The following is a 51,801-nucleotide window of genomic DNA, read 5'->3' as shown; positions in this document are numbered from 1 at the left end:
ATGATATCTATCGCCAGATTAAAAAGCGCCCAGGCCGAGCCAAAATATTGGCCAGTGTCCGGGTGGAGATGAAATATGGTGGCCAAGCCAAAATTATTTTTGTCAGAGATCGGCATAATAGAGACTGGTTGGCCCTTTTGACCACGGATATCGATTTGCCGGACGAGGAAGTTGTTCGCATCTACGGAAAGCGTTGGGACATCGAGGTCTTCTTCAAGATGTGCAAGCAGCACCTTGGTCTGGAAAAAGGCATACAATCCAGAGATTTTGACAGTCAAATCGCTCACACTTCCATCGTGATGGCCAGGTACATGTTCCTGTCCCTGGAACAAAGACGCCAGGATGACCCCAGAACCTTTGGCTCATTGTTCAGAGCTTGTTGCGAGGAAATGAGGGACCTGGATTTCATGGCCGCCCTGAAGCGCATACTTGAACTTGCAGTAGACAAGCTGCGCAGCGCAGGACAATACGCAGAGCAGATATACACCGCCATGATATCCGCGGTATTCGGGGCATCTATCGAGTTTTTCGGCTTGAACCAGGAATTATGTCAAAGATCGTAGGTGGTTGCTTGAAAGACAGCAACCCCGAAAGTTGAGAAACTGATCCTTCGACAATATTGATGCGAATTTTTAAATCCATTTCCAGACAGAAGGCAATTTTCGAAAATTTATTATAGTTAGTATTAAAGTGTAGCCCCTGATGTAGTTGAATCCGACATGAAACCTACATCGTGAAGAAAGCGAACCGGCCAAAGCCGGGAAGACCTTGGTATCAGACGATTAACAAACTATGTACCCAAAAACTCATCAAGGATTTTCTTCGATCGCATCTTATACTCTTCGTCATCAATCGCACCATCATCTCTCATCTTTTTGAGGATCTCGAGTCGAGTATCAACATCTTTACGCTTTTCCTCTGACATATGCTGCCTCACATTCCAAATTTTTCGAATTGTTTCTATACCAAGAGTACCTCCTGTAACTGCATAAACAATGATCCACCCTGTAGCACCAACGACACCCAAAGGGGCAAAGGCTGGTGTAGCCAAGAGAATGCCAATAGCTGCTGCACCAGCTAGGAGAGAGGTCACAAATGGATTTTCGCGCATTGATTCTGGAAGGAATCGGTTAACTGCTTCAACAACTTGTTTTTTTGATAGTAACTGCATGATATTCACCTTTAATATTTAAGATTTAAATAGTTTTTTTTCTGAAACAGTTGCCAGGTCACGCCTCCCACTTCACAGTTCCGCACCTTTGACACTTGTAACCACGATTTACAATCCATTCGACTATCTCATCCTTGAATACTAGTATTCCAACACCACCCGTAATAAGTGCGATCACTATAGGTAGCGCAAGCCCTGTTCCGGCTAAGAGGTACGTAACCCAAGCGTAAAAACCTCCTATTGGCATTGCACCGCCAATTATTTTTACAATTAGCTCTACTGTTACCTTTGTAGTGTTTCCGCATGATAGACATTTTATTTTCATTAATACTCCTTCAATTTCAAAAATTATTTTGACATAAAAATATTTAAAACCATCAATAATGTTGTATAAAATATTACTCTAAGAATAATTTTTTCAACAAATCAAACTGAAAGACTGAACTGCAAGTTCATTTTTTTAAATTATAAAAAATTTCATTATTTAAAATATCTTAAAACAAAAAAATATGTTAATTAGAAATTAAATATGAAAGCCAGCAACTATACTGTTGCTGGCTTAATGTGCAAATATATTTACTTTTTAAATAATCTATAAAGACCATATGCAGCAGCACCACCAGCAATTGGTGCTGCTGCTACTGTTACAAGACCTGCCAACATTCCGCCTCCAACAACAGATCCAACTGCTGAAAGACCTGAAGTTATGGCTACGGCACCACTTGTTCCTGTAGCAGCACCTGCTACGACACCACCAATTCCACCTGCTGCACCAGCTACACTACCACCTGCAGTTACTAACAGATCTTTCTTCGAATCACTCATTATCGGAAACCTCCTTTAAAAGTTAAAAGAAAATTATGTGGCATTTCAATATTAAAATAAGGCTACATTAGCGAAAATCACAAAATTCTATATATGACCGGGATGATCAGGTCATGCCCGTCTTTATCTCTGTGGCAAGACAAAAACTAGATCGGATTCCGGGTGTTCGTCTCCGAGCGACTCCCATTCCTGCCAGCCTATCTGCTCACGCGCACACCACTCAAGCTCGGCACGGTGCCCTTCCATCCGATTGGTTGTTTCTTTGAGTGCCTTACCTACTGAAACCGCCTGCTCTCGATTCCGAGGTGTGAGCATCAGAAGGTGTCGATGCTTTCGTGGATTTAGGAGCGTGTCACGATATCGTTGCGCGAGCAGCGTGAGTCGCTCGCCCAGCATCAGGTTGGCTGCAAGTGCCGCATCCGTGCCGTCCAACAGACCGTCGCAACGAGTCACGGCAGCTGTACACAACTGCGCTTGGTGGAAGTAGTGTGAGTAAATACCCGGATGCTTATGTGCCCGATCGTTATAGTGCATTGCGTCCAACAGCAGCGTGTAATGCATATGCGCACGAACTAGCTGCGCCCTCACGCGGACAAACTCGACAGATTCACGTCCGGTCCGTTCGGCCCAGGATGCCTGCTCAAGCGCAGCGACGACACACGCGAGAAGCTCGATGTCTTTGCGTCGATCAAGCCAATTCAAATCCTCAGCAACGGCATTGAGTCGATCAATAACTGTGTCAAGTTTCTGGTCAATGGCACTTAATTTGTGCATGACGGCAGCAAAACCGACTACGGTCACCGCGAGATTAACCGCCTGCAAACCGAACAACATGTCGCTCTTCACATTCAAACCCGCCAACTGCGCCTGCAACGAGGAATTAATTTGAGGTGTTGCGTCCGGATTCCATTCCCGTAGCCGTCCACCTTCGCGTAGCCACATGACAATTTCGTTGTTCGTGGCATTTTGTATCACGCCACCGCGACGAATGAGACTGCCATCGTTCAGGCCATTTGTGATCCACTTTGGAACAGCAAACAGAATGGCCAATTGGTCAATACGTGTAGTCATACTGATTCCGCGAATTCAGCCTTAGCTCGTAGATAAGCCACATGACAGACGACTGGAATTGTCACGCGGTACGCTGGCCCTGCTATGTTGACTAGTGTCAAAATTGCCGTGATTCCAATCCCAATAGGCCCGACGAAAACGGCCATACCTCGATTTAGGGCAGCATTTGCAGCAATACGAAAGCCATTCCCAAGAATCTGACGGGCTACTGCGTTAGCTACAATGGCAGCCATGTTATGTGCTGCAAGTCCTGCGAACCGGATAGCGCCTTGAGCAATCAGTGCCGCGAGGGGTATGCCTCCTCGAAGGTTGCGACCTTTGAGACCCGCCTCGCCGAAAAGCTCCTCTAGTTCGCGCAATTCGTCCTCAGTCATCTTTTTCATGGACTTCTCCAGTATCTTCGCCAACACAAGTTGTTCGCGCTCCTCAACGGTTTTATTTGCAAAGCCGGGCACTTTGTGGACTTTAAACTTTTTGGCGACATCGTGAACGATCTCGGCGTACTCTACACCATCCCCACGGTATACTTCAGCAAAACTATTGCGACCAATAGTTCGGACCCCGCGGCATACGTTAACAAAGCTATTGCCACCAAAAGTTCGAATCTGATAGACTAGAGATTCTATGTATCTTGTTGGAAAATTTGGCTGTTTTTTGTAGCGCTCATCAAAAATCAATCCGTTCGTTCTTGCCTTGAGGATGTAGTCCCTGATCGGAATCAAGTCCTCGTCACTACAGGCCCCGAACAATTCGGTGAGATGTGGGTCGGTTGCCATCAAAACATCCCTCCACATATTTGTGAATTTTTTCGCGTTGAGCGTAGTCGACGCTTAGTCCACGGTATCAACGCTTTGCTTTCTCCAACTAGGGACAGTAGCCCACTACAGACTAAAGTGTTCGCCAAACCAATCAAAAACAAGCCCCTTATGGCCGGAGATGCCTTCGGGGAGGACTCCGAAAAGATATCCTGTGCCGCTCATACTGGTTGCTCGTTTCATTTAAAAGCTTACAAAATTTACCTGCTACAAAGCCCTTAATTGTTAGGCTTTAGGCTATAGCCAATCACAAGCATTTTGATGAAATGCTCTTCTAGGAAGCCCCTTAAGTTTTTGAAAGTTCAGCATCATATTTCGAAACCTTCATAGATCACTAGTGTCCCAACGTTTAATCAAACAAACTCAGCTGTTTAGTGTTCGACAGGATTTCGTTTTCGTAACTGCAATTCCCAACTATCTGTAATAATGGAATTCGTTCAAAGATGTTCACGCTCAAAATCTGTAGAATTGTGTAGAGTGAAGCATTGATTTTGAGTTCTTTTCTCATGATGGCTACAATCAAAAATGTCGAAATCGCGATCCAGATTTGCGTTTTGACCGCATTGGCTGAGTTTCCATAGAATCGCTTTATGCGTAAATTTTGAAACATGTGCAACGGCAATATTCCATGATCTGAGAAAATATGAGCTTTCCAGTTAACACCGCATACCTCCTGAGAAATGTTGCAAGAGGTATAAGGTACTAGCTGCTGGATGTTCAAATCGGTAACAGCCAAAAAAGAATAAAAAGTCATATTTTACAGATTGTTAAACATTGATTGATGAAAAACGTTGGGACACTAGTGTTCATAGATAAATAATATTTCTTCATGCTTGAAATAGCATTTTGTACTTTTCTTGGCAGCATTCTCACTAGCCATCCTGGAAGTCGCTTTGTGATAGGTGGAATTTTATCCAGCATAGCAATCATTACATCAGCAAAAACCTCAATAATTTTTTCTAAAAATGTTGGCTTCCTATCATGAATTTTTTGTTCAATATCTTTCCACCTAGCAACCATCTCTTCTCTTTTGATATAGTAAGAATATTCACCTCTAATTGTAAGTTTTCCATTTTCTTTCCAATGAAAAAGATCACTCCTAATCTTATCCAATGCACTAAATATTTTTATAATTCTTGGTGATTGCATTAGCTCTTCTTTCGTGTATTTATGAAATAGCCCGAAAAAAGACTTGCTTGTTACATCTTGTGAAAACAAGCTTAATTCGCGTATAACGTACTTAAATTTCTCCTCTATAAGCCGAACTTGCTCCATATTCTCAAAATACTCTAACTTCTTTTTCATTTCTTCAACTTCTTCAATGGAATAGCGGTTCTCGTCGAGCAATTCAACCATGGTTGAGCTTTCAATCTGCTTTTTCATCATTCATGCCTCTCATGTAAAATTAACTAAATTGTGCTTTCAATATGAGCACATAATACTTCTAATAATGCCTTGCCAAAGCTAAATATCCGACAAATTAAGTCAAGAATAGCACTATCACGCTGTGCCGGTCTTCTTGCCCACACATAGAACCGTGTCAAGAGTTTCCCATCAATCAAACTGAATTTCAGAACCAGACCTTCCCTCATCTGCCATGCCCCCCTACCCCACGCAGCCCCATCACCTGACCAACGAGGTCAACAACCTCCCCGCGTTCCTCATCTGCACAACAAGCTTCTCCCACGCTTCCCTTTTCTTCCGCACTTCCAGCACACGCAGAAACCTGGCCTTTTCGCCTTCATCCTGCTGTTCCAGAATCACCGCCGCCAAGGTATCCTCCACGTTGTACAGCCGGTCAGGTGCAAGGCAGACCGGGATGGTCAGGTCCGGGGGAAAGTCGAGTTCCTTGGCGATCACGTCCACTGCTGCGGCGATGTTCGCGGCCTTGGGGTTTGCGGTGTCCGACAAGTCGTACGGAGGTGTCCACTCGTTGAACGGGCGGAGCTTGTCGATGTGGCTGACGACGGCCAGCATGGGCGGGGGGCGACGGGTGATGTGGTGGGCGTACCAGGAGCGGATCATGTCCAGGCGTTTTTTGTCCTCTTGCCGGTCTCCCCGGACGGTGGAGACGACCCAGAGGATCAGGTCGGCGTTAAGAGCTTCTTTTTCCAGGGCCTGTTCGCCGAAAAGGTCCGTATCGCAGCCCGGAGCGTCCAGAATCAAGGCTTCCATCTGGCCTTCGCGCTGAAGGCGATAAGTCTGAACTTCCCGAGTGGTGTGGGGCAAGATGTCTGAGGCGGTGGCAACCTTGCCGAACAGGGCGTTGATCAGGCTGGACTTTCCGGCGTTGGCCCGTCCAAGGACGAGAATGCGTAGCGGTTCCGCGGAGGGTGGCTCATGGTCACTCCCTGCTTCCTGGGAATCCCGGTCTCCGGAACTGGGCGCGGTCTCGCCGGTGGCCTCATCCAGCAACAGGCGACCGCTGTACAGGTCAATGGCGTATCTCCCCACCTTGCGCACATATTCTTGCAGCATCCACGTCTTGACCCGTTCCAGACCATATCCGGCAATGCTGTTGCTCAGACCTCGCCGCAGCTCGTAAAACACGGCGGAAGAAGGGTTCACCAGCAGACGACCGGCCCGGTAAAGCGGCTCGTAGCGCATGATCGTCTCTTTCCAGCGCTGGGCCGAAACCAGCATGCCCATGGTCAACTTATGGCTGAGGGGGATGTTCGCGACGATCTCTTTGCGCAGGTCGCGACTGGCCCGCTCGATGATCAGCAGGGCGTGGGGGACGGTCAGTTCCAGCAAGGGCCTGGAAGATTCCGGGTGGTAATGGCCGGCCACGGTTTCCAGCGTCTTTCTGCCCAGCAGGGCCAGTTTCTCCACATCGGTCAAGGGCCAGTCTCTGAGGCTGGTTTCCTCGGCCATGCGCTCCACCTTCTCCCAGCAGGGCGCAGTCGATGGCGGCCATAAGGGATCGGACTCGGTAGCGGGCAGCCCGGTGCTGCCCATATCCCCACGGGTTGCCAGCCAGTGCAGGGCAAACCCGATCAGGGCGCATCCTCCCAGGGCCATCAACCAGGTGAGGCGGTGCTCCGACTGCCACAACCAGACCATGCCCAGCACCGGCAGGGCCAGCAGGGGCAGAATGGTCAAAAGCGCCGAGAAAATTCGGAAGAATCCAAACTGTCGCAGAAGATGCGTTCTGGTGATCATGCCTGCCTCGTTTTGAACAGGGAGGATGCCATCTGTTTGCCCGATTCCAGGGCCTCCTGGAACACCTTGCGCAGATCTTCGGCACGGACCGGTTGTCTCTTGACGGTTTTGTCCAGATAGAAGACGGCGGCCTTGCCCAGGGCGAAGGTGATCCCGGCGCTGGCTACCGCGCCGTACGCTGCCCCGGCGGTCTGTCCGGCCACGGGCACAAGCTTGACCAGGCTGCGACCCACCAGACGCAATCCGTACCCGGCCATAAAGCCTGTGCCCAGCAGGCCGATGAATTCCGAAGCGCGTCGCGTATCCCAGGCCAGATCATAAATCCGGGCCAGACTGTGCAACATCTTGGCCTGTATGGCGGGCACCAGGGCCATGTCCACCACGGGCAGAGCACCCAATGCGGCGGATGCGCCGGTATATCCGACAATCTGTTGGTGCGCGGAGAGAGCAAACACGTCGCGAACATCCTGGCTACCCAGCAGCCGCGTCTTGAGGCCCGCTTCCGAGGCCGTTTCCACGGCGGCCCACAAGGCGTCCAGGCCATAAACATGCGGATTGAGCCCGTCCTCGGGCAAGGTAAGATCCACGGGCACCCAGATGACCGGAGCGGTTCCAGGCAGGGAACCGAGTTCCTGGCGCTGAAAAAGCAGGGCGCGGACCAAATCCGAGGGCAGCCCCCGCTCCCAGCCAGGATCGTTGAAGGGATAGGGCAGGACATGTCCGGCACCGTGGGCGTACAGTTCATGCAGGCAGGTCTGGGCCACGATGACGGGCCATTCGGGATGACGAAGGCGCACGGTCCGCAGCACGTCGAAGACATCGGTCTGCATGCCCTCTGCGGCCTTGATCACGGCGATGACCAGGTGAGCCTGGGCCTCGCAAAAGGAAATATCCTCGGAAGGGTCATAGCTGACCTCTCCCAGCCCCTGGGTGTCCAGAAAGCGGACCACCGGGGCGCTTTCTGGGTGGTCGTAGAATCGAGAAGCCTTGGTGCAACTCTGAAATCCGTTGCCGATCACGGCATCCGGACTCCCTGTCAGCGAGCGAATGATCGAAGTCTTTCCAGCCTGGGTTCTGCCCAGCAGCCAGACGACAGGAGGAGGCTGGGCGGACCTGGCCTTGCCCATGGCCTCGTTCAAGACCTGTTCATCAAGTCGGGGCCGGAAAATGGCCTCCCACAGCCGTTCACGAATTTTTTCGATGCGCATTATGATTGTCCTCATCCAAAAGCGTGGTGCAAAAGGGATTTTTTGCACCACGCCGTGACCAGTGATAAGTGTAAATTAATAAAAAAAACAATGTGTTGCCGAATGGTGTTAAGGTATTTGTTACCTCTCAGAGACTTTTTACACTGACCTCACCCAATTCTTGTAATCAATGCAGGATCATTCCATTTTTTCCAGATACGCCGATGTCTGGCAAGTATCCGAGGTGTTCTCACGCACATCTTGTAACAGAATCTTGCTTCTTTGGCCTGATTTGTAGATTCATAACTAATGACATAAATATTATGGAGAAAAAAAAAGTATTCAAAAGCAAATCGAAAATGTCCTTCCTTCCAGCAAATTTTAAAAAATTCAAATTTTGCTCTAAAAACATCTTTCTTGTCTTTCACCCTGAATGGTCCAAGCTTCGAAAGGTCACTCATATACGCTTCACCTTGCCTTTGTAGGAGGTTTTTGAGTGGAGAGTGTTACCCTGTTTACTTGTTTAAAATTACATTTTGCGGCTTTTTATTTGATTATAGGACAAAGCGCATGATGAAGTAGCCTACGATAAACATCCACGTCAGCACGGTACTCATCAGAAGCTGCACGTTCATCGCCTTCATTTCTTTACGCTGAAGCTCCATGCTCTCCTTGTACTCCCGGCGAAGCTGCTCCCCCATGCTCGCGACCCTGGCATCGATATAGGAATCGATTTTTGTCATGTCTTCGCCAGCATGATTGCGCACGTCAGCGTAGAGTTCCTTCAGTTCCGTTTCCCTGGCGGAGCCGAGTTTGGCCTTGATGGTTTCCATGATGGACGGTTCAGGCATGTTGCTTCTCCTTGTGATTCGTGAATGGGCCGGGATTTCCTCCCGGCCCGCTGGCGTTACTCTCCGAACCATTCCCGAAGCTTGCGCTTTGTCGTCTCTTTGACGTCATCATCTATGTACATGGATACCGTGGCTACGGCGGCGGCCAGGACGCCCAAGTCGTCCATGTAGCCGACAACAGGAGTAAAGTCCGGGATGACGTCGAAGGGCATGATGAAGTAGCCAAGCGCACCATAGACCACCCCCTTTGCCCAGGCCGGAGTGGTGGGTTTTTGCGCTGCGTAGTAAAGCCAGAGAGCCTTTTCAATCACTTCATGGCCAGCTGCCTTGGCGTATCCGACGACCTTGTCCCAAAAGCTCTCCTCCGAGTAAGCATGTCGATAAATTTCCCCTTCCTGCTCCATGTCTAACGGCTTCATCATGGCGGCCTCCTCGTTTTGTTGTGAAAACAGCGACGATCATTTCCCAAATTTCCCTTAACTTGTCAATTTAAAACGAACTATTTTGAAAGTCTCCTAAAACATACTTATAACAAAAAACCACCCTCATTTTTGAATTTTCAACTCAATAAGCCTAAATCACATGACTTTATCACCAATGCTTTCCATCCGATTCTCCTAAACCTCTGCGCCGATGTCCTGCTCATCGCCGGGCATTACAAAACACCCTTGACAATGGAGACGATCTGCTCGTCCATGGGGATGGTCAGGCCGTCGGGATGCAGGTTCGTGATCAGCGAGTTCATCCACTCCCTGGAGGTGCTGATCTCCTGGAGAACCACACCGCTGTTCCCGTTGCCCGTCACGCAGTCGTACCTGCCGACATGAATCCGGATCGGCGCGGACTCGCCTTTGAGCAGCACTTCGACGTTCATGGTCCGGTTTTCCGAATCGATTTCCAGTTTGAGCATTTCGCCGTACTCCTTGATCAGGTAGAGGTTCAGCCAACACTTCACCGTGAGACAAACTCCGCTAACCGCCATGTTTCTGGCCAGTTTTCCGATCTCCACTCCTTCTCCTTGGTTGCGAATCCCGTGAAAGCCATCAACTGATAAAAACTTTGTTTATACGAACGTATAACTTTCAGTCAATACGTACCAAACATTATTTTTCTCGACTCAACTGAGCCTGGATAATTGGAAGCAGGCTGGAAAACGCGGTATGTATCCGCGAGATGCGACAATTTGTGTCGCTAGAAAGATTCTTGGCTCAAAAATCGGTGGCCAAGAAAACTTAACCTGGAATGAATAGTGGGCGTTTCGCGGAGTGTTCCGCGCAGGTAGGAGAAGGAGCGGGAATTATTTGGAAGGAGTGTTATTCTCTTCTTTCTTGACGTAACTCATTATGCCGCTGAGCAAATTGGTCTTGGAGCGCAAAAGCGGAGCGGCCAGGCCCAGGCCGACGCCCAGAACGCCGAGCACGCCGAAAAGCATGCCCAGGAAAGCGGCGGTGGCCGGAAGTCCGCCTTCGGAGGCCAGAGTCGCCTTGATGGTCTCCTTAGCCCGATCGTCTTCGGAAATGGCCAACACCTGCTCCACCTTTTTGCGGTGCGCGCCTTTGGGTTCCAGTTCGCCGCGCTCCCATCGGGCCACGGTGTTCGAGGTCACTTGCAGGAGTTTTCCCCATTCCTCTTGGCTCAAATTAAATTCTTCGCGTAATGCCCTCAAGCGAGTGCCTACGTGATCCTTACCACCCTTGACCATAATCCGCCTCGTTGCCTGATGAAGAATGAGTCGCGGCCAAAATCCGCTTATTGCCTGTCTAGTGAGATAGCTATATGAACGTATAGCTTGGGTCAACGTCGACTAATCGCAGCATTTTTTCTTGGTTTTTTTCTTGTGCGACACATTATGTCGCGACAAGCAAATAAAACGTCACTCGTTGTTCAAGATCAACTTGCGACAGAAGGAGGGAAGAGTGAGTATAACCAGCTTATGCCGCTGGGCTTTCCAGTTGAGTGTTTTTTTGCTGTTTTCCGTTGTCATAGCCTGCGGCCCCAGACATCCGTTGGGGATTCCCGATGACCAGTGGCAGGTGATGACCCTGGAAGAACAGAATATGGCCAGGGTCCGGCAAGCGGAAATGGATCAGGCGGCGGCGGAAGAGCGGGCAGCCCAGGCCAGACTCCGGGCAGCGGAAGCCGAAGCCCGCAAGGCGGAATTGGAGGCCATGCGTCGAAACGCCGCCTTTGGGGACAGAGTGCAGTGCGTCCTGGATCAAGCCCAGGCCCGCGTCCATCGCGACTGGCACCCGGTGGAGACCGTGGGACTCGACCTGGTCAGGGGCTTTGAAGAATCGTTCACCATGGAAGTTACGTCCGGAAGATTGTCCAGAATGCCGGTGGAAGGGTATGCCAGATTCGACGGACAATCAGTGACCCTCTGCCGTTTCCCGGACGAAGATGTCTTTCGCCAGGACCATTGCGCCAGACTGGTGGGAACGCGTCGCGAACTGCAACAAGGCCTGCATGGCTTCATTTCTGCTCCGGAATTTCTGCGTGGGCGTCTACGCTGCGACTTGCCGCCTTCAGGTGAGTTACATCATATAGTAATTCCATAGACGAAAAATCTTCTATTTTTTTAATATTAATAGGTTATTGTTGAAAAATTTTTATTGTTTCGCAACAATCCACTAATCAGATAAAATTTTAAAATTTAAAAAACAGTGATGATGAAAAAAAACAACAAATCATGTCATGGTGCAAACAATAATACCGCAATCATCTTTATTTTTCCCATATATCTTGCAATATCTTTCTAAAATTTTTTGCATTTTTTCCATTAGCTTTTTGGTTTGTATCTGGATAATCATATCTCGTTCTGACTCTATAAGGATAACAAACTGCCTATTCCAATTTATCAAAGATAAAAATCCCTTCTTGAATTCCCAAATTTTAACTAGATCAAAGAAATTCCCTATACGTTGCTTTCGTAAAAAAGATTTTTCTTTAATTCTGTAATTACTGATATACATATCTTTACCTCAAAAGCATATTATTCAAAATATGCAAAGATTTAACAATTTTTTGCCTTATACTTTCAAAATCTTTTTCTGAATTGTAAAAACTATTCCAGTTCAGTGTATTTGCATGTGAAGAGCAGAGCCCGTCGCGAAAGATTCAGGGGAGTGGTGTCATTTCCGAGTCATAGAACCACAACGGCATTGATCACCCACCCATTCCCCGCAATCGCCCATCCAGATTGGAATATCGCTTCCCGGTCTTGTTGTTCCTGACAGCCATGACCAGAGCTTTCTTCGTACCCACCAGGACCACAAGTCGTCTACCCCTGGTAATGCCCGTATAGATCAGATTGCGCTGGAGCATGATGTAATGAGTGGTCATCACCGGCATGACCACGGCGGGATACTCACTGCCCTGGGATTTATGCACCGTGGCGGCGTAGGCCAGGACCAGTTCGTCCAGTTCCATGAATTCGTAGAGGACATCCCGGCCATCGAAGCGGACGATGAGTTCGCGCATTTCCTGATCCAGACGGGCCACCCGGCCTATATCCCCGTTGAACACTTCCTTGTCGTAGTTGTTGCGAATCTGCATGACCTTGTCGCCGACCCGAAATTTCCGGGCTCCGCGTTCAACGCATGGGCCGCTGGGGTTCAGCGCTTCTTGCAGGACCTGGTTCAGATTCCCGGCCCCAATGACCCCTCGATGCATGGGCGAGAGGACCTGGATATCGTTGATCGGGTCCAGGCCGAATTTGGCGGGAATGCGGTTCTTGACCAGGTTGACAATGGCTTCCAGGGCCTGTTCCGGCTCTTCCTGATACATGAAGTAGAAATCATCCGGGTCTTTTCTGGGCTGAAGATCAGGCATCTGTCCGGCATTAATCGCATGGGCATTGGTGATGATGGAACTGTCCAGGGATTGGCGGAAAATCTCGTTGAGCGTGACCACCGGGACGACCCCGGAGGCAATAATATCACGCAGCACGTTGCCCGCGCCCACCGATGGGAGCTGGTCGATGTCGCCCACCAGGACCACGGCGCACCCCAAAGGCACGGCCTGGATCAGGTGATACATCAAGACCTGATCGATCATGGAAGCCTCGTCGACTATCAAGAGGTCAGCGGGCAAGGGCTTCTCTTCGTTATGCTTGAAAGAGCCGTTGCTTGGGCTGAACTCCAGAAGCCGATGAATGGTCTTGGCCTCATGACCCGCTGCCTCGCTCATTTTTTTCGCGGCCCTGCCCGTGGGCGCGGCCAAAAGGATTCGCTGGGTCAGCCGGGAATAGATGTTCAGGATGGACCGGATGATGGTGGTCTTGCCCGTGCCGGGGCCGCCGGTGATCACTACAACCTTGCCGGTCAGAGCGCTCCGAACAGCCTCTTGCTGTTTCTCGGCCAAGGTCATGCGCATCTGGCTCTGGACCCATTCCAGAGCCTTGCCCACGTCCACCTGACGCACATTTCTGGGTGCATTGATCAAAACGGACATTCGCCGCGCCGTGCCCACCTCGCAGTGATGAAACTTGGCCAGATAGACCGGTCTGCCGGACTCACCTTGTTCTTCGACAACAATGCGGCGTTCACCGGCCAAGCGCGTAATGCCCGGTTCCAGCAGGCCACGATCCACCTCCAGGATTTCACCGGCCTTGTTCAAAAGGGATTCATCAGGAAAGTAGACATGGCCCTCATCAGCCAGTTCATGCAGCACATGCACGATCCCGGCATCAATACGCATGGGTGAATCCAGGGCAATGCCGATGGCCTGGGCGATCTTGTCCGCGGTCTTGAACCCGATGCCCCAGATGTCCTGGGCCAGCCTGTAAGGATTATTCTGGACGATGGAAATGGAATCGTTGCCGTACTGCTTGTAGATTTTGGCGGCATAGGTCGCGCTGACCCCATGGCCTTGGAGGAAGATCATCACGTTGCGGATAGCCTTCTGATCCTCCCAGGCCTTTCGGATCATATCGATGCGCTTCTTGCCGATCCCTTGGACCTCGGTCAGCCTGTCGGCTTGGTGCTCAATGATATCCAGGGCCTGTTCGCCAAAGAGCTTTACGATGCGCCCGGCCATCACCGGACCGATGCCTTTGATCAGCCCGGAACCGAGATACTTCTGAATGGCATTGGCCGTAGCGGGCAGGACCGTTTCACAGGTCTGGACCTTGAACTGCTGTCCGTATTTGGGATGAGATTCCCAGCAGCCCTGCATTTTCAGGATTTCGCCAGGATTGGGTGAAGGCAGAATTCCAACAACGCTGACCAAGCCGTCATGACCTTTGGCGTACACCTTGGCCACGGCATAGCCGGTTTCCTCGTTGGCGTAGGTGATGCGCTCTATTTGGGCGTGCAGGTTGGACATGGAGGGAATTTCTAGCGATTACTCACAAAGTGAGATCGCGAAGCCTGTTTTTGAAGAGATAGTGAACACCGGCGAGAAAGGAGATGCTGATCAAAACCGTCAATATCAATTTCATGGAGAATCCGAGTGTCACCACGCCCAGGGCTGTTCCAGCAGCAGGAGGGTGCTCAGTATCAGTGGCAACCATGATGAAAATGGACAAGCCGACGGCAAAGGCATAGCAAAACTCATAGATGACAATTGTGGGGCTAAAATGGGGTAAAATCAGCTCGGCAACGACAAGACCGCAGACCAGTCCGACAAGATGCCCACAAATCAGATTTCGTGGTCGGGCGGTGAGATAGCTGGGGATCGTGAATACGATAAAGGTCGAAGCCGCAAGAGACGCTATGATGATAGGCTTCCTGTGAATGCTGACCAGTAATAGAATGACGAATATGGTGGCCGATGCAGCTAAACACTGAAAAAGATAGCTTTTCCAATGCAGCTTCATCACCTCCAACCTGCTTCTGGAAACAATCGCCAAAACCACTCCTCCTCTTTTCAGCAATGCACCCCGGTTGATAGGTGTCAGCGAATATGAAGAATTCCTATGGGCTTGACAACTGATTAACTTTCGTAAACAGTATCTCTCCAAGGCCATCCTATGAAATTTGACGACTTCTTCAAACGCGCTTCCCAGGTCGCCGAGATCGGCAGCCAGAAAGACCTGGCCAACCTGCTGGGCATCGAGCCTCCGGCCATCACCCTGGCCAAGACCCGAGGCGTGCCCAAGAGCTGGGCCTTGACCCTGGCCAACATGTTCGGGGTAAGCCTGGAATGGCTGAAAACCGGCACCGGTCCGGTGTATCAATCCGATAGGCCCAGGACCTCGTTCATCCCCAAGGTCTCCGCCAGGGCCTGCGCCGGGACCGGTTCACTGGAAGTGCAAGACAATATCATATCCGAGATTCCCTTTGGGCGCTCCTGGATCAGCCAAAAAGGCCGACCTGAGAGCATGGTGGTCATGGACGTGGTGGGCGACAGTATGTCACCCGAGTTGGAACCCGGCGACAGCGTGTTGATCGACCAGAGCCAGACCGAGATTCTGAGCAACAACCTCTATGTGCTCGGCCACCTGGATGTTTTGCAGATCAAGAGGGTCCAGGCCCGTCCCGGTCTGATCACTCTGTACAGTGCCAACCAACGCTATCAGCCGGTCACCCTTCAAGGCGACGAGATCGAGACCCTGCGGATCATTGGCCGGGTGCTGTGGAGCAGCAGGAACTACGCCTGATATTTTTTTGCCATATTGATTTACTTATGTAAACAAGAAGGAGAGGCACCATGCAACAACGGTATTGCGAATGCGGTCATCCAGTAACCGTGGCGTATGTGATCACCAAGAAGGGCGTGCGGCATCTGTATCAACCCAGGGCCAGAATGACCAAGCTGATGCACTGCCCCAACTGCGGCAGACAGATCAACATCGACTCCCTCAAATAGGTATTGGGCACGGGGCTTTTCCAATGACTCGCGGGATTGATCTGATTGCTCGTTTCGTGCGGAGAACCAAGCTGGAGACGCCCCTGTTGCTTTGCAGGATGGCAGCCGGTTTTCCCTCTCCCGCCGAGGACTTTTTGGAAAAGCGGTTGGACCTGAACGATTACCTGATCAAGAACCCGCCAGCCACGTTTCTGGTCCGGGTCTGCGGACAGTCCATGAAGGATGCGGGCATTTTCGACGGGGATATGCTCGTTGTGGACAAGTCGCTTCAGCCTGTCAGCGGATCAGTGGTCGTGGCCATCGTGCATGGCGAGTTCACGGTGAAGACCCTGAAACTGCACAGCGGCAAGACATATCTTGAACCGGCGAACAGCGCATTCAAGGACATTGAGATCACGCCGGAAATGGATTGCGAAGTCTGGGGCGTGGTGAACACTGTGATCCGGAAGCTGCGTTGACCAGCAAAGGATTTATTTCCTGAAAAGGTTGATCAGCACCGACACGACAACGCTGATGATGATCATTGACGTGATCGGTATAAAGACTCTGCTGCGTTCGGATTTTATGTTGATATCTCCGGGCAATTTGCCGAACCAGTTGAGCATCCATGGGGCATAGCTCCATATCAACCCAATAGCGATGCAAAGAAAGCCAATGATGATCAGAAGGCGAGGCATGATCTACCTGTACCTGATGCTGCCAACACAAACATCACCTTCCTCGACTCCATCTATCCATTTTTCCAGGACCTGAATCCTTTGCTCCGTCATTTCCAGGAGGGCCTGGCAGCGGCATAGCGGGAAAATACTTCCATAGGCCATTTGCGTGTCTTCTTCTGGGTAGAGGGCAGCAAGGTGGGCGTCGCGAAAGATCATCCAGGATTCTTGCGCAGCTTTGAATTTAACCAGGAATGCTTTTTCATCCTGGTATTCAACGAGAATGCGCTGATATGTCGCATCAAGGGATTCGTACGCGGCCTTAAACGCTTCACAGGCATCAAGGTTCATTTCCATTTGTGTCTGAGCCGCGCTAGGCATGGCCAAGTTGATCAATACGAGAAGCGTCAGAATTATCGTTGGCATGTGAAGTAGGCTATGGTTATTTTTCATCGATTCTTGAAAATCAAGAGCATTGCGGAACGTCAGTTGACCATGGGGTCGTTGAAGGTAAACGCTTCCGGGAAAAAAAAGAGAATATACCAAGCCGTGGTCAGGGTCAGGATCAACAGCACATAACCCAGAAAAAGCACCAAGCGTGCCGTTCTTTCAGCCTTATCGCCATGCACGATTTTGGCCTTGGCCAGGGCCTTTGTGCCGGAAGGTGGAAACCGGCCCTCACGCAATGATTTTTTGGCGACGTGAATAACGTACAGCCAAGCTGGAACCATACAGAGAGTGACCACCGCGAGCAGATAGATGAGCAGGGACAGTCTGTCAGAAGGATTAATGATTTCCACGGCAAATTGTGCTGGCCAAGCTTATTGAATGTCCAAAGGCTCCACGGAAATTTCGTCTTGACATGGCCACCTGATGCTTTAGTTGTCACTTAAACTGAATCAAAGGAGGATGTTATGGATATTTCAAAACTGAATCCCTGGAATTGGTTCAAGAAAGAGGAGCAGGAAAAGCCCGTGCCCGTGCAGCACGCTCCGACCATGCAGACAGGGTCGCCCCGGGATCGTTTTCATTCGGAGGTCGACAAACTTTTCGATACGATGCTTCGCGGCTTCCCACGATGGGACATGCTACGCGGTCTGCCCGAACATTCAACCGGCCTGGAAGGTGTACTAAAACCGCACTTGGATGTCAGCGGGTCAGACAATCAGTACCAGATTTCCGTAGAACTGCCGGGAGTGGATGAAAAAGACCTGAACATCGAACTGCGTGACGACAGCCTGATCATTCGCGGAGAAAAACGCCACGAGCATGAAGACAAAGGCAAGGGGTACTACCGAATGGAGCGCAGCTACGGGAGTTTTCAAAGGGTTTTGTCTCTTCCGGACGATTGCTCCAAGGATGACATCAAGGCCTCGTTCAAACAAGGCGTACTCAAAATTGCCATACCGCGCCACAAGACCCTGCCTGCCAGCGCCAGGCAGATTGAAATCAGCTCAGACTGATAAGTTGCCTCATCCCCCTCCTGCTGCCGCTTGGCTCTGTTGTTGGCTGGGCGGCAGTTTTTTTATCCGCGCTCGATCGTCAGTGGGGATTGATCCCATCATGGACAAAAGACGTGACCAAGGCACCGAAAAGCATCAACGCACGCTCGGAAACCGTTTGGGAAAAAACCAGTTTTCGATCCGCCATCAGAAGCCGACGCTGCCTGGTTCCGGCCAATGGGTTCCTGGAATGGAAGAAGTTCGGAACCAAGAAACAGCCCTACTTGATCCGTTTCGAGAACCTGGAACTGTTCTCCATGGCCGGAATCTGGGAGTCCTGGAAGAACCCGGAGACTGGTGAAACTATCGATTCCTGCGCCATCTCTGACGACCAATGCCAACGAGGCCGTGGCGGCCATCCACGACCGGATGCCGGTGATCATCAAACCGGAGGATTATGCGGTATGGCTTGCGCCGGAGAGTCACCGGGAGCAGATTGACTTATTACTTCAACCCTACGCTGCTACGCCAACCCATATTCAGCCGGTCAGCGCCATGGTCAACAATCCGAAAAACAACGATCCTGACTGCGTTGTCCCGGTCCTGCTGCCGGACGATGGTTGACCATGCCGCCCTCGACGATCTTCGCCCTGCTGGACTGCAACAATTTCTACGCATCCTGTGAACGGGCTTTCAACCCGAAGCTGCGGGGCAGGCTTATCGTTGTGCTGTCCTTCACATCAATGATCAAACAACCCAGGCTCATTTTGACGAGCCTTGCAATTATTGGCGTCACCAAAGACATGGTCTTGCCCCTGCCTGTCCCACCCAAAATCAGAACCATTGCGAAAATTCGAATTATTTGGAAATGGTTCATCCTAAAACAACAATCGGAGTTCGTACCAGGACAACTCATGTGATCTGCCAGGGAAACAGGTGGTGCAGCCAGTCTAGCCCCTCGTCTTGTCCCGTGACAGGGTCGACCTTGCCAGGCGTACCAAGCCCAACGACCTTGATACCCTCATCGATCACATCCTCGTAGCGCTCATGATGGTGACCGTGGACCAGCAGCCTGACCCCCATAATCCGAGCCAGGTCGCCCAGCATCATGAAACCGTAGCGATGGCATTCAGGGGCTTCATGGCATACAAGGACATCGGCCTGAAGCTCGATCATGCGCTCGATGTCCTCCGGAAAAATCGCTGTCAGGTATTATAAAGCAATATTTTTAAATTTTGTAAATTTTCAAAATATCAAAAGTTAAATTGACAAATAAAAACGAAGCCCCNNGGGGCTTCGTTTTTATTTGTCTCAGCGGACCATTACCATTGAAATTATATTCGACCAGAGTCAGGAGCTATTGCAACACCTCAATCCCTGGCAAGCGAGACTATTTTTTCAAAGGGCTACATGAAAATCCTATAGTCCATATTCAGCGCGTTTGCGAAAATCTGGGCGCTCTTCTTGCCGATGGGCCGCTTACCGTTCTCCATTTCTGAGATGTGCCGTTGAGGGATGCCGGTCACGCTGGCAAGCTTTGCCTGCGTGACCCCTTCCCTGATGCGGGCAGCCCGTAGGCAAACTCCTGGCAATGTCTGCTCCGTAAGGTCCGGAAAGGATTCCCGCCATGGGCGAGACTGGTCGGCACGTTCAAAGCCGAAACCGGCCATGGCCTTCGACGCTTCCCCCAGATGATCCGCCGGACCGCGAAATACAACTTCCACGGTTTCAGTATGGGGCCTTTTCGTGTGTTCCAACATAAGTGATCTCCACAAGCTTGATCTCGTTGTCCTGTTCTTCCCAAACGGCCACATAACAAGGTCGCCCTTTCTTCAGATGGCAGTGATGCCTGCCTGGGGCCAGTTTGCCGTAATTCGGCCAGTCCCCGCGAACAGGGCCGTTCAGTTCAATGGCACGGGCCAGCAAGACGAGGGTATCCTTGATACGCTTCGGCAACTTGGCCAACGCCTTGTTCGCTTTTGGTGCAATCCGAACCGACCACTTCATAGAATTACCATTTTATGGTATAAGGTCAAGTTTTTTGATGACTACTGATTAACCGCGGTTCGAAGGGGAATCACTTTTCCAGCCTGCTTTCGCTCCAGGCCTCTTTCAAAAGCCAATGTCGCCTCGGCTAACTGCTGGTCCGAAACATGGGCATACCGCTGAGTGACCACGGGAGTTGAATGGCCAAGCTGTTTTTGCACCAAGTAGAGCTGAACCCCGTTTTCGATCAGCCAGCTTGCATGTGTGTGGCGCAGACAATGAAAGGTAAACCGAGCCTTGGGGTCCGTAATACCTTCATTCAGACCAAGCTCATTAACAACCTGGTCGAATGTCTTGGATACCTTGCCGATCCTCTCGCCCGTGTTGGAGGGAAATATCAAATCACCGTCATGACCTTTTTGAAGAGAGGACAGCAGCCTGAGGATTTCCTCTGTCATGTGAACAGTTCGGGCCTTTTTACCTTTTGTTCTGATAATGTTGACTTGCCGTCGGTCCAAGTCCACCGCTCCCCATGTCAACTCGGCGATTTCCTTGAAACGCATCCCGGTATGCAGGCTGATCAGGGCCATGTGGCGGGTAACCGGGCTGCGTTTATTTAAAGCCTCAATCAACGCATCGGCCTCGTGAGACTTCAAATACCTCTGACGCATATTGTCCACAACAGGAAGCTTCACCCCTTTTACCGGATTTCTGCCAGAAACAATACCGCGTTCCAGGGCCAAGTTCCAGATCGCCCTGAATGTGGCGAACACATACTGCATGGTCCGGGCGGACTTGCCGGACTTAAGTAAAGCCTGACGAACTTTTTCCAGGTGTGTGGAAGCAATCGTCGGAAGGGGCGTATTTTCCAGGGCCGGAGCCAGCCAATTCTTGACATGCTCCCTGGCCTTGCGGACAGTTTCAGGGGAACAAGAGCCTTCAACAGAAGGAAGGTAATCGGCTTCGAAAAATTGTAAAAGCGTGATCTGCATCCGCTCCTGCTCAATCCGCTCCAGTCGTCGTGCCTCCTTTGTCATTATTTGCTCTGCCTCCGCCTGTTCGCGTTTCTCCGCGAGCGTAAATGGCGGAATGCCTGCCTTCTGGTTGCGCTTCAATTCCGCAAGAAGATCATAGACGCTCCGTGCCGTGTTGCCCTGGGAGGACCATCCCACAGGCTCTTCATAGGTTTTTCCCTGGCATTTGTATCGAATGTAATAATTCCGATCCTTTTTGACGCCATGTCGCCGGTCATCATGTTCGTAAAATCTGACTCCTGGAAACTCACTTTTTTTCCAAATCATCATCCCCTCCCTGACGTCCATGCGGAAATTCCATTCCCACCCCTTTCCCACCTTTTGCCATGAAAGAGGGTGTCTATCAAGTCAAGAACTGTTGGATGATAGTAGCAATTTTATCAATAATTTTCAATAGTTTTATAAAAAATAAGCATTTACAAATAATAGATACAAAGGGACTGAAAATCCCCGTGTCGGCAGTTCAATTCCGTCCCTCGGCACCAAGAAAATCAAAGGGTTATAGCAAATGCTGTAACCCTTTTTTTGTTGCATAGCGAAACTTGTCAGACTTCTGTACAGTCTTTCACAAAGTGCTCCCCGCATGAGCCACGAGAAAGGAATCAGGTCATTCACTTTACTCCATTCAACCATTCCCAAGAATCCCATGATCACCAACACGAACCTGACAAAGATCGGCATTTTTTACGACGGCAACTTCTTCTTTCACGTCAGCAATTACTACCTCTACGATCATTCCCGCCAGTCCCGGATCAGCATCAACGGAATTCACCAGTTCATCATCCACGAGGTCGCGGCCCGAGAGGAACGGCCGGTCAAGAACTGCAAGATCGTGGACATGCACTATTTTCGCGGACGGCTGACGGCCTACGACGCCCAAGCACGGGATCTGCTGCTCAAGGAGCGAATCTTCGACGACATCCTGATGAAGGAGGGGGTGATCACGCACTATCTGCCCATGTCCCCGGAGGGAGAGAAAGGCATCGACGTCTGGCTGGCGTTGGAGGCCTTCGAGCTGGCAATTTTCAAGAAGTACGACGTGATCGTGCTTATTGCCTCGGACGGGGACTACCTGCCCTTGACCAGAAAGCTGAACACCATCGGCGCGCGGGTCATGGTCCTGGGGTGCGACTTTGAATACGTGGATCAGTACGGAAACCACCGAGCCACCAAGACCTCCATGGCCTTGCTGGACAACGCCACCTACCCGATCCTGATCAACGATGTCATCGACGATCCCGAGCGCCACGACGACCAGATCGTTCGGGATTTATTCGTCAAGGAAAAATACCGGCCCGTGGACGCGGCCAAGGCTAAATCCGGCGAGGACCAATCCGGGACCGTGGTCTCCATCCAGGGTGGATACGGATTCATCCGCCCGGACATGAGCGAGGAAGACCTTTTCTTCCATTACGGCGACTTGGTGGATATGGACATCAACCGGCTGACGGTGGGTGACAGGGTTTCCTTTCAGGAGAGCGTCAACAAGAAAGGTCCGTGCGCCGTGAGGATCGTGGTGCGAAGCGGCGCGTAACTGATTGTTAAAAAGTCCTTATCCGGCAGTCCGTTCAAAAACCCCAAGTGCAAGGAGCAAAAAAAGTTCAAGGTCGAAGCGTATTTATTCATACGTGAGAGTTTGAACTTTTTGCAGCGACGCAGCAATTGGGAGTTTTTCAACGGACTGGCAAACCTCCCCCGTCTCACTCCCCAATAATCTTCACCAGCACCCGTTTACGGCGGTTGCCGTCGAACTCCCCATAGAAAATCCGCTCCCAGGTGCCGAAATCCAGGCGGCCCTTGGTCACGGCCACCACCACTTCCCGGCCCATGATCTGACGCTTGAGGTGGGCGTCCCCATTGTCCTCTCCGGTGCGGTTGTGGCGGTACTGGCTGATGGGGGCGTGGGGGGCCAGGCGTTCCAGCCAGTCGTCGTAATCCTGGTGCAGGCCGGACTCGTCGTCGTTGATGAACACGCTGGCCGTAATGTGCATGGCATTGCACAGCAGCAACCCTTCCTGAATCCCGCTCTCCCGCAGACACTGCTCCACCTGGGGCGTGATGTTGATGAACGCCCGACGACCGGAAACGTCAAACCACAGTTCCTTGCGATAGCTTTTCATTGCTTGCTCCTTTTTCAGTTTCCGGCAACTCGCAGCGCGCCGCCCCGCCCAGGGGGTCGTCCGCGCCCATGGCCGAGCCCGGGGTTTCCATGCGGATGAAGAAGGCCAGCAGGGACGGGATCACGAAGATCGTGAACACCGTGGACAGGGCCAGTCCGCCCAGGACCACGCTGCCCAGGCCGCGGTACAGCTCGGAACCCGGCCCCGGAGCCACCACCAGGGGCAGCATGCCGAAGATGCTGGTGGTGGTGCTCATGTAGATCGGCCGCAGACGGACCCTGGTGGCCTCCAGCACGCCTTCCAGGTGTTCCATGCCATGCTGGCGGACGTTGATCAGCGATTGGTTGACCAGCAGTATGGCGTTGTTCACCACCACACCCACCAGGATCACGAAGCCCAGCATGGTCAGGATGTCCAGGGGCTGGGGGGCGATGAGGACGTTGACCAATTTCAGTCCCACGAACCCGCCGGCCGTGGCCAGGGGCACGGTGAACAGGATGATCAGCGGATAGAGGAAGTTGCCGAACAGAGCGGACATCAGCAGGTAGATGATAATCACGGCCAGAATGAAGTTCCACTGCAGGGCCAGTCGTGTCTCGGTCAGCTTGTCCGCCACCCCGCTCATCTCCACCCGGGTGTTGGCCAGCAGCCCCTGGGCCTCCAGGGCCGGGACGATGCGGTTTTGAACGGTTTCCATGGCTTCCTGCAGGGTCACGGCTTCCGGCGGGGTGAGCTGCAGGGTCACGGTCCGCTGGCGTTCCAGGTGGCGGATCTGGGTGATTCCGGTGGTCCGTTCCATGGCGGCCAGGGAAGAGACCGGCAATGAAATACCCTGGGGCGTGGCCACCAGGGCGTGGTGCAGCACCTCGGGGGTTTCCATGGCCTGGGCGGATGAGCGCAGGACCAAGTCGATGGTCTTTTGCCCCTCTTCCTTGAAGTCGCCGATCTTGCGGCCATGGGTCAGCACGTCCAGGGCCAGACCCAAATCCGCCGCGCTCAGCCCTGCGGCCTTGAGCCGGTCCCGGTCCGGTATGAACCGGATCTCCGGATAGGTCAGCTCCAGGGAGGGGAGCGGGCGGACCTGGGCTTCGGGGTAGATGCCGCGCAGCATGCCGAACATGGTTCCGCCCACGGCCACCAGTTCCTCCAGGTTCGGGCCGACGATGTCGATGTCGATGGTTCGTCCCCGGCCCAACCGGGTCTGAAAAATCCCGGCCTGCAAACTGACCCCGAGCATTCCGGGAATCGACCCAATTACGTTGCGAAACAGTGGAATCAGCTCTCCTGCCCGCTGCTCATGGGTGCTCACGGCCCCGAAAAACATGAATGATTCCGCCCCTACGTAGAACAGATGACGGATGCCGGGAAAGCCGTCCACGTCCTGGTCGTAGTGAGGTTCCAGACGATCATGGATGTGTTCGCCGATGGCGACCCGCTCCGGATAGGACAGACCAGGCGGCGGAATCAGGATGTTCAGAATCAGGTTGCGGTTGCCCTGGGGCAGGTAGTCCATCTTCGGGAAAAACAGCCAGGCAATGAGCACGGCAGCGGCGGTCAGGGTGCTGACGGTCAGAATCCGGGTGAACCAGTTGCGCACGGCCAAGCGCACGAAGTACATGATCAGATTGACCAGAAAACCGCCCAGCCTGGGCAGCGGACCTAGATCACGGGGTTTGACCGAACTGACCACCCGAAAGATCTGGCAGGTGATGGACGGGATGACCATCACCGAAACCACCAGACTCAGGCTGATGGCGCAGGTCACGGCAATGGCGATGTCCTTGAAGAGCTGCCCAGCCTCCTCCTGGATGAAGACCACGGGCAGGAACACGGCCACCGTGGTCAGGGCCGAGGCCAGGATCGCGCCCCAGACCTCACGGGTGCCGTCCAGGGCCGCCTGGCAGGTGGGCTTGCGCATCTTCAGATGGCGGTCGATGTTCTCCAGAACCACGATGGTGCTGTCCACCAGCATGCCCACGGCAAAGGAAATCCCGGCCAGGCTGACCACGTTCAGGTTCCGGCCAAAGGCGCTCATGAAGATGAAGGTGCCGATGATGCTGATGGGAATGGCCCCGGCGGCGATGCCGGTGGTGGAAATCCGGCGGAGAAACACGAAAAGCACGATCATGGCCAGCAGTCCGCCGATCAGGATGTTCTGCTGGACCAGGCCGATGGCCCCCAGGATGTAGTCCCGCTGATCGGCCAGCCAGAGCAGAACCAGCCCGTTGGGCTCCAGGATTGTCTGGTTCAGGTGCCGGACCACCGCCTCCACCGCATCGGTCAGTTCCAGGACGTTGGTCCCGGGCTCGGCCTGAATGCCCACGGTGATGCCCTTTTCGCCCCGATGCAGCATGGCCGCGGAAGCTTTCTCGTACCCGATTTCCGCATGGCCCACGTCCCGCAGGAACACCCGCTCCTGCCCTGATGAACGGATCGGAAGCGCCTCGATTTCCTCAGGACTCTGGAACTCGGCCACGGTCCGGATGCGGTAGTCGCGCCGCCCCACGTCGATGCTCCCGGCGGCCACGTTCACGTTCTCGGACTGCAAGGCCCGAATGACCTCGTTCAGGGTCATGCCGAAGGCGGCCAGCCGTTCCGGCAATACCACCACATGCATTTCCCGCTCCGTACCGCCAAAAACGAACAGGTCCGCCACTCCCTCGACCCGCTCCAGATCCTGGCGCACCTCGTTCTCGAAAAACGTCCGGTAGGTGTCGATGTCGTTGGGGTTGCCCGGCAGGGTCCGCAGCGAGGTGAAGATGATCGGCGAGGAGGCCGCGCCCGTGGCCGTGATCACGGGCCTATCCGCGCCCTGGGGATAGGAGCGGACTTCGTTGAGCTTGTTGGAGACCCGCAGCAAAGCGTCGTCCACGTTGGTGCCCAGGGAGAAGCGCAGGTTGATCCGGCCAAAGGAACTGAAGCTCTCGCTCTCCATTTCCACGAGGCCGGGGATGCCCTTGAGCACGTTTTCCTGCTCCTCGATGATGTCCCGCTCAATCTCGTAGGGCGTGGCTCCGCTCCACACGGTCTGCACGGAAATCTCCGGCTCGATCACCGTGGGCGTAAGTTGGTAGGGCATGCCGAACAGGGAAATCAGACCGAAGATCACGACGAAAATCACGCCCACCAGGATGGTGACCGGATTGCGGATGGCGAAGCTGATGGGATTCATGAGGTCCAGGGGTTCAGAGGTTCAACGGTTCAGCGGTTCACGGTTCAGCGGTTCAACGGTTGATGAGGTCCGCGGTTCAGGATGGAGTGGACGCCAATAGCAAGGTTCACCCTTCACTCTTCACCCTTCCCCCTTCACTCTACCCGCACGGGCTGTCCGTCGCGCAGGCGCTCCTGGCCTTTGACCACCACCTGGTCGCCGGGCTCGACGCCCTGGGCTTCAATTCCAGCCGTGTCACGGGCAAAAGCGGAGACCGAGACCGGGATCATTTTGGCTTGGCCGTCCCGGACCAGGAAAATCACCTGCCCCATGGGGCTGGGGACCACGGCGTCCCGGGGAACGGTAAATCCCTCGTGACGTTGGCCGGTGGGCAGGTACATCCGCACCTCCATGCCTTCCAAAAGACCGTGCTCGTTGGGTAGCCGAACCTTGACCGGAAACGTCCGCGAGCCCACGTCGCCCCGGGGCACCACGGCCTGAACCCGCCCCTCCAATTCCCGATCCGATGCGCGGCCTTGCACGACCTGCCCCAGTTCCAGCCCCAAAGCCACGTCCACGGGCACGTTGACCAGTATATCCACCACATCGTCCCGCGCCACTTCGGCCACGGGAGAACCCGAAGACAGCCACTCCCCAAGATTGCTCAGCCGGGCCAGGACCACTCCGTCGAAGGGGGCCAAAACCTCCAACATACGCACTTCCTCCTGAATCCGGGCGATTTCCGCGGCCAGGGACTCGGCTCGCCGCTCCAGCCCACTGGCGAGAAACTTGACCCTCTCGTACTCCTGTTCAGCGACGGTCCCCTGATCGAACAGTCGCCGCATCCGGTCCAGCTCCCGCTGGACACGGGACAGTTCGGCCAAAACTTCCTCCCGCTGGGCCCGGCGGGACTGGAGATCCTTGGACTTGAGCACCCCGTCCATGGTCGCCAGTTTGTCGCCGCGGCGAACTCGGTCGCCCTGCTCGAAATGAACCTCAAGCACCCGACCGCTGACCTCGGAAGCCACCAGGGAGGTTTCCTGAAAATAGACCGTACCGATATATTCTTGCTCTTCGACCATCAATCCGGACCCAACCTGCGAGGTCACCACCACCGCCGGGGGCGGCCCGCCCTGCTGACCCGGCGGCTGCGCATACAGTCCCCCGACGCTCACCCAGCCAATCACCGCGACCAGCAGCAACGTCGCCAATGGTTTACTCATCTTTTTGCTCCATGATCATGCCCATTGAAAAACCAGTCATCTCTCGTCCGACGGCACCCACTTTGGAACCGCCTTTACAAAACGGCTCGACGGACAACGATTCAACCCGTGCGAATCTACCTGGAACAAGATGGAATGTGAACTGTCAAGCCGTGACTCGCTTCCACCGCACGGGCCTTTGCCGCAAGATATTTAGCCCATGCTCAGGCTTGAAGACATGGCTGTTGATCATTTAGATACGGAGCTCAACTCAGTGTAGCGAGCAACCTGAGTGGTCGCGGACGTCGTCACGGTTCCCTCATCATCTGTTTGCCTGATTCTTGATCACAAGGTACGAGAAAACATTGCTACCCGGTTACCAGATATCCTGATGAAAAATCCAATTTTTCGGAGTTGCGACATAGCGACCGACTGCTGAATATGACGCAACGCCTGGCAAAAATCGACGGATGGGAGTGGGACGTGGATCGGGAGAACCCGAACCGGACCAAGGAAACGTATCACTTTTACGGTTTCTCGCCGGACGAACAGTTTTCTTCCCGGCAATGGCTGGAAAAATGTCTGTCATGCTACGCACCGCTGGATCGAGAGACCTTGTGAAACGCCTTCATCCGATATCTGGAACAGGGCTGGCCCTTTGACTTGGAACTGCCCTTCATCAGCGCGGTCGGGTACGAATCAGACGTTTTCATTCCGGAAATACTGCTCAAGCGGGCTGACGAAGCCCTGTATCAAGTCAGAAACATCGAACGCAACCGCACGGTAGTCGCCCGGGCAAAGCAGCCCCGGTTCATAAAAAGACAACAAATAAATCGGCACGTGACGCCCAGAGTTCTACGATGAACAGCAAATGTCTCCTCCTCGGCCCGTCAAGAAAGAACTTAACGCTCATGGCCGCGGTGGTCTGGATCGTCGTGGTTACCGCCTCCCTGGCCTGGAACTGGCGCCAAGCGGGCGATTCCGTGCTGATCTTGGCTGAATCCGAGGCCCAGGCCTCGTTTCAAAAGGACGTCATCTACCGCAAGTGGTCCACCCTGCATGGCGGAGTCTACGTCCAACCGACGGAGACCACACCGCCCAATCCGTATCTGGCGCACCTGCCCGACCGGGACGTGACGGCCTCCACCGGAATAAAACTGACCCTGGTCAACCCCGCTTACATGACACGCCAAGTTCATGAGCTGGGGTTCGACGAACACGGGTTGCTCGGCCACATTACCAGCCTTGACCCGCTGCGCCCGGAAAACGCGGCGGACGAATGGGAAACCAAGGCCATGCTCTCCTTTCAGGACGGCGTGCCCAAGGCGACATCCGTGGAAGCTATCGATGGGCGTCCATATTTCAGATTCATGCGCCCCTTGTTCACCGAAGCCGGGTGTCTGCGCTGCCATGTCGACCAGGGCTACAAAATCGGCGACATCCATGGAGGAATCAGCGTTTCCCTGCCACTTGCACCCTTTCTCGCGGTAGCTGGCCGGCAACGAATGTTGCTCGTTCTGGGGCATGCCGTCATCGGCTTTTTGGGGTTGCTGGGCATCTGGACCGGAAACAGACTGCTGGGCAATTCGGAACGGGGGTTGCGAGAGCGGGAACGATTGTTGAGCAAGGTCTTTGAAATCCTGCCCGTGGGCCTCTGGATCGCCGACGACAAAGGCAAACTACTGCAAGGCAATCCGGCGGGGGTATCCATCTGGGGAGGCGAGCCCTTGGCGGAGCAGAAGCAATACTGCGTCTTCAAAGCCAGACGACTGCCATCCGGAGAGGCTATCGCCGAGAACGACTGGGCTTTGGCTCGCACGGTGAACAAGGGCGTGACCATCGTGGACGAGCTTATGGAAATCGAGACCTTCGACGGCAAGAAAAAGATAATCCTCAACTACACGGCTCCGGTATTGAACGACCAGGGCCAGGTCTCGGCGGCCATTGTCGTCAACCAGGACATCACCGAACGAACACAGGCCGAGCAAGCCTTGGTTCAGGCCAAAGACCAAGCTGAAGCGGCCAACCGGGCCAAGTCCGAATTCCTGGCCAATATGAGTCATGAACTGCGCACGCCGTTCAACGGGATCATGGGCATGCTGCAGGTATTGCGGACCTCAAAATTGGATGAGAGACAACACCAGTACATTTCCATGGCCCTGCAGGCATCGGATCGATACACCAGTCTTTTGAGCGACCTTCTGGACATCTCAGGGCTTGAAACCGGGGGAACGGAAAACCGCCTGGAGGAGTTCCGCGTCCAAGACGCCGTGGCCGCTGTTTTTGACCTTTTTCCGACGACCGTCAGAAAGAACGACGTCGCGATGGAATACCGCATCGACCCCGCCCTGCCGGAGCGTCTCATCGGAGACGTCACGCGGCTCCGGCAGATTCTGTTCAACTTGGTGGGCAACGCCCTGAAGTTCACGGACCAGGGACGGATCAGGCTGGAAGTCTGGCCCCTGAAATCCGCAAAAGGAGAACAAAACAGACCTCGGATTCTGTTTTCCGTCACGGACACCGGCATCGGCATCCCGGAGGACAAACTCGATACGCTCTTCAAGCCATTCATCCAGGTGGACGGATCGTACACCAGAAAATACCAGGGCGCGGGCCTGGGGTTGGCCATTGTCAAACGACTCGTCGACTCCATGGGCGGAAACATCAGCGTGGACAGCACCGTCGGCAAAGGCACGACGGTATATGTGGCTTTGCCGTTCACGTCGTCCTTTGGCGAGACCGGCCACCTGGAACAAACCTGACCGGTGTGGGACGACAATTTCAGTTATGAACCCGAATCCCCCGTCTCCGTTCATAGTACGCCCTGCTGGGAAACTTGTTGCACTGGGCCAGATGCGGAGAGGGCCGAGTCAAATCCGCCCCTGCTTCCTACGGCCCCGGAATTGACTTTCCGCTGTCTCGCTGTATGTTCGCGCCCGTGACCGATAATTTACCGCAATACGCAAGAATGCCCATGCTCCCCCCCATCCAAGACATCCGCACCCGACTCCGTTGCCGGAAATGCGGCGATCGCTTGCACGCCCGGCGCGGCTGACGGGCCGTCGCCCTGCGCTGTGGGTCCTGCGGCGCCACCTTTGCCTTGCACGAATACGGAACCACCCTGGACGACCTGATGGAAGAATTTTTGGCCGACACTCCCTGCAACCGCATATAGCAATACGTTTTTACGTTTTCCTCACCCGCATGCCCCCACAAATCATTCCCCGCGACGAACACCCCATCTCCCGTAAGAACATTCATCCCGACGCCCTGAAGGTCATGTATCAACTCGGGCGCAAGGGATTCACCGCCTACCTGGTGGGCGGCGGCGTGCGCGACCTGATCCTCGGGCGCGAGCCCAAGGATTTCGACGTGGGCACCAACGCCACGCCCAACCAGATCAAGAAGGCCTTTCGGAACTGCTTCATCATCGGCCGCCGGTTCCGGTTGGCGCATATCCATTTCGGCGACCAGATCATCGAAACCTCCACCTTTCGGCGCTGTCCCGAACCGGATGCCAACGGGGACGGGGATTTGTACGTCTTTCGGGACAATTGCTACGGCTCACCGGAAGAGGATGCCCTGCGCCGGGACTTCACCATCAACGCCCTGTTCTACGAGGTGAAGCGGTTTACCGTCATCGACCACGTCGGAGGGTTGAGCGACATCCGAGACCGATTGGTCCGCTGCATCGGGGACCCGAACATCAGGTTCCGGGAGGATCCGGTGCGCATGATCCGGGCCGTGCGCTTCGCCTCCCGCCTGGTTTTTCGGATCGAACCGGCCACCTTCAACGCCATCCTCCGCCATCACCAGGAAATTCTCAAAGCCGCCCCGCCCCGTGTCTTCGAGGAATTGATCAAGCTCTTTGCCTATGGTTCCGGGGAACAGGCCGTTCGCTTGCTCTACAAAACCGGCCTGCTCGGGGATCTGCTCCCGGAAATCGCGCGGTATCTGGACCAGGACCACGCGCAAAACCGGGAACCCGTCCTGTGGCCCTGGCTGGGCCGCCTGGACGACCGGATCAAAGAGATGGGCGGCCTGAATCCGGTCCTGATTTTCGCGACCCTGTTTTTCGCCCCCATGAACCGAATCCTCAGTGAACAAGCGGCCCGGGACGAGGAACAGGAACGGCTCCCGCTCCACCTCCGGCTGACCGAACTGCTCACGCCCATTTGCATCCGGATCAGCATGCCCAAATTGATGGCCATGCGGATGATCCAGGTCATGGCCAACCAGTCCCGATTCGTCCCGGACAAGCGCAAGCGCTTCTCCAAACGCGGCTTCGTGGCCCAGGAGACTTTTCCCGAGACCCTGGCCTTGCATGAAATCGGCCTGCGCGTGGCCGGCGAGGATACGGAGCGCCTCGAACCCTGGAACGTTCTGCGTCGGGAAATCGAAGCGCAAGGCCCGGACTCCGAAAGCACGAAAAAGACCGCCGCTAAAAAGCCTCGAAGGCCAAGACGCCGTCAGGTGAAGGCCGGCGTCGAAAAATCAAACGAGACGACGGCGATGTCGGACAATCCGGCAACCGAAAGAGCGGGAGAAAACCTCGAGATCAAGCGTTCCCGCCCGCTGCGCAAGCGTTCCCGCCGCCGCAAGCCGTCGTCCGCGCCCCGAACCTGACGCGCCCGTCCTCCATGACGACTCGCAAATTCCTCATCGCCGGAGGCAACGCCACCGCCCTGGTCCGGTACTGCCCGCCCGCCCGCCGGGCGTCCCTGGCCGCGGACCTGCTTCAAGAGGTGGAGCAGGTCGGCTTCGTGGACCACCAGGCCCACCCGCCGCGCCTGGAGATGATGGGCGGAGAATTCTGCATCAACGCCACCCTGGCCTTTGCCTCCACCCTGGGACCAAAAGGAACCGTCGGCGTCAGCGGTCTGGACCGTCCGGCGGATTTCGTCAACACGCCCCACGCCACCCGCGTGACCATCCCCCTGCGCTGGTCCCTGACCGACAACATCCTCCTCCTGGAAGGCATCGGCTTCATTCTCCACCCCCAATCGGACGGTCATACCCAAAACAGCACTACGAACCACCCCCGGATCAAACGCGAACTGGCCGACCTGTGCGCCCGCTTCGGCCGCCCGGCCTTCGGCGCGATCCACTTCTCCGACGACGCCATCATCCCATACGTTTACGTCGCGACCGTGGACTCCTTTGTCCCTGAAACCGCCTGCGGTTCGGGTAGCGTGGCCTTCAGCCTGTTCACCGGCCAAGACCGGGTCCGCCAGCCCACCGGCCAATTCATCACGGTCCGTCGGGCAGCCGTTAAGGAACGAGAGGAAGAGGGCGTGGACCTCTTTGAAATCGAAGCCCGCGTTGAGCAGCCCGCGCTTTCGCCCAATTCAAGCCAACGTGTTGCCCTTTGCCAAGGCACGGATTAGTATGCCATCATCCTGTTCAGGAACAGTTTTTCAGTCAACCGCCCCATCTTCATCCTCTTCCCCGGCTCTCATGCCCCCATGAAAGCATCCCAGCCATGCCCGGACTCCAAAAACCCTGCCCCCACTGCGCCAAACCGCTGACCATCTATACCAATCCGGTACCCACGGTGGACATCCTGATCACCATTCCGGGCCGAGGAATCGTCCTCATCGAACGTCGCAACCCGCCTCCGGGCTGGGCCATTCCCGGCGGGTTCATCGATTACGGCGAGTCCGCCGAGCGAGCCGCTGTGCGCGAGGCATTGGAGGAAACCGGGCTGGAGGTGGAACTGACCGGACTTTTCGGCGTCTATTCCGACCCGAGCCGCGACCCGCGCCAGCACACCATCAGCACGATCTTCACGGCCCAGGCCAAGAATCCAGACCAACTCCGGGCCGGAGACGACGCCGGGGCCGTAAGTGTTTTCCCCCTGGCCTCCCTGCCCGACCAACTGGCCTTTGACCACGAACGCATCCTCCAGGAACTTCGTCGCCGTCACGAGACCCTGAACCCTCCGGTGCTCGTCTCCTAGTTCGCCCCATCGGGGTAAAACCTTAAGGAATCAGCATGGACAGCCATCCTCAGATCCTGTTCGTGGCCTCGGAAATGTACCCGTTTTCCAAGACCGGAGGGCTCGCGGACGTCATGGGCGCCCTGCCCCTGGCCTTGTCCCGGCTCGGGGTAAGCGTGGGCGTGATCACTCCGTTCTACGGGCGGCTGGCCAGCAGCGAATTTCCCTTGCGGCTGATCTACGAAGACTGCCCGGTGGGCTACCCCTGGCCGGACACCACGGCGGACATTTTCCTGGCCGACTATCACGGCCTGCCCGTCTACTTCATCTCCCGAGGCGAATACTTCGACCGCCGCTTCCTGTACTGCACCCACAAGGGCGACTACTTCGACAACTGCGAGCGGTTCATCTTTTTCTGCCGGGCGACCATGGAATGGGCCAGACGATTGTCCAGTCCGCCGGAAATCATCCACGCCCATGACTGGCACGCCGCCCTGGTTCCGGCCTATCTGCATTTTTTGCGCAAGGTGGACACCTTCTGGAAGAAGACCAAGTCCGTGGTCACCATCCACAATCTGGCCTTTCAGGGCCGATTCGCCTACCGCCTGTTTCTGGAGTCCGGGCTGCCCTCGGCGGCCTGGAACAGCTCCGGAGCGGAATTCTTCGGAGACTTCAACCTGCTCAAGTCCGGCATCTCCTACGCGGACCTGGTCACCACGGTCAGCCCGACCTATGCCAGAGAAATTCTGACACCGGAATTTGGCTGCGGTTTGGAAGGCATTCTCAACCACCGGGCCGCTGACTTGCGAGGAATTCTCAACGGCGCGGACTACGCGGTCTGGGACCCCAGGCAGGACCGCTACCTGCCCAGCACCTACTCGCCGGAGACACCACGGGGCAAACTGCGCTGCAAGGAAAGCCTGTTTCACGAACTCTGCCTGGACCCCGAGCTGCTGTCCCGTCCCCTGCTCGGATTCGTCGGCCGCCTCCGGGAGCAAAAAGGCATCGACATGCTCCTGGACATTTTGCCTGAATTAATGCGCAAGGATGTCAGCGTGGTGGTTCTGGGCGAGGGCAATCTCCAGTTTGAGGCCCAGGTCCAGGACATGATGGAAACCTACCCAGGACGACTCGTGGCCCGCATCGGCTACACCGAAGACCTGGCCCACCGCATCCAGGCCGGAGTCGATCTTTTCCTTATGCCCTCACGCTACGAACCCTGCGGCCTGACCCAGATGTACAGCCTGCGCTACGGCAGCCTGCCCGTGGCCTCTGCCCTGGGCGGACTCCTGGACACCATCACCGGCTACCCCGACCCCGAATCCACGGGCTTCATTTTCACCCCGCCCGACGCCCGGACTTTTCTGCAAAGCATCGAACTGGCCCTGGAGGTTTGGGAACGTCCGGCGGAATGGAAGGCCATGCGGACCAGGGCCATGTGCAAGGACTATTCCTGGTCAAGCGCGGCGCAACAGTATATCCAAGCCTATACGGACATTGGGGCGGACCTGTCCCCGGCTTGATCGCCGCTTTGGACGCCCCCGTCACCCCCTCAAAATCGAGGTTCTCCCATGAAAATGACTGAAATCCGAACCATGGCCAAATCACGCGGGTTGAAACTTGGTGTCGGCACCACGAAAATTCAAGCCGTCAGAATGATCCAACTGGACGAAGGCAACTTCGACTGTTTCGCCCGGGCCGAAGCCGGTTATTGCGATCAAGAGGGCTGCATTTTCCGAATGGATTGCCTTTCCTTGGCTCCGAAACAAAACAACGGTTAAGCCGTGACCCAACCCTTCGTCCAGGGCCAGCCTTTGGGCCTGACCCTGGGTCTGACCCTGGGGGACCCCAACGGGCTGGGGCCGGAACTGGTTAGTCGCGTTTTCCGGCATGGCCTCCCCATGTCCCTTGCCGGAACCTCCGTGTTGATTATCGGTCCGGAACAGGCCTTGGTGCACCACCAACACGCGTCAGGCGGTTCCGTCTTCTGGCATCGGCTGTCCAATCTGGACCGATTGCCGGAACAGGTGAAGGTTCAGCCATCAAACGTCCAACTCTACACGCCTCCAGAGCTCGACTCCTTCCAGATGCAGCCTGGAGAGGCCACGATAGCGGGCGGCCTGGCCGCGGGCCTGGCTTTGGAAACCGCGTGCTCCCTGCTGCAATCCGGCCATGTCCAGGCCCTGACCACCTGCCCGCTGAACAAGGCCACGCTCCAGCGGGCCGGATTCGATTTCGCTGGACACACCGAGTTTCTGGCCGCCAAGGCCGGATTGGGGCCGAACGACGTCTGCATGCACTTCTGGGGGCCTCGGCTACGGGTCAGCCTGGCCACCACCCACCCTCCGCTGCGGACGGTCCCTGGGTTGATTACCACCGAACTGATCCTCCGCAAGCTGGAACTGACCATGGCCGCGATGCACGCCCAGAACCTCCGAGGCCCCGTCGCGGTCTGCGGCCTGAACCCGCATGCCGGAGAGGACGGACGGATCGGGGACGAAGACCAACGGGTCATCGCCCCGGCCGTGCTCCAGGCCGCGGCCAGGGGCTGGAACGTGGTCGGCCCGCTGGCCGCGGACACGGTTTTCCACCGGGCCGCGCAAGGCGATTTCTCGGCGGTTTTGGCCATGTACCACGACCAAGGCCTGACGGCCTTCAAGCTGTTGCACTTTCACGACGGCGTCCAGATCACCCTCGGCCTGCCCTACGTCCGCACCAGCCCGGACCACGGCACCGGATACGACCTAGTCGGCCAGGGCAAGGCCTCGGCCCAAAGCCTGCGCAACGCCCTGGACATGGCCATCGCCCTCACACTCCGTTGAAAAACTCCCAATTGCCGCGTCGCCGCAAAAAGTTCAAACTCTCATGTATGAAAAAATACGCTTCGACCTTGAGCTTTTCTTGCTCCTTGCACTTGGAATTTTTGAACGGCCTGTCGACAAAGACTTTTTTCATCACTTAAGTAACGAAACCTCAATCCCAGGACGATCACCATGCCTGACATTTCCCCCGAGACTCCGCCTTACGCACAGATCGCCCCACGGTTGCGCGGTCTGCGCGAGGCCCTGGACCTCAGCTTCGAGGAAATGGCCGCCCGGATCGAATCCACCCCGGACAAGGTGGCCCTGTACGAATCCGGAACCGTGGAAATCCCGGTCAGCCACCTTTTTCACACCGCCAAAAGCTGCGGCGTGGACCTGACCGTGCTGCTTTCCGGCGGCGAGGCCCATTTGCACAATCACGCCCTGATCCGCAAGGGCAAGGGCATGAGCGTGGACCGTCGCAAGGACTACGCCTACAAAAGCCTGGCCTACAGCTTCATCGGCCGTCGGATGGAACCGTTTCTGGTCACCGTGCCGCCGAAAAGCGAACAGGAACTGACCTTCACCGAGCATGCGGGGCAGGAATTCATCTACATGCTCTCCGGTCGTCTGGAACTGCGCCTGGGAAAGCAGACCCTGATCCTCGAACCGGGAGACAGCCTGTACTTCAGCTCCCGGACGCCCCATGCCCTGCGGGGCCTGGACCAGGCTGAGGCCACTTTCCTCGACGTCATCATCTAACGACCATGCGGACAACCATGCACCAAACCTACCATTCCCACGAAGACTTTCTGAGCAAGTTTCAATTGGAGATTCCGGACAACTACAATTTCGCCTTCGATTTTCTGGACGTCCATGCCGCGCGGGAACCGAACCGACCGGCCATGATCCATGTGGACGACGCCGGGAACCGCCGCGACTTCGCTCTGGGCTTTTTCCGGACCGAATCCAACAAACTGGCCAACGCCTTGAAACAACTCGGCCTGAAAAAAGGCGACCGGGTGATGCTCATCCTGCACCGCCGGGTGGAATTCTGGGTGGCCATGCTGGCCCTGCACAAGCTGGGCGCGGTGGCCGTGCCCTCCCCGGCCCTGCTGACCACCAAGGACATCGTTTACCGGGTCAATTTCGCCCGGATCAAGGCCGTGATCACGGACGCCGGAGTCGCGTCAGCGGTCCAGGCCGCCCTGCCGGACTGCCCCGGCCTGCGCACGCTGATCCGGGTCGGCGGAGACGGCCCAAAGCCAGGCTGGACCGACTACACCGCTATCATGGCCCAGGCGTCCGACGTGTTTCCCCGGCCCGAGGATCCGGCTGAAAACGCCGGAGGCCGGGACAGCCTGCTGATCTTCTTTTCCTCCGGAACCACCGGGCCGCCGAAGATGGTCGAGCACCTGCACACCTATCCTCTGGGGCATTACGTGACCGGCGTGCATTGGCACGATCTGAGGCCCGGGGACATCCACCTGACCCTGGCCGACACCGGCTGGGGCAAGGCGGTCTGGGGCAAATTCTACGGCCAGTGGATGGCCGAGGCCGTGGTCTTTGTCCACGATTTCCGGGGCAAGTTCGATCCGGCCAGGCTTCTCGCACTGCTGGCAGAGCACAAGGTGACCTCGTTCTGCGGACCGCCCACGGTCTACCGCTTCCTGATCCGCCAGGACTTCTCCAGCCTGGACCTCTCCAGCCTGCGCCACTGCACCACGGCCGGAGAACTCCTCAACGAGGGGGTCTTTCATGCGTGGAAGGACGCCACCGGACTCCCCATTTACGAGGGCTACGGCCAGACCGAAACCACCCTGCAGGTGGCCACCTTCCCATTCATGACGCCCAAACCCGGTTCCATCGGCAAGCCCTGTCCCGGCTGGGACGTGGTCCTGCTCAACGACGACGACCACCCTTGCGCCCCGGGCGAAGAGGGCGAGATATGCATCCGCCTGGACTCCACTGAGCCATTGGGTTTGTTCGCCGGATATCTGGCAGAACCGGACAAGACGGCCCAAGCCCGCAAGGGCGGTTTCTACCATACAGGGGACAAGGCCTGGATGGACGAGGAAGGCTACCTTTGGTTCCTGGGCCGAGTGGACGACCTGATCAAAAGCTCGGGCTACCGTATCGGCCCCTTTGAAGTGGAAAGCGTCCTGATCACCCACCCCGCGGTGATCGAAGCCGCGGTGACCGGGGTTCCAGACCCGGATCGAGGACAAACGGTCAAAGCCACCGTGGTTCTGGCGCCGGGATACGTCGGCTCCGAGGAACTGACCAAGGAACTCCAGAACCACGTCAAGTCCCTCACCGCGCCCTACAAGTATCCCCGGATCATCGACTACGTGGACGACCTGCCCAAAACCATCAGCGGCAAGATCAAGCGCGCCGAAATCCGCGCCAATGATCTTCGCGAAACCAACGAGAGGCAAGGCTGATCACCACCGATCCGGCGTTGCCCCTCCCTGCCTCCATGCCCTCGGCCTCCCCACGCGTCTCTCGGATCTCCCGGACACCCAGATTCTGGGCGACTCTGGACCCCTTTCTCGAACCCGGCGCGGTCTGGGGCCGCAAGGTGGCCAACGAGCAATTCCTGGCCGCCTTGCTGCGCCGGGATCCTTTTGACGAGTATCACTTTTTCCTGCCCACGCCCAAGGAAATCCAGGCGGTTCAGCAGCTTTCCCAGGTACGGTTCCCGCGGCTCGCCGCGGACCGGCGGCTGCGCTTTTTTTTACGCCAGGACTTGCCTTCAGCCCTGCGATCCACCGACTATCACTGCTTTCACCTCTCGGACTGCATCAATTACCCACCCGCTTTGGCCCGGCTGCGCAACGCCCATGCCCCTCGGCTCTTTCCCATCACCAGCGTCACCCACTCCCTGAGCTACCCCGGGTACCCGGCCCGGTTCCTGGACCATCTTCACCAAGGCTGCACCCCCAGAGACTGCATCGTGGCCACCTCCACGGCCGGACAAAGCGCGGTGCTGGCCTATTTCGACCATCTCCGCGAGAGCTTCAGCCTGGATCAAAAGCGCTTCCCCCAGCCCGAGACAGCGGTGATTCCCCTGGGCATGGACGACCCCTTGAACCCTGACCCAGCCGCGTTGCGCAAGCAGGGCCGGGCCGAGCTGGAAGTGGGTCCCGAAACACGAGTGCTGCTCGTCCTGGGCCGGATCACCCCTCATTCAAAAATGGACCTCCTGCCCCTGCTCCGGGCCTGGCAGCGGATATCCGGACGCTCGGACGCCCGGCGGGACGTGCTCCTGGTGGTGGCCGGCTGGGTCGATCCCAAGGACGACTTCCCCGGCGCCTTCACGGCCCTGGCCCGCAACGTGGGCCTGCCCTGCCGCCTCGTTCCCAGCCCGGACGAAGCCCGCAAACACCGTCTCTACGCCGCGGCCGACATCTTTGTTTCCCTGGCCGACAACCCGCAGGAGACCTTCGGCCTGACCCTCCTGGAGGCCGGACTTGCCGGACTGCCGACCATCGCCGCGGACTACAGCGGCTACCGGGACATCATCCAACTCGACCAGACCGGCCTGCTGATCCCCACCTGGGGCCCGCCGGACTCGTCGCACATCGACATGCTCTCCGGCCTGATCCCGGACTACGAAGTCCAGTTCCTCCTGGCCCAGCAAACCGCCGTCCACATCCCGGACCTCGCCGCCGCGCTGCGTCGGCTGCTGGACGACCCATTGTTCTGCGCCACCCTGGGGTCCCAAGCCCGCGAGCACGTCCGAACCACCTTCTCCTGGTCCCGGGTGATCGAGCAGTACCTGGCTCTCTGGGAAAATCTGTGGGAACGCCCCCCGGCTTACGACGCCCAAGAATCCACCACGCCCCGAGACACCCCGCGCCCCCTGGAACTCCCCTTCTCAAAAATCTTCGCCGACTTCCCCAGCGCCGAGTCAAATCTCCAGACCCTGCTGGCCCGCACCCGAACCGGAGACCGCATCGCCGCCGGACACGACTTTCCCGTGATCTACGCCGGACTGGAACACCTGGTTTCCCCAGACCTGCTCAAACCCCTCCTCATCCTCGCCCGCAACCCCATCCCCCTGGACCGCCTGATCCGCAAAATGACCCTGCTGTCTTCCGATTGCACCTCCGCCAGCCCGGAACAAATCCGGTTTTACATCCACTGGGCCGTGAAGCATGACTTGCTGGAGATCGTTGAGAGCCCGACATGCCCGTCGTCAAGCGCAAGGAATCCGCAAGCCCAGCTTATTCCTGAGCGGGATATTTCTGAACTCATGGGCTTTGTCAAAGGAATCGACATATCTTTTGAGCGCGAGAAGGACAGAGTATGAACATTGTCGATTCATCCGGGTGGCTGGAGTATTTCGCTGGAGGCGAAAACGCTTCTCAATATATTCCGCCGCTCTCTGACCAAAGTTCGCTTGTCGTGCCTACCATCTCAATCTACGAGGTGTTCAAGGTGATTCTTCGCGAGGCGGGCGAAGACGCCGCCCTGCAAGCTGCGTCAGCCATGCAGCGCGGACAAGTGGTGGAGTTGACTTCACGACGCGCGATGTCCGCGGCATCCTTGAGTCTACGGCACTCCCTGCCCATGGCGGACTCCATTATTCTGGCCACGGCGCATGAATACGAGGCTGTAATTTGGACCCAGGACGCGGACTTCAAGGAGCTGGACAACGTGAGGTATTTTCCAAAACCTTAGCGGCCATACAAACACGGAAGGTCAATTCCAAACAGTTTCCGCAACCACCTCAAACAGCCCGAATCACGCCTCCAGGCAGACCAAATCCATCCGCCCCCAGACCCCGACCCGGTCCCCGCATTGGGCGAAGAGGCCGTCCAGGCCGTGTTCAGCCAGGGCTTCGGCTCGGCGCATGACCAGGGGCATATCCTCGGGGGCGTGGAGCAGGTTGGCCAGGGCCGTGGCCGCGGCGTCGGCCAGGGCGGCGTCGCGGGAGCGGGCGGCCACCAGGTCGGCCTGGCCGAAGCTCAGGGAATGGCCGATGGTAGCCGAGGAGGAGCACAGGGAGCAGGGGAAATCGTCCGGGACGAGGCGCAGACCGAGGCCGGCCCCGTTCTCAGGCATGGCCAGCAAACCGACGATCCGTTCCCGGTCGGACCGCAGGTAAAGGTCGCCTCCATTTTCCACCAGCAAGGTCGGGCCGACATCCGGGCAGTGTTCGACAATCCAGGCGGCCACCCATTGGGCCACGGCTCCGGCCACCGCGGCCATGGGGCCCACGCCGCAGATCCGTCCGGCCCGGGCCATGTCCTGGACGATCCGGGCCGCATCCGGGCCCACGTCCACCGGCTCCAGGCTGGTCGCGAACTCCGGCTGCCGGGCGATGTGCGCCTGGAGCTGCCCGCGACAGGCGTTCACCGCCTGGAGCACTTCCCGTCGCAGGTCCCGCTGGGCCACGACCCACAGATCCGTCTGCTCCACCACGGCCTGAAAGCCCACCTCTCCCGTTCCCGGTCGACAGCGCGCCCGATAGGTCCGCCAGGGAGAGGCGTGCCGCCTCACTCGTCCACCCGGAAGTGGCAGCCTTTGCTCTCGGTGTTCCGCATGGCCGCGGTGGTGATGATGTAGGCGGTCTGGCAGCCGTGAAACAGATCCACCAGTGGCTTGGAAAGCTTGGTTTCCTTATAAAAAGAATGCAGGCGCTTGTTCAGGTCGCGCAAATCGTCGAAAGCCCGCTTCAGGCGCGGAGTGGTCCGCTTGATGCCCACGTAGTTCCACATGGTGTGCTTGATGGCCGCCCAGTCCTGGGCCACCAGGACCGGGTCCTCGTTCTGGCGCTGCCCCAAGACCTTCCATGGCGCGATGGACGCTTTCAGCTTGGCGTTCAACATGGCCCCGCGCTTCACTCGGGAGGCCGCGTCCCGCCCGATGGCCCAGCCCCAGACCAGCCCTTCCAACAGAGAGGTGCTGGCCAGTCGGTTGGCCCCGTGGACCCCGGTGCAGGCGCACTCGCCCCCGGCGTAGAGGCGTTCGACGGTCGTCCGGCCACGCTGGTCCACCAGAATTCCGCCGCAGAAATAATGGGCCGCCGGAACCACGGGGATCGGCTCCCTGGTCATGTCCACGCCCAATTCAAGACAACGCTGGTGGATGGTGGGAAAGCGGGCCGCAAGGTCTTTCCGGATGTATGTGGCCGCGTCCAGGTAGACGAAGTCTTCCCCGGTCTTGAGCATCTCATCGACGATGGCCCGGGTCACGATGTCCCGGGGGGCCAGGTCCGCCCTGGGGTCGTAGTCGCCCATAAAGGCGCGGCCATCCATATTGATCAGCCGGGCCCCCTCGCCGCGCACGGCCTCGGAGATCAGGAACTTGCGCGGGCCGCGGTGGTACAGGGACGTTGGATGAAACTGGATGTACTCCTGGTTCATCAGCCGGGCCCCGGCCCGGTGGGCCATGGCAAAGCCCGATCCCAGGGAGCCCGGGGTATTGGTGGTGTTCAGGTAGACCTGTCCGATGCCGCCCGTGGCCAGCACCGTGTAGTCGGCCAGGAAACGGCGGATGATCCCGGTGGAGTTTTCCAGGACGTACGCCCCCGCGCACTGATTGACGATCTGATAGCGGATTTCCAGCGAACCGCTGTGGTGGTGGGTGGTCAGGACGTCGATGGCCGTCATTCCGGTCATCACCCGGATATTCGGACTCTTGCGCACGGCCACGATCAGGCTGTCCATGATCACCCGGCCGGTAAAGTCCGCGCTGTACAGCACCCTGGCCCGGCTGTGCCCGCCTTCCATGGTCAGATGGTAGTCCCCGAGTTCTTCACGGGCAAAGGGCACGGCCAGCTTTTCCAGAAATATCTTGTGCAGAATCTCCGGCCCCTTGCGACACAAAAAACGCACCGCGGAAGGTGAATTCATTTCCCAGCCCGCGGTGAAGATGTCCGAGGCCATCAGCTTGGCGGAATCGTCCAGGCCGCGGTAGACGATCCCCCCCTGGGCCAGGGCCGTGTTCCCCTCGTCGAGCTGATCCCCGGCGCAGATCAGGGTGACCTCCAGGCCAGCCTCGGCCATGGTCAGGGCCGCGACGCACCCTGTTATGCCTGAACCAATGACCAGGGCCGTGGTTTCAATGGTGTCGGTCATTGTGCGCCTTCCATCACGGCCAGCATGGTTTCCAGGGCCTTGCGGGCGTCGGGGGCCACCTCCGGGTCCACCCGGACCGGTTCATGTTGGTCCGGATTTTCCAAGGTATCCAGCAGCTTGGGTTCGGTGATCTTCAACATCGCGCTGCAATACCCGGCTCCCAGCGGGTAAATGTGTTTGTCCGGATGCAGCCTGGCCAGGCGCAAAACCAGATTGTCCTCGGTGCCGATGTAGATGGTCGATCCGGCCGGGGCCTCGCGCACGGCCCGGATGATGCCCGAGGTGGAGGCCGAAACGTCAGCCAGGGCCGCCACCGCGGGTTCACATTCCGGATGCACGAAAACCAGGGGCCGGGGCTCCTCCTCCAACACCTGACGCACGTCCTCGGGCTTGAGCCGGAAGTGGATGGCGCAGACCCCGGGCCAGAACAGCAGCCTCCGGGCCAGAATATCCTCGTTCCAACCGCTCTCTTCGCGAACGTTCAAAACGGCCTGGTCCTGCTTGGGAATGCCCAACAGATCCGCCGTGTTCATGCCCAGGTTCTTGTCCGGCAAGAAGAGAACGCAGTCGCCCTGGCCCAGAGCCCATTCGAGCATGATCGCCGCGTTGGCCGAGGTGCAGACGCTGCCGCCGTACCGCCCGCACAGCGCTTTGACCCCCACGGACGAATTCACGTAAGCCAGGGGAACGACCTTGCGGTCCGTCGCGGAGATCCGCTTCAGAACCGCGGCCACCCTGCGGTCCGGCGCGGTCCCGGCCATGCAGCAATGGGCCTTGGGATCGGGGATCAACACTGTCTGTTCCGGCTTGGCCAGCAAGGCCGCGGTTTCGGCCATGAAGGAAACGCCGCAGAACACGATGTACCGGGCGTCCAGACTCGGAATCCGGCGGGCCAGCTCCAGGGAGTCCCCCTGAAAGTCCACGTGTTGGATCACGTCGTCGCTCTGGTAATGGTGACCGAGAATGGCCAGGGATGATCCGAGTTCGCGGCGCAGGGCCGTGATGCGATGGGAGATGTCGGTGGTCATTGAGGAGTCCTAATTATTTTATCAAAGGCAAAGATGACTACATGTTGCTGTAAAAAATGATATAAACGGGTCAGCATGGCACCGGTTTCAGAGTCGAAATCGAAATCGAAATCGAAATCGAGAAAACCAGTGCTTCAAAGAGAATGACCGCATTACCGATTTCGATAGCGATTTCGATTTCGATCTCGACTGGAGGTTCACCCTGGTTATTTGTTTCATGTGCACAAACTACGGCATCAGGTTTCGGGTGTAAGATCGATGCTCATGCTCAAATCCGCGCAGGCCGCGGAGTGGGTCAAAGCGCCGGCGGAAATGAAGGTGGGTCGGAGGGCGGCCAGGGCGGCGACGGTGTCCAGGGAGACGCCGCCGCTGATTTCCGTTTCCATGGTTTGGGGGATCATGGCCAGGGCCCGGGCCATCTCGTCCGGGCGCATGTTGTCCAGCATGATTCGCTGGATGGGCAGAGCCGCGGCTTCGGCGACCTCTTCCAGGGTCCGGCATTCCACCTCGATGGGCGGGCAGGGAACATATGCCGCCAGCAGACGGCGCACCGCGGGGGTGATTCCTCCGGCCCGGTCGATATGATTGTCCTTGAGCATCAGCATTTCGCTGAGGTCAAGCCGGTGGTTGGCCCCGCCGGCCAGGGCCACGGCGTATTTCTCCGGATAGCGCAGACCCGGGGTGGTCTTGCGGGTGTCCAGCAGCCGCACGCCCGTCCCGGCAATCCGTTCGCAAAAGGCCTGGGTCAGGTTGGCGATGCCGGAGAGCCGCCCGATGAAATTCAGGATGACCCGCTCGGCCTTGAGCAGTGCCCGGGCTTGACCCTGGAAATGAGCGACATATGTTCCCGAAGAGACCATGGCCCCTTCCGCCGCGGAAAAGCTCACACGCACCGCATCGGGAAACCGGGACAGGATCAGGGGAATGATCGGCAGGCCGACGATACGGGTGTCCTGCTTGGCCCGTATCCGGGCCCTGGCCTGGTCCTTTTCGGTGAACAAGGCCTCGGAGGTCAGGTCCCGGCCGTCCTCTTCCAACGCCAGGTCGATCAGCCGCTCCAAATACTCCATGGCGCGGCCTTGAAAAAAAGAATGAAATAATGAATGGTTTTCCATATTCGCCGCCGGCTTTGCCGGTCCGGATTCGACAAACCAACTTTTTACGCCACCCCGTCCGCCATTGTAAAGGCGCGTCCCGATTCTCCTCCCGAACCCCAATCCAAGGAGTTCCCCATGCCTTCCATCCGCGATTTCGCCGATTCCGATACTGTTTCTGGTCCTGCCCCTGAGCCACTCATTCGCGTCTCTCGTCGGGATTTTTTGAAAGCCCAGGGCAAGGCGGCCCTGTTGCTGGCCGCCGGCGGCCACGGTCTCTTGCATGCCCGGCCCCTGGCCGCGGCCCAGAAAGCAGATATAGGCACGGAAGGACAGCCGGACCTGACCGTGGCCAGGGGCGAACCTGGCCCGGCGACCAGGGCCGCGGTGGAGGCCCTGGGCGGGATGGCGGCCTTTGTCCGCCCCGGCCAGCGGGTGGTGATCAAGCCGAACATGAGTTTCGCCCAACCGCCGGAGCGGGCCACCAACACCCATCCGGACGTGGTCCGGGAATTGGCCGTGATGTGCCGGGAAGCCGGGGCCGCCCGGGTGCGCATCCTGGACCATCCCCTGCAAAACGCGGAAATGTGCCTGGTCCAGTCCGGCATCCAGGAAGCCTGCGCGGCCTTGTCCGACGTTTCCGTGCACACCCTGAGCGCGACCCGCTTTTTCCGCTCGGTCCCGATCCCCCAGGGCGAACAGCTCCGGGAAACCCAGGTCATGGAGGACGTGCTCAGCGCCGACGTGCTCATCGCCGCGCCGGTGGCCAAATCCCACTCCGCCACCGGGGTCAGCCTGGCCATGAAGGGCATGCTCGGGCTGATCCTGGACCGGGGCGTCCTGCACCGCCGGTTCGATCTGCACACGGCCATCGTGGACCTGACCACCCTGCTCATGCCCGATCTCACGGTGGTGGACGCCACACGGGTCCTCTCCACCAACGGTCCCTTCGGCCCCGGCAAGGTCCTTCAGGAAGACACGGTGATCGCCTCCCGGGACGTTGTGGCCGCGGACGCCATGGCCGTCAGCCTTTTTGAATGGTACGGTCGGCGCTTCGAACCGCGCCAGGTCCGGCACATCCTGCTGGCCCATGAACGCGGCCTGGGCAACATGGACCTGTCCGGATTGCGCATCGACGAAATCACGGCATGATCTCGTTGCAACGCACCATCCAAACCCTGAGCCTGGCCGCCTTCCTGGTCCTGCTCGGCCTGGCCTTTTTCCCCGTGCCGGACTGGGCTCCGGTGGACGCCTTCCTCCGCCTGGACCCCCTGGTCCTGGTGGGCACGGTCCTGGCGGACCGGGCCTGGGTCGCCGCCCTGGCCCCGGCTGCGCTGGTCCTGATCCTGACCTTGGCGCTGGGCCGTTTTTTCTGTGGCTATCTCTGCCCCATGGGCACCACCCTGGACATTACCGACGGTCTGGCCCGTATCCCAGGTTCCGCCGGGAAGATATCGACCCAGGACGATCCCGCCGCCCCGGTCCTTCCGCCCCCGTCCCAGCCTTCCAGCGATTTGCGTCGGATTAAATATCTGATCTTGTTCTTCATCCTGGGCGCCGCCGTCCTGGGCGTGTCCGCGGTGTTTTTCGCGTCGCCCCTGTCCCTGATCACCCGCTTCTATACGCTCCTGATCCACCCGGCGGCGGCCCTTTTCGGAGACGCCGCGCTCCATGCCCTGCGTCCCCTGGCCCTGCATCTGGACTGGACCCGGGCCGCCTACGCCGAACTCCACCAGCCCAGATTCACGACCCAATGGTTTCTTCTGCTGTTCTTCCTGGCAGTTTTCAGCCTGGCTCGCTGGAGTCCTCGCTTCTGGTGCCGGTATCTCTGTCCGACAGGTGCCCTGCTGGCCCTTGTGGGCAGACGACCGTTGATCCGCAGAACCGTCTCCGACGTCTGCACCGACTGCGGAGCTTGTCAACGGCGCTGTCCCATGGCCGCCATCCCGGCGAATCCATCGCGGACCATCCACGAAGAATGCATCGCCTGCCAGAAATGCGTCCGGATCTGTCCGGTTCAGGCCGTGACGTTCCAACCGTCTCACGAGTCCGGAAAATCCGGCGCATCCGGTGCAAGGACGCCGGGCTTTTCCCCGCAACGACGCGAGGTTCTGCTGGCCGGATTGGCCGGAGCCGGAACCGCGACCCTGACCTACACCGGGTTGTTGGAAGTCCGGGGCGAAATGCTGCCCGGCGACATCACGCCGGAAACCCTGCTCCGCCCCCCGGGCAGTCTGCCGGAACGCGACTTCCTGGCCCGTTGCATCCGCTGCGGACTGTGCATGCGGGCCTGTCCCACCAATACCTTGCAGCCCATCTGGTTCGAGGCAGGGGTGATCGCTCTGTTCAGTCCGCGCCTGACTCCCCGCCGGGGCCCTTGCGAACCAGAATGCACGGCCTGCGGCCGGGTCTGCCCCACCGGGGCCATCCGCGACCTGCCTTTGGCCGATAAAACCTGGGCCAAGGTCGGAACCGCTACGATCCTGCGCCACAAATGCCTGGCCTGGGAATGGAACAAAAAATGTCTTGTTTGCGACGAAGTTTGTCCGTATGATGCCATTGATCTGCGAAGGGTAGCGACCCATTCTCAGCCCGTGCCCTTTGTGGACGGACGAAAATGTTCGGGGTGCGGGTTCTGCGAATACCATTGCCCGGTTCGCGCCGCGTCGGCCATTATCGTTGAGCCCATGGAAGCGTTGCGGCTCGGCGCTGGATCCTACAAAGCCAAAGGTCAAAACATGGGGCTGATGCTGCACGTCGTCCCGCCGGACCAAACCGGATACGTCCCTTTTGACCTGGAAACGCCGGACACCGCCTTGGCTCCTCTTCCCGACGCCGTGCCGGACAAGGACGCCCTGCCCCCCGGCTTCACTCCCTGACCGTCGCGGCCTGGATCGACTCAACCCGAAAAACCTCGAAGCGGATTGCGAAGAGACGATTATTTCGGATCAGCACATGCATAACGCCACCCCCTTGGATATCGCCTCGCTTTGTCTGGAATACCCCAGGGCTCTGTCCGTCCAGAAACGCATCCATGAAAAGATCGACGACTACGCGGACTACAATTTCTCCTCCCTGCAAAGCACGGCCTTGAACGTTTTTTTCGATCTGGCCCAGGAATTCGATTCCTTCCGCGACCTGATGTCCGTCTGCGCCCTGATTCCCAAGGTGTTCTTCAACCTGGACTGCACACTGTACTTGTTCCAGGATCACCACGTCGATCATATCGTCATTTGTCCGGAGCGAGGCCAAAAACCGAACCCGGCACCGAACATTCCCCTTTTCTCCATTCCCACGATCCATGAGGGTCACTATTATCTCCCGATCAAAGGCAACAAGGATCTTCAATCTCATTTACCGACCGACTCCGAGAATCACCTGCTCGGCATTCTGGACATCCATCCGGCAGACGCCCTTTCCGACCACGACCGACTTTTCCTGGAAAAGTACGCCAACCGGGTCGGATTTCAGCTCCACAATCGGATGATCAGCCAGAAAAACCAGGAGCACATCCAGTTCATCCGCAGCTTGGTCAAGGACATCGGGCACAACGTCATCGTGCCCAACATGTACTTCAAACTGTTTTATCGTCGCCTGGAAAGCACCATCAACGCCCTCGGCGAGCTGGCCGACGACATGCGCCAATCCCCTCCGGACGGCCTGTCCGTCGACGACGCGCGGTGGAAGCAACTCGTCGCCAGAATGGACTACGTTCAGGACGCGCTCCAGGATCAGTTCGGGGAAATTCAGCGCCACTACGACAACACCAGTCTGTTTCTGGAAACCCTTTTGCGCCGAAGTCATTTTGAACAGGGGCGATATGTCCTGGAAAAACGGGTCTGCAACTTCAAGAACCAGATCATCGATCCGCAGATCGCCCGATTCATGACCCAGTTCGAGGATCGCAACATTGAAATCGCCTGGGCCGGTGTTCCGGACAAGGAAATCGAGGTGGTCGTGGACGTCGGCCTGATTACCCAGGTCTACGCCAATCTGTTTTCCAACGCCGTAAAGTATACCGCCCCGGTTCGCGACGCACGGGGCCGCTGGGTCAAGTTCCTGTCTTATGGATGGGAGGACGTGCCCAATTTCTTTGGCAACGGCCTGGACGGGGTCAAGCTGAACGTGTTCACCACCGGACCGCATATCACCGGCGAGGAACGGAAACGTCTTTTCGAGGAAGGGTTCCGGGCCGGGAACACCGGGCAGGAACCGGGCACGGGCCACGGACTGTTCTTCATCCGCCAGATCGTGGAGCTGCACGGCGGCAGGATGGGCTATGAGCCGACCCCCATGGGCAACAATTTTTATTTCATCCTGCCCAAGGAAGCTCCCCCGGCTTCGCCGTTGATTTCCCAATGCGAATATTCGCCAAACTCTTCACCAAGTCAGTCGCCCGGCTCTTGAGCTTTTTTACTGAGTGCGTTATTCTAACGCCTATGCCGTAACAATTAGTTGCCGTCATGAGTAAGGAGGTGACGTTTTTCGCAACATTTCTGAAGTCCAACCGTATTCCTTTTCGGTTTTTTTTCGTGACACCACGGGCGTCGTGCCCTGCACCACTTACTTAGGTTTTAAGCAAAAGGAGTTTAAGTTATGCGTAAACATGTTCTGAAGCCGCTGTTTTCCCTGGTGGCCCTCCTGGGCCTATTGGCCCTCTGCCTGTGCATGGCAACATCCGCCATTGCTCAAACCGAACGGATCGTCCCCAAGGCGGAGAATTTTCTCTTTTTCATCGACCATTCCGGCTCCATGGCCATGAGCGCCCCGTCAGAGTCCAAAAGCTCCCTGGCCGCCCGCCACGATCCGAACAAGCAGGAAAAAATCGAAGTGGCCAAGGAAGTCCTGAAGGCCGTCAATAATGATATTCCCGCCATCGCCTTCAACGCCGGTCTGTACACATACGGCCCCTTCCAAGAGTACATTGCACCTTCCCCGTACTCCAAGGATCGCCTGAACCAGGGCATCGACGGCCTGCAGACCCAGTACGACATCTTCGGTCGCCTGACCCCCATGGGCCTGGGCCTGAAGTCCCTTGACTCCGTGGTCGGCGGTCTGTCCAACCGACGCGCCGTGATCCTGGTCACGGACGGCGAGTCCAACATCGGCCCCAAGCCATTGCCCGTCATACAGGACATGTACGCCAAATACGGCGCCGACATCTGCTTCCACGTGATCAGCTTCGCCCAGACCGCTGCTGAAAAAGCCCTGGTGAAACAGATCGCCGCCGTCAACCCCTGCACGGTCACCGCGGACCTCATGGACCTGCTGGACGACGGCAAGCGCGCCGACTTCGTGCGCAAGGTCTTCTACGACGTGGAAGTCATTCCCGCCGCTCCGGTGGCCGCGCCCGCTCCGGCCCCGGTGGAAGAAGTCATCGTTTTCCGCAACGTCAACTTTGACTTCGACAAGTACAACATCAAGCCTGAATTCGCGCCCCTGCTCAAGGAAGCCGCCGAGATCATCAAGTCCCGTCCCGGCAAGCGGATCATGGTCGACGGTCATACCTGCAACATCGGTCCGGCCAGCTACAACATGGGCCTTTCCGAGCGTCGCGCCTCCTCGGTCCGGAGCTTCCTGGTCAACGAAGGCGTTCCCGCGGACCGCATCACCACCCAGGGCTTCGGTTTGACCCAGCCCCGTTTCGACAACAACACCCGCGAAGGACGCTCCCTGAACCGTCGCGTGGAAATTCGCTTCGAATAACACCTCTCCAATTCTGCTTCTCCCCCTCCCCATCCGGGGAGGGGGCCTTCAACCCCTTACGAGACACCTATGCGACACCTTCGCATGCTCCTGTTGCTGGCTGTTCTGCTTCCGGCGGCCTCTCTTCCGGCGGCCGCCTCGGGAATCGACGCCCTGCCCGTCTCCTCGCAGGCGGTTTACATTGAACAACAATTCGCCCAGTTTTCCCAAAACTGGATCGACAAGATCGACCGCAATTTTCATTCCCGGATTGGAAACGTCGAGTTCGTGAACAATGGACTCGGATATGTCGGCCGCTACATGCAGGTGGACCGGGATTCCGTGGCTTGGTCCGTCAAACAAGCGAGCACCGGTCCCGGCAATTTCATCGGGATACTGGAATACACGGAATGGACTTACGAATCCGTTGCCGACACCCAGACCGCTGCGGCCCTGGGTCCGTTCGTGCCGGTCCATGGCCGCAAGGTCACGGAAATTTTTCAATATCACGCCAATCGATGGCTGGAATAGCAGCTTAAAACAGCCTTCCATACTCCAAAAACAAGCGACTCGGTTGCACCGAGTCGCTTGTTTTTTTTGGGGAAAACCGCTCAACACATCCTCGCCCCAAAACATGGCGGGGCCGACAAGTCCCTGTTTTCAACAGGACTTTAACCGCATCGC

The 51,801-nt window shown here is 56.8% G+C and carries 54 protein-coding genes and 3 pseudogenes; 28 read left to right on the top strand and 29 right to left on the bottom strand.

Going from position 1 to position 51,801, the window contains the following annotated elements; genetic code table 11:
- On the top strand, window positions 1-563 hold a 563-nt coding region (locus tag GY33_RS0100430), incomplete at its 5' end, for a transposase (protein WP_031385443.1).
- A 227-nt stretch (window positions 564-790) separates the two neighbouring features.
- On the opposite strand, the gene GY33_RS20185 is transcribed toward GY33_RS0100430, so the two are convergent.
- From GY33_RS20185 to GY33_RS0100365, 13 genes and pseudogenes are all read right to left on the bottom strand, one after another.
- Entirely contained in the window at window positions 791-1,171 is a 381-nt protein-coding gene (locus tag GY33_RS20185) for an SHOCT domain-containing protein (RefSeq protein WP_084184692.1), read from the bottom strand.
- A 58-nt stretch (window positions 1,172-1,229) separates the two neighbouring features.
- Window positions 1,230-1,496, bottom strand: a complete 267-nt coding sequence (locus GY33_RS0100420; RefSeq protein ID WP_031385442.1) for a hypothetical protein — start codon at window positions 1,494-1,496, stop codon at window positions 1,230-1,232.
- 251 nt (window positions 1,497-1,747) lie between these two features.
- A complete protein-coding gene (locus tag GY33_RS20180) occupies window positions 1,748-1,996 on the bottom strand; it encodes a hypothetical protein (protein WP_084184691.1) in 249 nt (82 codons plus the stop codon).
- 123 nt (window positions 1,997-2,119) lie between these two features.
- Window positions 2,120-3,067 (bottom strand): hypothetical protein, encoded by a 948-nt coding sequence (locus tag GY33_RS0100410; protein WP_031385441.1) that lies wholly within the window; start codon window positions 3,065-3,067, stop codon window positions 2,120-2,122.
- Window positions 3,064-3,843 (bottom strand): ubiquinol-cytochrome C chaperone family protein, encoded by a 780-nt coding sequence (locus GY33_RS0100405; RefSeq protein WP_051822138.1) that lies wholly within the window; start codon window positions 3,841-3,843, stop codon window positions 3,064-3,066. Before GY33_RS0100405 ends, GY33_RS0100410 begins: the two co-directional genes overlap by 4 nt.
- Before the next feature lie 388 nt (window positions 3,844-4,231).
- Window positions 4,232-4,486, bottom strand: a pseudogene (locus GY33_RS21585) (IS4 family transposase); the annotation flags it as partial.
- Between the two features lie 146 nt (window positions 4,487-4,632).
- Window positions 4,633-5,268, bottom strand: coding sequence for a hypothetical protein (locus GY33_RS0100395; protein WP_031385438.1), 636 nt, complete (start codon window positions 5,266-5,268; stop codon window positions 4,633-4,635).
- A 237-nt stretch (window positions 5,269-5,505) separates the two neighbouring features.
- Window positions 5,506-7,044 (bottom strand): GTPase family protein, encoded by a 1,539-nt coding sequence (locus GY33_RS0100390; RefSeq protein WP_051822137.1) that lies wholly within the window; start codon window positions 7,042-7,044, stop codon window positions 5,506-5,508.
- Window positions 7,041-8,252, bottom strand: a complete 1,212-nt coding sequence (locus GY33_RS0100385) for a DUF697 domain-containing protein (protein WP_031385436.1) — start codon at window positions 8,250-8,252, stop codon at window positions 7,041-7,043. The genes GY33_RS0100390 and GY33_RS0100385 overlap by 4 nt, the downstream gene beginning before the upstream one ends.
- A 533-nt stretch (window positions 8,253-8,785) precedes the next feature.
- Window positions 8,786-9,082, bottom strand: coding sequence for a hypothetical protein (locus GY33_RS0100380; protein WP_031385435.1), 297 nt, complete (start codon window positions 9,080-9,082; stop codon window positions 8,786-8,788).
- 56 nt (window positions 9,083-9,138) lie between these two features.
- Window positions 9,139-9,504 carry a YkvA family protein gene (locus tag GY33_RS0100375; protein WP_235185422.1) on the bottom strand — a complete coding sequence of 122 codons (366 nt, stop codon included), beginning with the start codon at window positions 9,502-9,504 and terminating at the stop codon, window positions 9,139-9,141.
- 233 nt (window positions 9,505-9,737) lie between these two features.
- On the bottom strand, window positions 9,738-10,091 hold the full coding sequence (locus GY33_RS18835) for a hypothetical protein (RefSeq protein ID WP_035270890.1): 354 nt from the start codon (window positions 10,089-10,091) through the stop codon (window positions 9,738-9,740).
- A gap of 288 nt (window positions 10,092-10,379) precedes the next feature.
- Window positions 10,380-10,784: a helix-turn-helix domain-containing protein gene (locus GY33_RS0100365; protein WP_084184689.1), complete on the bottom strand. Its 405-nt coding sequence runs from the start codon at window positions 10,782-10,784 to the stop codon at window positions 10,380-10,382.
- A gap of 214 nt (window positions 10,785-10,998) precedes the next feature.
- On the opposite strand from GY33_RS0100365, the gene GY33_RS0100360 reads away from it, so the two are divergent.
- Window positions 10,999-11,640 carry a hypothetical protein gene (locus tag GY33_RS0100360; protein WP_031385432.1) on the top strand — a complete coding sequence of 214 codons (642 nt, stop codon included), beginning with the start codon at window positions 10,999-11,001 and terminating at the stop codon, window positions 11,638-11,640.
- A 607-nt stretch (window positions 11,641-12,247) separates the two neighbouring features.
- On the opposite strand, the gene recD2 is transcribed toward GY33_RS0100360, so the two are convergent.
- Both recD2 and GY33_RS0100345 read right to left on the bottom strand, forming a co-directional pair.
- Window positions 12,248-14,407 carry an SF1B family DNA helicase RecD2 gene (recD2, locus tag GY33_RS0100350; protein ID WP_031385430.1) on the bottom strand — a complete coding sequence of 720 codons (2,160 nt, stop codon included), beginning with the start codon at window positions 14,405-14,407 and terminating at the stop codon, window positions 12,248-12,250.
- A 22-nt stretch (window positions 14,408-14,429) separates the two neighbouring features.
- On the bottom strand, window positions 14,430-14,933 hold the full coding sequence (locus tag GY33_RS0100345; protein ID WP_051822136.1) for an HPP family protein: 504 nt from the start codon (window positions 14,931-14,933) through the stop codon (window positions 14,430-14,432).
- Between the two features lie 120 nt (window positions 14,934-15,053).
- Here GY33_RS0100345 and GY33_RS0100340 point away from each other — a divergent pair, with 120 nt between their 5' ends.
- Genes GY33_RS0100340 through GY33_RS0100330 form a run of 3 tightly spaced genes read left to right on the top strand, consistent with a single transcriptional unit; the run spans window position 15,054 to window position 16,350 of the window.
- On the top strand, window positions 15,054-15,683 hold the full coding sequence (locus GY33_RS0100340; protein ID WP_031385428.1) for a LexA family transcriptional regulator: 630 nt from the start codon (window positions 15,054-15,056) through the stop codon (window positions 15,681-15,683).
- A 50-nt stretch (window positions 15,684-15,733) separates the two neighbouring features.
- Window positions 15,734-15,892 (top strand): hypothetical protein, encoded by a 159-nt coding sequence (locus tag GY33_RS21410; RefSeq protein WP_162834852.1) that lies wholly within the window; start codon window positions 15,734-15,736, stop codon window positions 15,890-15,892.
- A 56-nt stretch (window positions 15,893-15,948) separates the two neighbouring features.
- Window positions 15,949-16,350 (top strand): LexA family protein, encoded by a 402-nt coding sequence (locus GY33_RS0100330; protein ID WP_235185421.1) that lies wholly within the window; start codon window positions 15,949-15,951, stop codon window positions 16,348-16,350.
- Window positions 16,351-16,362: 12 nt separating this feature from the next.
- On the opposite strand, the gene GY33_RS0100325 is transcribed toward GY33_RS0100330, so the two are convergent.
- From GY33_RS0100325 to GY33_RS0100315, 3 genes are read right to left on the bottom strand one after another with little or no spacing between them, the layout of a single operon-like run.
- Complete coding sequence (locus tag GY33_RS0100325) at window positions 16,363-16,569, bottom strand: DUF2905 domain-containing protein (protein ID WP_031385426.1); 207 nt, start codon at window positions 16,567-16,569, stop codon at window positions 16,363-16,365.
- Window positions 16,570-16,572: 3 nt separating this feature from the next.
- Window positions 16,573-16,974: a lysozyme inhibitor LprI family protein gene (locus tag GY33_RS0100320; protein ID WP_035270886.1), complete on the bottom strand. Its 402-nt coding sequence runs from the start codon at window positions 16,972-16,974 to the stop codon at window positions 16,573-16,575.
- A gap of 59 nt (window positions 16,975-17,033) precedes the next feature.
- Entirely contained in the window at window positions 17,034-17,348 is a 315-nt protein-coding gene (locus GY33_RS0100315) for a hypothetical protein (RefSeq protein ID WP_031385424.1), read from the bottom strand.
- A 114-nt stretch (window positions 17,349-17,462) separates the two neighbouring features.
- Between GY33_RS0100315 and GY33_RS0100310 the strand changes: the two genes are divergently transcribed.
- The 4 genes and pseudogenes from GY33_RS0100310 to GY33_RS22040 form a co-directional block, all read left to right on the top strand.
- Window positions 17,463-18,011, top strand: a complete 549-nt coding sequence (locus GY33_RS0100310; protein WP_031385423.1) for an Hsp20/alpha crystallin family protein — start codon at window positions 17,463-17,465, stop codon at window positions 18,009-18,011.
- A 113-nt stretch (window positions 18,012-18,124) separates the two neighbouring features.
- Window positions 18,125-18,313: pseudogene (locus GY33_RS21890) on the top strand (SOS response-associated peptidase family protein); the annotation flags it as partial.
- A gap of 34 nt (window positions 18,314-18,347) precedes the next feature.
- Window positions 18,348-18,614, top strand: coding sequence for an SOS response-associated peptidase family protein (locus GY33_RS20175; RefSeq protein ID WP_152555005.1), 267 nt, complete (start codon window positions 18,348-18,350; stop codon window positions 18,612-18,614).
- 2 nt (window positions 18,615-18,616) lie between these two features.
- Window positions 18,617-18,724, top strand: a pseudogene (locus GY33_RS22040) (Y-family DNA polymerase); the annotation flags it as partial.
- Window positions 18,725-18,902: 178 nt separating this feature from the next.
- Here the strand turns inward: GY33_RS22040 and GY33_RS18825 are convergent.
- The 4 genes from GY33_RS18825 to GY33_RS0100280 form a co-directional block, all read right to left on the bottom strand.
- Complete coding sequence (locus tag GY33_RS18825) at window positions 18,903-19,166, bottom strand: hypothetical protein (protein WP_031385421.1); 264 nt, start codon at window positions 19,164-19,166, stop codon at window positions 18,903-18,905.
- Between the two features lie 230 nt (window positions 19,167-19,396).
- Complete coding sequence (locus GY33_RS0100290; protein ID WP_031385420.1) at window positions 19,397-19,750, bottom strand: helix-turn-helix domain-containing protein; 354 nt, start codon at window positions 19,748-19,750, stop codon at window positions 19,397-19,399.
- Complete coding sequence (locus GY33_RS0100285; RefSeq protein WP_031385419.1) at window positions 19,719-19,997, bottom strand: type II toxin-antitoxin system RelE family toxin; 279 nt, start codon at window positions 19,995-19,997, stop codon at window positions 19,719-19,721. Before GY33_RS0100285 ends, GY33_RS0100290 begins: the two co-directional genes overlap by 32 nt.
- A 41-nt stretch (window positions 19,998-20,038) precedes the next feature.
- Window positions 20,039-21,298 (bottom strand): tyrosine-type recombinase/integrase, encoded by a 1,260-nt coding sequence (locus GY33_RS0100280; protein WP_051822134.1) that lies wholly within the window; start codon window positions 21,296-21,298, stop codon window positions 20,039-20,041.
- Window positions 21,299-21,656: 358 nt separating this feature from the next.
- On the opposite strand from GY33_RS0100280, the gene GY33_RS0100275 reads away from it, so the two are divergent.
- Window positions 21,657-22,544: an NYN domain-containing protein gene (locus GY33_RS0100275; RefSeq protein ID WP_031385417.1), complete on the top strand. Its 888-nt coding sequence runs from the start codon at window positions 21,657-21,659 to the stop codon at window positions 22,542-22,544.
- A gap of 166 nt (window positions 22,545-22,710) precedes the next feature.
- Here the strand turns inward: GY33_RS0100275 and GY33_RS0100270 are convergent, their stop codons facing one another.
- The 3 genes from GY33_RS0100270 to GY33_RS0100260 form a co-directional block, all read right to left on the bottom strand.
- Window positions 22,711-23,130 (bottom strand): secondary thiamine-phosphate synthase enzyme YjbQ, encoded by a 420-nt coding sequence (locus GY33_RS0100270; RefSeq protein WP_031385416.1) that lies wholly within the window; start codon window positions 23,128-23,130, stop codon window positions 22,711-22,713.
- Window positions 23,099-26,302, bottom strand: a complete 3,204-nt coding sequence (locus GY33_RS0100265; protein WP_084184684.1) for an efflux RND transporter permease subunit — start codon at window positions 26,300-26,302, stop codon at window positions 23,099-23,101. The genes GY33_RS0100270 and GY33_RS0100265 overlap by 32 nt, the downstream gene beginning before the upstream one ends.
- A 134-nt stretch (window positions 26,303-26,436) precedes the next feature.
- A complete protein-coding gene (locus GY33_RS0100260) occupies window positions 26,437-27,504 on the bottom strand; it encodes an efflux RND transporter periplasmic adaptor subunit (protein WP_031385414.1) in 1,068 nt (355 codons plus the stop codon).
- A gap of 420 nt (window positions 27,505-27,924) precedes the next feature.
- Between GY33_RS0100260 and GY33_RS0100255 the strand changes: the two genes are divergently transcribed.
- From GY33_RS0100255 to GY33_RS0100195, 13 genes are all read left to right on the top strand, one after another.
- Complete coding sequence (locus GY33_RS0100255) at window positions 27,925-28,104, top strand: hypothetical protein (protein WP_031385413.1); 180 nt, start codon at window positions 27,925-27,927, stop codon at window positions 28,102-28,104.
- A 239-nt stretch (window positions 28,105-28,343) separates the two neighbouring features.
- A complete protein-coding gene (locus GY33_RS19470) occupies window positions 28,344-30,245 on the top strand; it encodes an ATP-binding protein (RefSeq protein WP_084184682.1) in 1,902 nt (633 codons plus the stop codon).
- Window positions 30,246-30,457: 212 nt separating this feature from the next.
- Entirely contained in the window at window positions 30,458-30,658 is a 201-nt protein-coding gene (locus tag GY33_RS22035) for a dual CXXC motif small (seleno)protein (protein ID WP_456151356.1), read from the top strand.
- Between the two features lie 29 nt (window positions 30,659-30,687).
- Entirely contained in the window at window positions 30,688-32,109 is a 1,422-nt protein-coding gene (pcnB, locus tag GY33_RS0100245) for a polynucleotide adenylyltransferase PcnB (protein ID WP_051822132.1), read from the top strand.
- Window positions 32,110-32,123: 14 nt separating this feature from the next.
- Window positions 32,124-32,870 (top strand): hypothetical protein, encoded by a 747-nt coding sequence (locus tag GY33_RS0100240; RefSeq protein WP_031385410.1) that lies wholly within the window; start codon window positions 32,124-32,126, stop codon window positions 32,868-32,870.
- Between the two features lie 95 nt (window positions 32,871-32,965).
- Complete coding sequence (locus GY33_RS0100235) at window positions 32,966-33,442, top strand: NUDIX domain-containing protein (RefSeq protein WP_031385409.1); 477 nt, start codon at window positions 32,966-32,968, stop codon at window positions 33,440-33,442.
- A 35-nt stretch (window positions 33,443-33,477) separates the two neighbouring features.
- A complete protein-coding gene (gene glgA, locus GY33_RS0100230; protein WP_031385408.1) occupies window positions 33,478-34,944 on the top strand; it encodes a glycogen synthase GlgA in 1,467 nt (488 codons plus the stop codon).
- 48 nt (window positions 34,945-34,992) lie between these two features.
- Window positions 34,993-35,202, top strand: a complete 210-nt coding sequence (locus GY33_RS0100225; protein WP_031385407.1) for a hypothetical protein — start codon at window positions 34,993-34,995, stop codon at window positions 35,200-35,202.
- 3 nt (window positions 35,203-35,205) lie between these two features.
- Window positions 35,206-36,243: a 4-hydroxythreonine-4-phosphate dehydrogenase PdxA gene (pdxA, locus tag GY33_RS0100220; RefSeq protein ID WP_235185420.1), complete on the top strand. Its 1,038-nt coding sequence runs from the start codon at window positions 35,206-35,208 to the stop codon at window positions 36,241-36,243.
- 171 nt (window positions 36,244-36,414) lie between these two features.
- On the top strand, window positions 36,415-36,984 hold the full coding sequence (locus GY33_RS0100210) for a helix-turn-helix domain-containing protein (protein ID WP_035270871.1): 570 nt from the start codon (window positions 36,415-36,417) through the stop codon (window positions 36,982-36,984).
- Window positions 36,985-37,001: 17 nt separating this feature from the next.
- Entirely contained in the window at window positions 37,002-38,666 is a 1,665-nt protein-coding gene (locus GY33_RS0100205) for an AMP-binding protein (RefSeq protein WP_031385404.1), read from the top strand.
- Between the two features lie 17 nt (window positions 38,667-38,683).
- On the top strand, window positions 38,684-40,537 hold the full coding sequence (locus tag GY33_RS0100200; RefSeq protein WP_051822131.1) for a glycosyltransferase family 4 protein: 1,854 nt from the start codon (window positions 38,684-38,686) through the stop codon (window positions 40,535-40,537).
- The gene (locus tag GY33_RS0100195; protein ID WP_031385402.1) at window positions 40,534-40,908 is read left to right on the top strand and encodes a type II toxin-antitoxin system VapC family toxin; all 375 of its coding nucleotides are present in this window, start codon (window positions 40,534-40,536) and stop codon (window positions 40,906-40,908) included. The genes GY33_RS0100200 and GY33_RS0100195 overlap by 4 nt, the downstream gene beginning before the upstream one ends.
- 63 nt (window positions 40,909-40,971) lie before the next feature.
- Here the strand turns inward: GY33_RS0100195 and GY33_RS0100190 are convergent, their stop codons facing one another.
- The 4 genes from GY33_RS0100190 to nadC form a co-directional block, all read right to left on the bottom strand.
- On the bottom strand, window positions 40,972-41,730 hold the full coding sequence (locus GY33_RS0100190) for a UPF0280 family protein (protein ID WP_031385401.1): 759 nt from the start codon (window positions 41,728-41,730) through the stop codon (window positions 40,972-40,974).
- Window positions 41,727-43,310 carry an L-aspartate oxidase gene (gene nadB / locus GY33_RS0100185; RefSeq protein ID WP_031385400.1) on the bottom strand — a complete coding sequence of 528 codons (1,584 nt, stop codon included), beginning with the start codon at window positions 43,308-43,310 and terminating at the stop codon, window positions 41,727-41,729. Before nadB ends, GY33_RS0100190 begins: the two co-directional genes overlap by 4 nt.
- Window positions 43,307-44,338 carry a quinolinate synthase NadA gene (gene nadA, locus GY33_RS0100180; RefSeq protein WP_031385399.1) on the bottom strand — a complete coding sequence of 344 codons (1,032 nt, stop codon included), beginning with the start codon at window positions 44,336-44,338 and terminating at the stop codon, window positions 43,307-43,309. Before nadA ends, nadB begins: the two co-directional genes overlap by 4 nt.
- Window positions 44,339-44,574: 236 nt before the next feature.
- A complete protein-coding gene (gene nadC / locus GY33_RS0100175; protein WP_031385398.1) occupies window positions 44,575-45,453 on the bottom strand; it encodes a carboxylating nicotinate-nucleotide diphosphorylase in 879 nt (292 codons plus the stop codon).
- Window positions 45,454-45,570: 117 nt separating this feature from the next.
- Here nadC and GY33_RS0100170 point away from each other — a divergent pair, with 117 nt between their 5' ends.
- The 5 genes from GY33_RS0100170 (at window position 45,571) to GY33_RS19465 (ending at window position 51,648) form a co-directional block, all read left to right on the top strand.
- Window positions 45,571-46,584, top strand: a complete 1,014-nt coding sequence (locus tag GY33_RS0100170) for a DUF362 domain-containing protein (protein ID WP_084184680.1) — start codon at window positions 45,571-45,573, stop codon at window positions 46,582-46,584.
- Window positions 46,581-48,311, top strand: coding sequence for a 4Fe-4S binding protein (locus GY33_RS0100165; protein ID WP_051822130.1), 1,731 nt, complete (start codon window positions 46,581-46,583; stop codon window positions 48,309-48,311). The genes GY33_RS0100170 and GY33_RS0100165 overlap by 4 nt, the downstream gene beginning before the upstream one ends.
- 76 nt (window positions 48,312-48,387) lie before the next feature.
- Window positions 48,388-49,839 carry a sensor histidine kinase gene (locus GY33_RS0100160; RefSeq protein ID WP_084184679.1) on the top strand — a complete coding sequence of 484 codons (1,452 nt, stop codon included), beginning with the start codon at window positions 48,388-48,390 and terminating at the stop codon, window positions 49,837-49,839.
- A 189-nt stretch (window positions 49,840-50,028) separates the two neighbouring features.
- A complete protein-coding gene (locus GY33_RS0100155; protein WP_031385394.1) occupies window positions 50,029-51,138 on the top strand; it encodes an OmpA family protein in 1,110 nt (369 codons plus the stop codon).
- A 69-nt stretch (window positions 51,139-51,207) separates the two neighbouring features.
- Window positions 51,208-51,648, top strand: coding sequence for a hypothetical protein (locus GY33_RS19465; protein WP_051822129.1), 441 nt, complete (start codon window positions 51,208-51,210; stop codon window positions 51,646-51,648).
- Window positions 51,649-51,801 lie beyond the last annotated feature (153 nt).

Origin of the sequence: Desulfonatronum thiodismutans (genome assembly GCF_000717475.1) — a bacterium.
In the GTDB taxonomy this organism is placed as follows: Bacteria; Desulfobacterota; Desulfovibrionia; order Desulfovibrionales; family Desulfonatronaceae; genus Desulfonatronum; species Desulfonatronum thiodismutans.
Note: the sequence above shows the minus strand (reverse complement) of the source record. Positions and strands in the feature narration are given on the sequence as shown.

What these genes read in the sequence shown, in the direction of transcription:
- GY33_RS0100210 (WP_035270871.1), top strand. Translation starts at nt 36,415, where the DNA reads ATGCCTGACATTTCCCCCGAGACTCCGCCTTACGCACAGATCGCCCCA.
- GY33_RS0100255 (WP_031385413.1), top strand. Translation starts at nt 27,925, where the DNA reads ATGACGCAACGCCTGGCAAAAATCGACGGATGGGAGTGGGACGTGGAT.
- GY33_RS0100380 (WP_031385435.1), bottom strand. Translation starts at nt 9,082, where the DNA reads ATGCCTGAACCGTCCATCATGGAAACCATCAAGGCCAAACTCGGCTCC.
- recD2 (WP_031385430.1), bottom strand. Translation starts at nt 14,407, where the DNA reads ATGTCCAACCTGCACGCCCAAATAGAGCGCATCACCTACGCCAACGAG.
- GY33_RS0100405 (WP_051822138.1), bottom strand. Translation starts at nt 3,843, where the DNA reads ATGGCAACCGACCCACATCTCACCGAATTGTTCGGGGCCTGTAGTGAC.
- GY33_RS0100420 (WP_031385442.1), bottom strand. Translation starts at nt 1,496, where the DNA reads ATGAAAATAAAATGTCTATCATGCGGAAACACTACAAAGGTAACAGTA.
- GY33_RS20180 (WP_084184691.1), bottom strand. Translation starts at nt 1,996, where the DNA reads ATGAGTGATTCGAAGAAAGATCTGTTAGTAACTGCAGGTGGTAGTGTA.
- GY33_RS0100285 (WP_031385419.1), bottom strand. Translation starts at nt 19,997, where the DNA reads ATGAAGTGGTCGGTTCGGATTGCACCAAAAGCGAACAAGGCGTTGGCC.
- GY33_RS0100340 (WP_031385428.1), top strand. Translation starts at nt 15,054, where the DNA reads ATGAAATTTGACGACTTCTTCAAACGCGCTTCCCAGGTCGCCGAGATC.
- pcnB (WP_051822132.1), top strand. Translation starts at nt 30,688, where the DNA reads ATGCCCCCACAAATCATTCCCCGCGACGAACACCCCATCTCCCGTAAG.
- GY33_RS0100280 (WP_051822134.1), bottom strand. Translation starts at nt 21,298, where the DNA reads ATGGACGTCAGGGAGGGGATGATGATTTGGAAAAAAAGTGAGTTTCCA.
- GY33_RS0100155 (WP_031385394.1), top strand. Translation starts at nt 50,029, where the DNA reads ATGCGTAAACATGTTCTGAAGCCGCTGTTTTCCCTGGTGGCCCTCCTG.
- GY33_RS19465 (WP_051822129.1), top strand. Translation starts at nt 51,208, where the DNA reads ATGCGACACCTTCGCATGCTCCTGTTGCTGGCTGTTCTGCTTCCGGCG.
- nadA (WP_031385399.1), bottom strand. Translation starts at nt 44,338, where the DNA reads ATGACCACCGACATCTCCCATCGCATCACGGCCCTGCGCCGCGAACTC.
- GY33_RS0100290 (WP_031385420.1), bottom strand. Translation starts at nt 19,750, where the DNA reads ATGTTGGAACACACGAAAAGGCCCCATACTGAAACCGTGGAAGTTGTA.
- GY33_RS0100395 (WP_031385438.1), bottom strand. Translation starts at nt 5,268, where the DNA reads ATGATGAAAAAGCAGATTGAAAGCTCAACCATGGTTGAATTGCTCGAC.
- GY33_RS0100260 (WP_031385414.1), bottom strand. Translation starts at nt 27,504, where the DNA reads ATGAGTAAACCATTGGCGACGTTGCTGCTGGTCGCGGTGATTGGCTGG.
- GY33_RS0100320 (WP_035270886.1), bottom strand. Translation starts at nt 16,974, where the DNA reads ATGCCAACGATAATTCTGACGCTTCTCGTATTGATCAACTTGGCCATG.
- GY33_RS0100205 (WP_031385404.1), top strand. Translation starts at nt 37,002, where the DNA reads ATGCACCAAACCTACCATTCCCACGAAGACTTTCTGAGCAAGTTTCAA.
- GY33_RS0100240 (WP_031385410.1), top strand. Translation starts at nt 32,124, where the DNA reads ATGACGACTCGCAAATTCCTCATCGCCGGAGGCAACGCCACCGCCCTG.
- GY33_RS18825 (WP_031385421.1), bottom strand. Translation starts at nt 19,166, where the DNA reads ATGATCGAGCTTCAGGCCGATGTCCTTGTATGCCATGAAGCCCCTGAA.
- GY33_RS0100225 (WP_031385407.1), top strand. Translation starts at nt 34,993, where the DNA reads ATGAAAATGACTGAAATCCGAACCATGGCCAAATCACGCGGGTTGAAA.
- GY33_RS0100270 (WP_031385416.1), bottom strand. Translation starts at nt 23,130, where the DNA reads ATGAAAAGCTATCGCAAGGAACTGTGGTTTGACGTTTCCGGTCGTCGG.
- GY33_RS0100375 (WP_235185422.1), bottom strand. Translation starts at nt 9,504, where the DNA reads ATGATGAAGCCGTTAGACATGGAGCAGGAAGGGGAAATTTATCGACAT.
- GY33_RS20185 (WP_084184692.1), bottom strand. Translation starts at nt 1,171, where the DNA reads ATGCAGTTACTATCAAAAAAACAAGTTGTTGAAGCAGTTAACCGATTC.
- GY33_RS0100265 (WP_084184684.1), bottom strand. Translation starts at nt 26,302, where the DNA reads ATGAATCCCATCAGCTTCGCCATCCGCAATCCGGTCACCATCCTGGTG.
- nadC (WP_031385398.1), bottom strand. Translation starts at nt 45,453, where the DNA reads ATGGAAAACCATTCATTATTTCATTCTTTTTTTCAAGGCCGCGCCATG.
- GY33_RS19470 (WP_084184682.1), top strand. Translation starts at nt 28,344, where the DNA reads ATGAACAGCAAATGTCTCCTCCTCGGCCCGTCAAGAAAGAACTTAACG.
- nadB (WP_031385400.1), bottom strand. Translation starts at nt 43,310, where the DNA reads ATGACCGACACCATTGAAACCACGGCCCTGGTCATTGGTTCAGGCATA.
- GY33_RS0100310 (WP_031385423.1), top strand. Translation starts at nt 17,463, where the DNA reads ATGGATATTTCAAAACTGAATCCCTGGAATTGGTTCAAGAAAGAGGAG.
- GY33_RS0100385 (WP_031385436.1), bottom strand. Translation starts at nt 8,252, where the DNA reads ATGCGCATCGAAAAAATTCGTGAACGGCTGTGGGAGGCCATTTTCCGG.
- GY33_RS0100170 (WP_084184680.1), top strand. Translation starts at nt 45,571, where the DNA reads ATGCCTTCCATCCGCGATTTCGCCGATTCCGATACTGTTTCTGGTCCT.
- GY33_RS21410 (WP_162834852.1), top strand. Translation starts at nt 15,734, where the DNA reads ATGCAACAACGGTATTGCGAATGCGGTCATCCAGTAACCGTGGCGTAT.
- GY33_RS0100195 (WP_031385402.1), top strand. Translation starts at nt 40,534, where the DNA reads ATGAACATTGTCGATTCATCCGGGTGGCTGGAGTATTTCGCTGGAGGC.
- GY33_RS0100365 (WP_084184689.1), bottom strand. Translation starts at nt 10,784, where the DNA reads ATGGTCAAGGGTGGTAAGGATCACGTAGGCACTCGCTTGAGGGCATTA.
- GY33_RS0100160 (WP_084184679.1), top strand. Translation starts at nt 48,388, where the DNA reads ATGCATAACGCCACCCCCTTGGATATCGCCTCGCTTTGTCTGGAATAC.
- GY33_RS0100275 (WP_031385417.1), top strand. Translation starts at nt 21,657, where the DNA reads ATGATCACCAACACGAACCTGACAAAGATCGGCATTTTTTACGACGGC.
- GY33_RS0100235 (WP_031385409.1), top strand. Translation starts at nt 32,966, where the DNA reads ATGCCCGGACTCCAAAAACCCTGCCCCCACTGCGCCAAACCGCTGACC.
- GY33_RS0100325 (WP_031385426.1), bottom strand. Translation starts at nt 16,569, where the DNA reads ATGCCTCGCCTTCTGATCATCATTGGCTTTCTTTGCATCGCTATTGGG.
- GY33_RS0100165 (WP_051822130.1), top strand. Translation starts at nt 46,581, where the DNA reads ATGATCTCGTTGCAACGCACCATCCAAACCCTGAGCCTGGCCGCCTTC.
- GY33_RS0100390 (WP_051822137.1), bottom strand. Translation starts at nt 7,044, where the DNA reads ATGATCACCAGAACGCATCTTCTGCGACAGTTTGGATTCTTCCGAATT.
- glgA (WP_031385408.1), top strand. Translation starts at nt 33,478, where the DNA reads ATGGACAGCCATCCTCAGATCCTGTTCGTGGCCTCGGAAATGTACCCG.
- GY33_RS0100410 (WP_031385441.1), bottom strand. Translation starts at nt 3,067, where the DNA reads ATGACTACACGTATTGACCAATTGGCCATTCTGTTTGCTGTTCCAAAG.